Genomic DNA, 55,969 nt, shown 5'->3' on the forward strand with positions numbered 1-55,969 from the left:
CCGACTAATTTTATTTCTGTATCTTTACCCATGTTGAAGTTTTTTGGTGCAAAACAAAACTACAACATTGAGGGGAAACCATTTGGGAGTACCCTCTTTTATATTAATTTAGTCGGTCAGTAGTGATTTATTCGTATTATTACAATGTTTTTAATCTATTTTTCATTGTGGAAAAATATGCCGCTATGAAGAAAACAAATTGGCGAAAATACATATCGGTAATTATTGTTATAACTTTTACTATTTTTTTAAGTAAATTATTTTTTCAATATTATAAAGGTGTTGAATATGAAATACCATTTCAGTCAATGTCAGATAATGTAAATTTCATGGGGCATATATTATTAAAATCAAGTTCCGCATTTCTTCCTAATGAAAATATTAAAGTAAAAATTAAATTCATTTCCTATAATGATAGTTTAGAAAACGCTTTAAAGAATTGTGAATATTTTTTTATCATATTCAACAATTCCTTTGATCCAAATGAAAAAACAAAGAAAAATAATAGTTATAATAGTAAATATATTGCACAAAGATTTACAAGTTTTGTTTATTTGCAATGGGTGGAGCCGAGAATATTTGAAGGAGTTGGAAACATTGAGTATTTGTCTCCTGGGAACTATGGTTTTACCATCATGGGTTATCATAAGGATATAATATTATACGATAGAAAAGACGGGATCGTGATAGGTAGTACTTCTGATCTTTTAGCAAAAAGGACAAATGATTTGTTGTTATACATCTCTCTTTTTGGTTTAATCTTATTTGTTTATACCGAATTTATTAAAAAAGGGGATACTCTAAACGATAATATAAAGATTGAACCCAAACTGAAGCAAACCAATCCCAAAGTATAAACCACCCGTAACTTGCTAAAAACCCAAATATTACCAGAATTGTTGCCTTAAACTTATTTTGGATAATATACAAGCCAGTATATACTGGATAAGCGCAAAGGGCAATGCCTGCCAATCCAATAATAATATAAATCAGGAAAATAAAATAAGTAAAAATTGGAATGATGGAGATTAACACACACTTTAAACAACTGATTTTCTTAAAGTTATGGAAATAACAAGCCCGATTGGGTTTGTTTAGTATGTAGTTACCAAAATTAAATAATAATGTTTTAATTTTATTAAAATTTGACCAGATTTTAATATATATAGCAATTATTTATGGCTTATATTTTCTATTCCAAAAAAAACAGAAAAATGAAGAAATTGATTTTTATAACTTATAAACATTTTTCTAACCGCAACTATCCCAACAAATCAGATTTCAGAATGAAAATAAAAACGAATTATAAGAGATTAGTATGTCCAGGAACGATTTTATTTTTAACTTTAATTATCACTTCTTGTAAGACGGTAATGATTAAAGATAGAGTCGAGTCACTGGTTATTCAGAAACAAGGAAGCTTTGCTGTGGGCGGGACAGTGATTAGTAATCCCGGCACATTTAACCCTTATACTCGAACACCTGCGGGACAGACCTTTCATGGCGACCATGCGTACATCGTCTATCAGATCCCGGAGAAACCCCGCAAGTTTCCTTTAGTATTCTGGCACGGTTTTGGGCAGTTCTCTAAGACATGGGAAACCACCCCCGACGGACGGGAAGGCTTTCAAAATATTTTCCTGAGGCGTGGTTTCGGGGTATATCTCATCGATCAGCCGCGAAGAGGTAATGCTGGTCGCAGTACCGTGGCAGCAACTATCACGCCTACAGCCGATGAGCAGGAGTGGTTTGGTACATTTCGCATTGGTATATGGCCCGATTATTTCCCGGGTGTTCAGTTCGCAAAAGATCCGGAAACGCTGAACCAATATTTTCGTCAAATGACACCCAACACCGGGCCTTTTGACATGGAAGTGATTTCGGATGCCGTTTCTGAACTTTTTAACAAAATCGGGCAAGGAATCCTCGTTACTCACTCGCAATCAGGTGGTCCCGGTTGGCTGACAGCTGTTAAAAATCAGCAGGTAAAAGCTGTCGTAGCTTATGAACCCGGCAGCAATTTCATCTTCCCGGAAGGAGAAGTGCCTCCTCCCATACATAGTTCTGCAGGCCCGTTGGCGGCGATTGGCGTACCGATGTCTGATTTTATGAAGCTCACGAAGATCCCAATCATCATTTACTATGGGGATAATATCCCCGACCAACCGATGGGAAATCCAGGCCAGGACGGTTGGCGTGCACGTCTTGAAATGGCCAGATTGTGGAGAGATGCCGTGAACCGGTACGGCGGTGATGTAACCGTGGTACATTTGCCCGAAATAGGCATCCATGGGAATACACACTTTCCATTTTCGGATCTGAACAATGTAGAAATCGCGGACTTATTATCTAAATTTCTGCATGATAAAGGTTTGGATTGATATGCCGACTTTCCTCCCTCTATATAATCCCTTCTCCCCAATTGTGCGAGGGGGCGAAAATTCGCGTAAATCCGTCGCATTCGCTTTTATCTGCGTGCAATTAAATAGTATAATCCCGTAACTTTGAATAAAAATCAGAATATGTGTAAGCGTTTCAATAAGATTAAAAATTCATTACTGATATGCATTCTGCTGGTGACCATCATTTCCTGTCAGCCGTATGCCGATCATCCGAAAGCTGTCCAAACCGCGCAGCTAAACCTGGAAGAAATAACAATTACCCAACTGCAGCAAGGTTACAGGGAAGGTAAATTTACCATTACTGACGTTGTCGAAGCTTACCTGGAACGCATCGATGCGATAGATAAAAATGGTCCACAACTTAATTCAATTATCGTCATAAACCCGGATGCCCTGCAAATTGCAGCGGAATTAGACAAAGAGATGGCAGCCGGAAAAACCAGGGGGCCTTTGCACGGAATTCCCATTATCCTGAAAGATAATATTGATACACGCGATAAAATGGCAACTACGGCCGGAGCCACTGCCTTAAGGAATTCCTATCCCCTTAAAGACAGTTGGGTTGCCAAAAAATTAAAGGAAGCGGGGGCAATTATTATCGCAAAATCTAATCTGAGTGAGTGGGCAAACTTCCGTGCCAGCTTATCTTCGAGCGGCTGGAGCGGAGTCGGGGGACAGACCAAAAATCCTTATGTGCTCGACCGGAACCCTTGCGGCTCAAGCTCCGGCTCAGGGGTGGCCGTGTCAGCTAATCTCTGCGCACTGGCTATCGGAACGGAAACTGACGGATCGATTGTCTGTCCGTCCAATAACAATGGCATTGTCGGGCTTAAACCAACTGTCGGACTGATCAGCCGTTCGGGGATCATTCCCATCTCTTTCACACAGGATACACCAGGGCCAATGGGCCGCACGGTGGAAGATGTGGCAATAAGCCTGGGCAGTTTAACCGGAATTGATTCGACAGACAGTAAAACACTGAATTCGGCAGGAAATTATCAAACCGATTATACTCAATATTTAAAAAAAGACGGACTCAAAGGCAAGCGCATCGGGCTTCTTAAGGAATCCATGGGGTTTCATTATAAAGTGGATATCCTGATGGATCAAACTGTTGCTTACTTAAAAAGCCAGGGAGCAGAAGTAATTGAATTGGAATTTGCTTTGCCTGCCGCGGTGGAAAAGGCTTCTTTACGGGTCTTGTTTTTCGAATTTAAAGACGGGCTAAATAAGTATTTTACAAGCCTGGGAAATGATTCAATCGTAAAGAGCCTTAGTAAATTGATCGCTTTCAATAAATCAGATTCAACAGAACTCAGGTATTTTGATCAGAAATTACTGGAAATGGCTGAAGAGAAAGGAGACCTGGAATCACCGGAATATATGGAAGCATTGGCCACGATGCTGAAAGGTACGAGGGAAGAAGGCATTGACAAACTCATGAATGAGTACAGTCTTGATGCAATCATGGTACCGACAGGATCCCCGGCCTGGAAAACAGACCTTGTCGATGGTGACCATTACATGGGTGGAAACTCTTCATTTGCTGCAATAGCCGGTTATCCGAACATCACGGTCCCTATGGGATTTATTGATGAATTGCCGGTTGGCGTTTCCTTTTTCGGAAGGGCATGGAGCGAACCAATCCTGCTGGAAATCGCTTACGGGTTTGAACAGGGCACGAAAATCAGGAAAGCTCCGAAATTTATAAAGACTGATTAATTATTAACTCCTAATTTTGAAATATAAATATTGTCGGATGACATGGAATTAACATCAGGAGATATAAAACTCAGGGGATTTTATAAAACTGATTGTGATAGATTGGCAGAACTTGCCAATAACGAGAATATCAGCCGTAATCTCAGGGATGGCTTTCCCCACCCCTACACCCTTGAGCATGCTGAAGAGTTCATTGTTTTTCAAAAATCTATATTCAAGCAGGATAAGTTATGGAACGAGATAAGATTTGCTAAAATTAACGGTTCTTAAATAAATAGTATGTCTGCAAAAAAGAAAAATCACAAAGTAGATTCAAAAGAAGTAGGATTAGAATTAGGGTTATTGGTATTTAAGTTTTTCCTGAAAACTGAGTATTTGCATTATGGGTATTTTATTGACGGGCTTGAGGCAGATGCTGCTAATCTTAAGAAAGCCCATGAAAATTATGCTGAATTGTTATTTTCTCATATTCCCAAAGGCACAAAAACAATATTAGATGTCGGATGCGGCTCCGGAAAAACAGCTCAGCAACTGTTAGCAAAAGGCTTTAAAGTTGATTGTGTATCACCCAGTCAGATTTTGACAGCCTATGCAAAGAAGTTATTGGGCGATAAGGTTGATTTCTTTCAGTGTAAATTTGAAGACATTATCACGGATAAAAAATATGACCTGGTATTGTTTAGTGAAAGCTTTCAATACATCCCTATGGATAAATCTATCCCAAGAGCACTTGAACTTTTAAATCCAGGCGGTTATATTATGGTTAGTGACTTTTTTAACGCTGATCCTGATGGAAAATCCAAATTGGGTGGAGGGCATGATTATTATCAATGGCTTAAATTCAAAGAATCCTATGCCATAAAAACATTAGTCGAAAAAGACATTACTGCGGAAACCTCATTAACTATCGATATTGTCAATCAATTAAATACAGAAGTTTTGAAGCCTGTCTGGACTTCTGCCTGGGCACTGGGCGAAGATCGTTTTCCTGCCATTATAAAATTTGTCAGAAAGTTTTATAAGAAAAAAATCAGTAAGATGGAGAATAAACATTTTACAGGCCAAAGGAATGGTGAACTTTTCAGGAAATATAAGAAATACATGTTCTACCTGTTTCAAGCTGGGAAATGAAAAATTGCACTGAACCAATGGAAAGAAAAAAAGTCATCATTGTAGGTGGGGGATTTGCAGGTATACAACTGATTGAACACCTGGACCAGGATTTGTTTGATGTTTTGCTCATCGACAAACTAAACCATCACCAATTTCAGCCTTTATTCTATCAGGTTGCCACTTCACAGTTGGAACCAAGCAGCATTTCTTTCCCGTTCCGGAAAATATTCCAGGAAAGGAAAAATACGCAGATCAGGATGGCTGAAGTGTTGAGTGTTGATCCGCCTTCAAATACCATCAGCACTAGTATCGGAAGCTTTAAATATGACTTCCTGGTATTAGCCACCGGGTGTAAAACCAACTTTTTTGGAATTGAAAGCCTGGAGAAAAACACGTTCAGCCTGAAGACAACCTATGATGCTATAAAAATAAGAAACACTATTCTTCAAAGTTTTGAAGACCTGTTGTCTATTGATGAAAGTGAAAAAGAGTACCTGCTGAACATTGTCATAGTAGGTGCCGGGCCAACAGGTGTTGAATTGGCCGGTGCTTTTGCCGAGATCAAAAAAAACATCCTGCCTAAAGACTATCCATTAATCGATTTTAAAAATCTTAAAATTATTTTGCTGGAAGGAAGTGGCCATACGCTCAACAGCATGAGCAACATGGCAAGAAATACTTCTGAGAAATATTTGAAAACCATGGGTGTTATCGTAAAAACCAATGTATTTGTGAGTGATTACGATGGAAAAATAATAACGCTGAATAATGGTGAGTCCATAAAAACCAGGCGTGTAATATGGGCTGCCGGTGTTACCGGGAATATCATCAAAGGAATTGATAAAAAAGTTATAGTTCTGAATGGCCGCATGATTGTTGACAGGCATAACCTGGTAAAAGGCTGTTCGAATATTTATGCTATAGGTGATATAGCTTATATGGAAACACCTGCTTACCCCAAAGGTCATCCCCAGGTTGCCAATGTAGCCATCAACCAGGCCAGGAACCTGGCAAAAAATCTTAAATCATTGCTGAAAAATAAGCCGCTACGGGAATATGAATACAGAAATATGGGTTCAATGGCTACGATAGGTAAAAATAAGGCTGTCGTCGATCTGCCATTCATCCGGTTTCAGGGATATTTCGCCTGGTTTGTATGGATGTTCCTGCACCTGATGCTGATATTAAGCATCCGGAATAAACTGATTGTCTTTTTTAACTGGGCCATAAACTATTTCACAAAGGACACTTCACTTAGATTGATATTGCAGGAGAAGAACCAGGATAAATAAGTTCAAAGTTCAAAGTTCAAAGTTCAAGTTCAAAGGTTTTAAGTTCATCTTTGCACTTTGAACCTTGCATTTTGAACTGAAATCCATCCCTCCATGCCTCCATGCTTCCTTTGAAAAGTAAAAATAAAATTTCAAGTGATGAGAAAACTTATTTTATTTTGAAATCCACATAAAAAATATTTTATCTTTGTTCATTATTATATAAGAATTATTCTTATTTAAGAAGTGTTCCATGAAAACTGATCGGATAAAAAGCCTTCTTCAGAACAATGGCTTGAAAGTCACGCCCCAGCGCCTGGCTGTTCTCGAAGCAGTGAGCGAATTGAAAAACCACCCTACGGCAGACCAGATTAATGAATACATCAGGACTAATCACCCTAACATCGCAACGGGAACGGTTTACAAGACTCTTGAGACCTTTGTCGGCAAAGGAATGATAAAAAAGGTCAAGACCGAAAAAGACATCATGAGATACGATGCCATCCTTGAAAAGCATCACCATTTATATAGTTCTGAATCGGAACGGATTGAAGATTTTTACGACCAGGAACTTAATCAATTGATCGACAACTATTTCAAAAACAAGGATATCCCCAATTTTAAGATTGAGGACATCAAACTTCAGATCATCGGGAAGTTTACCGATTCGAAAAACTTTAAAAATCACACTTAATTAATCATTTAAAAATATATAAACATGGCAAAGAAAAAACTGACCACAGCTTCAGGCAGGCCATTCTTCGAGAATGAAGACAGTATGACCGCCGGCCCAAGGGGCCCAATCCTCTTACAAGATTTTCACCTGCATGAAAAACTTGCCCATTTCAACCGCGAAAGGATTCCCGAACGGGTTGTCCACGCAAAAGGAACAGGCGCATTCGGTAAATTCACCATTACCTATGATATCACAAAGTTCACCCGCGCTAAATTGTTCAGTAAAGTTGGCAATGAATGCCGCATACTTATCCGTTTCTCTACAGTTGGCGGTGAAAAAGGCAGTGCCGATACCGAACGGGACCCCAGGGGGTTTGCCGTGAAGTTTTATACGGAAGAAGGTAACTGGGATCTGGTCGGAAATAATACCCCGGTATTTTTTCTCAAAGACCCCAAGAAATTTCCCGACTTCATTCATACACAAAAGCGTGACCCGAAAACCAATCTGAAAAGCCCCACCATGATGTGGGATTTCTGGAGTCTGAACCCGGAAAGCCTCCACCAGGTAATGATCCTCTTCAGTGATCGCGGGACACCTTATAGTTACCGTAACATGCATGGTTTCGGCAGTCATACTTTCTCAATGATCGATGCAAAAAACGAAAGGGTATGGGTAAAATTCCATCTAAAAACACAGCAGGGAATCAAAAACTTTTCTGGTCCACAGGCCGATGAAATGCGTGGCAAAGATCCGGACTGGGCGCAGCGCGACCTGGTTGAAGCCATCGGCAAAGGCGATTTCCCGAAATGGAACATGAAAATCCAGGTAATGACTGAAGCCCAGGCAAAGACTTTCCGCTGGAACCCGTTTGATCTTTCGAAAATATGGCCGCACTCAGAGTATCCATTGATAGATGCCGGTGTCCTGGAACTCAATGAAATTCCGGCAAACTATTTTGCCGATGTGGAACAAGCCGCTTTCGCACCTTCCAACACCATCGACGGTATAGGCTTGTCGCCGGATAAAATGTTGCAGGGCCGTATCCTGGCTTATCCCGATGCACATCGTCACCGCCTGGGACCGAATTTCGAGCAAATCCCCGTTAACCGACCCATTTCCCCGGCACATAACCACCAGCGGGATGGTATGATGAGCGTGGATGGCAATGGTGGCAGCAGTCCCAATTATTTTCCGAACAGCTTTGACGATATCGTGGCTGATCCAAACTATAAAGAACCACCTTTAAAGCTCGGATGGGATGTTGCTGATACTTACAACCGCAACGAAAATGACGACGACCATTTCACTCAGCCCGGATTGCTTTTCAGGAAAGTTATGACTGAGCAGGAACGCCATAACACGATCAATAATTTTATCGGTGCGATGAGTGGCGTTGCCGGTCCTAAGCGGGATGAAATCATTTTACGGCAATTGAACCATTTTCATAAGGCAGATGCTGAACTTGCCGCAAAAGTGGCGCAAGGACTTAATTTTACCTTTAAGCCCTGACCGTTTTATTTGAAGCTGTCTCAAAAGTATTTTTTACTGCTTAGGCGCTGAGTCGCAGAGAAGGTTAAATTCTTCCCCGCTACCATGCCCCCATGCCTCTGAATTATCCACTATATTCTGAACATTTTTTTAATTGAAATGTTCTATGATCATTATTTAATACTTTGAAAAACTAATACAATGAAAAAAACACCGTTGTTTCTTACAATGATCATTTCCCTGGCATTCAGCATGCCATTTACAAAGGCACAACATGTCACAGGCCCCTTTCAGCTTACCCCGCTGCCCTATGCCTATGATGCCCTGGAACCGTATATTGACGCCCAAACGATGGAGATCCATCACACAAAGCACCTGCAGGCATATGTAAACAACCTGAACGCAGCCGTCAAAGGCACTGAAGCCGAAAAGATGACGCTGGAACAGATTATGGCCAGTACCAAAAAGTTCGATATAAAGGTCCGCAATAATGTTGGGGGCGTTTATAACCATAATCTTTATTTTGCCAATCTTTCTCCAAAGGGGGGCGGGCAGCCGACCGGTGAGCTCGCAACAGCCATTAAAATCGCTTTCGGGAATTTTGACAACATGAAGACCCAGCTCAACAACGCCGGGCTCACCCGCTTTGGTTCAGGCTGGGCTTGGCTTTATGTTACGAAAGATCACAAGCTGGCTATTTGTTCGACACCAAACCAGGATAATCCCTTGATGGACATTGCCGAATTCCCCGGCACACCGATCCTCGCCATCGATGTCTGGGAGCATGCCTATTACCTGGAATACCAGAATAAACGCGGTGATTACCTGAATGCCATCTGGAACGTGATCAACTGGGAAGAGGTCAGTAAGAGGTTTGCCGCGGCGAAGTAGAGCATGGGGGCATGGAAGCATGGAGGCATGGGAACTGCGAACCGCGAACCGCGAACTGGGAACCCCACCGGTCGACAGTATTAATTAGTTTATCGCAATCCTGATTGCTTTCCTGACCTCTCTTACCTTTCCGGCTTCCATGGATAAAAAGTAAATCCCACAGGGAAGGCATGATGTATCCCAGGTAAATTCATGGCTGCCCTTGGAAAGGCAACTGTCAACGATTGTTGCTATGGCAATCCCGAAAACATTAACTATCTGCAGGTGTACTTCCGAACTTTCGGGAAGTGTAAACTGAATGCGTGCATATTTCTTGAAAGGATTCGGCGTAATTTGCAGATGGATGCCATTCCTCCGGGCAATGGGATCAAATAAGCCCGAAGCGTTGATGAGCGGCTTTCCGGCTTCTGTCCAGGCCGAATAGATCAACTCCGCCATCGCATGGGAAGCCCGGCTGAACAAAGGCACGGTGAAACTCATTGATTTCTCCCACAGGGCTTGTTTGTATTCAGAAGATGATGTATTCCCTGCCACACCCCGGGCATAATCATCCGCTTCCATCACTGAGTCGACATAAGTATAATTTGAATAGAGGTAGTTAAAAACATACCCGTTCACATCTGTGACAAATGAGATGTCATCTCCCGGATAATTGATCTGGCCTATGTAAGCATTGATCATGGTCGATTCATAGCGTGAATGGATGCCGTTGTTGCCGCTATATTGTCCGCTGTAGTTCCGGGTAATATGCAGGGGCATATGCGCGTCAGCCACATAGTGCCCCAGGTCGGATGCAAAAAGGACCGCTTTCGCCCAGTCGCGGCGGAGAAAACAATCCACCAGCGAATCATAGGTCGTCAGCGTTGCCCAGGGCAATACCCCCTGGTCGATCACAAAGGACTCTCCATATAAAGCTACCACTGAATCATATGTCTGGGGAATCCTTCCTTCTGTGAGAAACCCGGGATAGTTATCGATATCGATATAATGCCGCGGCCCTTCGTTTGGGTCGGTTTCCTTACGGTCGTCGGCGTCTGAAGCATGTTCGGCAAGGGTAGTGGCCCAGGCTATGAACTGTTCCATTTCAAGGTTGAACGAAAGGGAAGCACAGTTGTTAATCTTATAATGCCCGGTATAGCCCCAGCTCATAAGGGCGAGAGACAGGGCAAGGAGGGAGAAGAGTATGATTTGTTGTTTTAGATATCGCATCAGATCTTTTAATTAATCAGCCAAATCTAAAGATTATTTCGAAGATGGAAGGTTTATTTTATTCACCACATAGGCACATAGAACATATTGATTAACACAATAGATTCTATGTGTTTTTCTCTTGTGCTCTATTGTGCCTATTGTGGTTAATTAAAGTATCTATTTAATAGCTATTTTTGATTAAAAAAAATGCGAACGCTTATTCTTACCATACTCATCTGCACTTTTACAACCCAGTCGTTTATAAGTTATTCCCAGCAAGCCCGCGGAACAATTGAAGACCTGGCTTCAACCCCTGATCTGGCCTGGAAATTTTCCTTACCGGCACCCGTTTTTTCTTCCCCTGCCCTTTCATCAGGATACCTGGTGTTTAGCAGTGCGGAAGGGATGGTTTATTGCCTTAAGGCTGGTGATTAATTCCTTATTTTTGATGGTTAATTGAAAAAGGCCTGGTGATAAACTGCGTAACAACAATTCACCGGTCAGGCAGGGTATCGTGTATAAACTGTGTAAAACACTGGTGATCTATCGAAACCCATTAAAAAAGTAAATCAGTGGACGCCGGACAATCCAAAGTAAAAAGCAAAAACATAAAAGATCTGTGGCTCCAATTGCACGCTAAGCTTAAAGCATTTATCTTGAATAAAGTACGGGATGAAGCCGCCGCTGAAGATCTGCTGCAGGAAATATTCATCAGGATTCATACCAGAATAGACACTCTTCAGAATGATTCAAAGATCCAGGCCTGGATCTATCAGATAACGCGCAATTTAATTTCCGACTATTTTATAAAAATTAAAAAGGAAAAGCAGCAATTGCCCGATCCCGACACGGAAGAACAGGATTCCTCCACCGAATATATGGCTGAAGCCTTGCGGGATATGGCCAACATGATGGATGATCTGCCGCCGGAATATTGTGAAGCATTGTGCCTTACCGAACTGGGAGGCATGAGCCAGAAATTGTATGCCGAAAAAATCGGTATCTCTTACTCCGGGGCAAAATCAAGGGTGCAAAGAGCCAAAATCATGATGAGAAATATGCTGATGAAATGCTGCCATTATCAATTCGATAAATACGGCACGGTCTTCGACATCCATCCCAAAAATTGCTGCTGCTGCCAGATGAGTGAAGAGTGAATAACGAAAAGTGAAAAGTTTTTGTTTTTCACTAGTTAAATGTTCTGCGTCTTTTTTGAAGACACCCCGTCTACATGAAAAAGGAAGTGTCTAATCTTAAAAGTTATCAAAATGGAACAGATCATTAAAATAGCAGGCTACATACTTGAATCATTCATCCACATCTGGCCTTACCTCTTGATAACAATACCACTGGCAGTGGTAGTCCAACAAACCGGGGCGGCAAAGCTGATTCATAAAGCGCTGAGCAAAAAACCCCTGGTTTCAATATTACTTGCAACGCTTGTCGGTGCCTTGAGCCCGTTTTGTTCCTGCGGGGTGATCCCGGTGATTTCCTCTTTGCTGATCGGGGGTGTGCCGCTTGCTCCTGTCATGTCATTCTGGATCGCCTCGCCTTCCATGGATCCCGAAATATTTTTCCTGAGCACAGCGGCAATTGGCTGGGAATTGTCGGTCTGGCGGCTGGCGGCCACCTTTGCAATCAGCCTGTCAGCCGGTTATATCACGTATCTCCTGGTACAGCAAGGCCTTCTCGGTAAAAATATTTTACGCACAAAAAATGTCGTAGTCCAGTTATCAGCTCTTCATCATTCCAATAAAAGTAAAGTGGCAGTAAATTGTTGTATTGCGGGAGAACAAGTGAATTCATGTCATTGTACTGAAATAACTGAAATGCCACCAAATCACCAAAACACTAAACATCACCAAAAAGTCAATATTAAACAAACAACTTTTGTGGGTTTTGGTGCTTTAGTGCTTTGGTGCCAGAAAATAAACTGCAAAAAACTGTTGAAAGAAACCTGGCAGGCCACCTCAATGGTGCTAAAATTCATGGGGATTGCATTTTTTATCAATGCCCTGATTACTTTTTATATTCCGCAGGACTTTCTTATTGATATTTTGAACGGCGACGGCGCTTTTTCAGTCGTTGTTGCCACTCTGGCTGGAATTCCCGCCTATACGACAAATATTACTGCATTGCCCCTAATAAGCGGGTTACTTAAACTTGGCATGAATCCCGGTGCTGCCCTTGCATTTTTAATCGCCGGGCCGGTAACGACTTTGCCTGCAATGGTTGCGGTTTGGGGTATTGCAAGTCGCAAAGTTTTCCTGTTATATTTATCGTTTTCGATTTTGGGATCTCTTCTGACAGGGTTGTTATTCAATATGGTAAATTGAAATAACATGCGTCTATCTGTCGTCCCGGGACTTACAATGATTCACCCTCTTTCTTACCCCGGATTTCATCCGGGGCTATTTTCACATCGCCCTTGCAGGACGTCAATGCGGACTCGTCTATGACCCATAAATAGAAATCGCTCTTTGCGAAGCTTTGCTTATTCTAAGCACAACTTGGCTTGATAACTCAAATATGTGAAGAATATGAATGCCAAAAAATGTATTTAAACCACTTTTTCTTAATTTTATGATGAATATTAAGAACCCTTATTTACATCATAACTTTTATCTCAATTCCACCATGAAACCATACAAAAATTGCCAGAGCTGCGGCATGCCAATGAAAAGGGATGCTGCCGGCGGCGGCACCAATGCCGACGGTACGAAAAACCTGATGTTTTGCAGCCATTGTTATAAGCTTGGGGCTTTTACTTCGCCCGATATGACAGTGGGTGAAATGAGAATCCGTGTTAAAGGGAAATTGAAAGAGATGGGATTCCCCGGGTTTCTGACCGGTTTCTTTACTTCGAATATTCCACGCCTGGAGCGGTGGAAAAATTAACAATTTCACTATGCCCGGCAAACATCAACCCAAACAGGCAAAAGACTGGAAAGACCGACTGGGGATCGTTTATTCGACCAACCCCGATTTTATTTTTGATAAAGGAAAAGGTGAAGAGCCGGATACCCTGCCCCCACAGCAGCAAAACCTGCTGGTCAGACTTGACCGTAAGCAGCGGAAAGGCAAATCGGTCACACTGATAAAAGGCTTTATTGGAAATGAGGAAGACCTGAAAGAGCTGTCGAAAAAGCTGAAATCCAGATTTGGAGTGGGCGGTTCGGCAAAGGACGGGGAGATCATCATCCAGGGGGATTTTGTACAGCGGGTCATCGAATATCTGCTAACAGAGAAGTATAAAGTGAAGAAATCGGGAGGGTAAAAACAGGGTTTCCAACCCTTGTTACTAAAAAAGATGACCAACCAGATCTTCGGCATATTCACAGTTCTCTTTTGCCTTATTGGTTTCTATTTTTCATGGAAATTACAAACCAGGCAGCATTTCAAAGCTGCTGTTGTACTACTGGTTATTTGCGGGTTTGCACTCAGGCTCTATACCTCCTCGGATCTTTACTTGCATGCATGGGACGAAAGATATCATGCCCTTGTAGCTAAAAACATGATTAATCACCCGATGGTCCCTACGTTGTATGATAAGCCTGTCATGCCTTTCGATCACAGGCAATGGTATGCTAACCATGTCTGGCTGCACAAGCAGCCGGTGCCTCTATGGTTGATGGCGGGGAGCATGAGGCTTTTCGGGGTGAATGAAATTGCCCTCAGGCTCCCTTCTGTGCTGATGACCACCCTGGGCATCTGGCTGACTTTCATCCTGGGAAGCTATTTTTTTAACCGCAAAACCGGCTACCTGGCAGCACTCTTTTACGCCATTAACGGGCTGATCCTTGAACTTACAGGGGGAAGACTCCCTACCGATCACATCGACATAGCTTTCCTCTTCTTCGTGGAGCTTTCCGTTGTCTTTATAATTCTCTATATACAGAGACAAGGGACTATCTTCACAATCCTGGCAGGAGTTAGCCTCGGATGTGCCATCCTTTCGAAATGGCTGCCGGCATTGATTATTCTACCTGTCTGGTTACTCATGGTGGCGGACTCCGGGAAGTTTCCCGTTAAAACCATCATCATCCAGTTTTTATTGTTGATCTTTATTACATGTCTCACTTTTATGCCCTGGCAAGTCTACATTTACCGGGCATATCCCGTTGAAGCGGCCTGGGAATCATCGTTCAATCTCCGGCATATCACTGAGGCGTTGGAAGGTCACAATGAACCGTTTTCCTATTTCCTCCGTAAGATCATGATCAATTATGGAGAACTTATTTTCCTGCCCCTTGCCTGGTTTTTGTGGACCTGGAAAAAGAGGCCATATGATTTGAAAAAATGGGCCCTTGGGCTTTGGTTCTTCATCCCACTTATTTTCTTTTCAGCCATTAAAACCAAAATGCAGGGTTATCTATTGTTTACTTCGCCTGTCCTTTTCATCATCACCGCTGAGTTCTGGTACCAGTTGGCCGCCTGGAGAAAGAGGATCAGGTTCCCGGTGCTCATCAATCTTCTGTTAATACTGTTTATTGCTCTTCCTGTCAGGTACTCCATAGAAAGAGCCAAACCATTCGACAAAAGAGAAAAGAACCCTGAATGGGTGAAAGAGCTCAGGGCGTTAAACCTCACGGAAACTGATCCCAAAACCATCTTATTCAATTACCATAGACCGGTGGAGGCAATGTTTTATACAGGGTTCACTGTTTACCAAGGCATCCCGGACCTGGCAACCATCCTGGATTTGCAGGCAAAAGGATACAGGATCATGATCAACGACGATGGCAGCCTGCCCGGAGAATCAAATCATCTTGATGGCATTACCTATCGGAAATTCCGGTAAAGCATGGGCACCAACGAAAGTAAACGGGAAACCAACAATACAACCTAAACTGATAAGTATTGAAATTAGATAGCAATCTGCCGCTAATAAGTAAGGCTTCGTGTGGCGCCAGCCCGGTGTGATATTTGTATAAATATCACCTACTTTTACGCTTCAAATACCATCCGGCATTTTTGCCTGCTATTTAACATAAATTCAAAAACAAAGGAGATTTTACCATGGAACCATATATAACTTCAAATTCTCTAATAGAAAAAACACAATTGTGGCTTAAAAAAATCAGGCCCGTGAATCAACACCGGATGCAATTAAACAAGGAGAAATCAGCACTTCTCATCGTAGATATGCAAAAGTTCTTCCTGGATCCTGCTTCTCCAACTTTTACCTGTGGGGGATTGGCTATTCTTCCGACTGTGAAAAAGCTGATCATGGCCTTTCGGGAAGCCGGCCGACCGGTAATCTATACCTGCCATGTCCATCATCCCGGCCATATTGATGCCGGCATTATGGACTGGTGGTGGGATGGGATGTGCATTGAAGGAAGTGTGGAAAGCAAAGTACATGAGGATATCGCACCACTTCCTGATGAGAAGATAATTTTCAAACATCGCTACTCATCATTCTATAACACCGATCTGGAAATAGTGCTCCGGTGCCTGAAGGTTGAAGATCTTGTAATTTCCGGCATTATGACCAATTTATGCTGCGAATCCACCGCCCGGGACGCTTATTACAGAGACTACAGGGTTTTCTTCCCCGCGGATGGCACGGGATCTGTCAACGAGGAAATGCATTTGGCCAGTTTGCTTAATCTTGCCTTCGGATTCGCTTTTGTGACTGATACAAATACAATTATAAAAGAGTTAGGCATTTCAAAATAATCCCGTATCCTCGACATGTTCCGCACCACGATCAATGTCTGGGGCGATACCTGAGCTAGGGGGTAAACCTAATGAAGCTCACGCCATCACTCGTATACACTGCTTATTTTCATTTTTATCTTTTCTAAAATGAATATCACCAAAGAACAGGCCTTTGAAAAAGTAAAACAACTCGTTGAGCGGTTCAGTGAGCATATTGACGAATACAAAAGGGTCAGCTACAACGAGCATCAGACAAGGGTGGATTACATCAACCCGTTTTTCAAGGCGCTCGGGTGGGATATGGATAATGAACAAGGCTTGGCTGAAGCATACCGGGAGGTTATTCATGAGGACAAGGTCAAAGTCGGAGGCGCTACAAAAGCTCCGGATTATGCTTTTACCCTTTATGGACAACGGAAATTTTTTGTCGATGCCAAAAAACCGAATATTAACATCAAAGACGACATTGGCCCCGCTTACCAGGTCAGGCGCTATGGCTGGAGCGCAAAAGTTCCGGTTTCTGTGATTACCGATTTTGAGGAATTTGCCATATACGACTGCACCAAAAAGCCCAACCCGACCGACAAAGTTTCTGTTTCACGCATAAAATACATTACTTACGACCAGTACCTTGATGAGTTTGATTTTCTCTGGGACATCTTCGCCAAAGAGAACCTTCCGAAGGGCCGGTTTGACAAGTATGTGCTAAGCGACACCAGCAAAAAAGGCACGACGACGGTTGACGACGCATTCCTAAAATCCATAGAAGAATGGCGCACTTACCTGGCCACCAGCATTGCCCTGAGAAATAAATCCGTTTCCGTTGATGAACTGAACTATGCCGTCCAGAAGACCATCGACCGGATCATTTTTCTGCGGATGTGCGAAGACAGAGGCGTCGAGCAATACGGCCTGCTGAAAAAAGCTGCCGAAAAAGGAGATGTTTATCTGAATTTGTTCGCCCTCTTTCGCATAGCGAATGAAAAGTACAATTCAGGGCTGTTTGATTTTAAGGAAGATCATATCACGCAAGGCCTGAGCATAGATAACAAGGTGCTGAAAACCATTATCGGCGAGTTGTATTACCCCAAATGCGAATACGAGTTCTCCGTGATGCCTGCCGATATTCTGGGCAGTGTTTATGAACGGTTCCTGGGTAAGACGATTCGTTTAACTGAAGCTCATCACGCAAAGATTGAAGAGAAGCCGGAAGTAAGAAAAGCCGGCGGTGTTTATTACACACCTAAATACGTGGTGGACTATATCGTAGAAAACACGGTGGGAAAGCTCATTGAAGGTAAAACACCCAAAGAGGTTGAAAGCATCAAGATATGCGATCCTGCCTGTGGTTCCGGGTCTTTCCTGATAGGCGCCTACCAATATCTGCTCATCTGGCACCTGAAATATTACCTCACCCCCGGCCCCTCTCCTGGGAGGAGAGGGGAGGTTTTATCTCCGGATGGAAATCTCACCACTGCTGAAAAGAAACGCATTTTACTCAACAATATTTACGGCGTGGACATTGATCCGCAGGCTGTGAAAGTAACCAAGCTGAATTTGTTGCTCAAAGCCCTCGAAGGAGAAACCCAGGCTTCCATCAGCCAGCAATTGCAGTTGTTTCACGAGAGAGTCCTGCCCAACCTGAGCCAGAACATCAAATGCGGCAACTCGCTGATCGGGCCTGATTTTTACGACAACCAACTGGATTTGTTTTCGGAACAGATGAAGAAGATCAATGCCTTTGACTGGCAGCTCGGTTTTCCGGAAATCTTTAAGCGGGGTTGCGCGTCCGCCGAAGTTTCAGCGAAGGCGGGGTTTGATGTGGTGATTGGGAACCCGCCTTATGTGAGAAGCGAGTTTCTTCCATCGGAACAGAAAGGTTACTTTGGAAATAGATTTCAATCTGCTTATAAACAATACGATATCTATGTTTTATTCCTTGAAAGAGGAATTGAAATACTTAAAAATAATGGACTTTTAGGTTATATTGTTTCAAATAAATTTTTAATAGCTGATTATGGTAAAAAAGTACGTCAATACTTGTTGGATCATACTGCAATTGAACAAGCAATTGATGTTTCTTATGACCAAGTGTTTGGAACTGTAGCTGCATATCCATATGTTTTAATTTTTAAAAAGGAGGAAAGTGAAATAGCACGTAAGAACAATGCAATTTTCTATAGTAATATTCTTACAAGTGAGACTAATTTTGAAGTTGTACAGCAAAAAGATTTTTATAAGGACGATTATATTTTTGATTTTACAACTGCCGGAAATTATTGGATTAAAAAAATGGAAAAGAACACTTTACCTTTAGGAGAAATAACTGAGATTACAAGAGGATTTCGACCACCTTCTAGTGATCTGAGACAAAGTAAAAGTGCTAATGAAAAATATTTAATTGGTAAAGATATTAGTGGAGCTTACAATTTTAAATGGGGCGGGTATTTGGTAGAGTATGATAAAGATAAGATACCCGAATCGAAGCCTATTCAAGTATTCAAACAGCCTAAAATTCTTTTTCGTGATATTGGATTAAAATTTAATGGAATTTATGATGATGAAGGTTATTTGTGCTTGAAAACAATCTATTTCCTTTATTTGGAAAACGAACATAAAAAGTACTCACTTAAATTCATTTTAGGTTTACTTAATTCTACTCTTCTAAACAAGTATTTTCATTTGAAATTTTCAATAGCTCACATTAGGGGTGGATATTTGCGATATCGAAAGCAGTTTGTGGAAAAATTTCCCATATACCAGATTGACATCAATATTTCCAAAGAGAAAGAAATTCATGACCAAATTGTAAATCTTGTAAACAGCTTGATAAAACTAAATGAGCAATTGCAAACAACTACTCTCGAAACCCAGCGCCAGCAGATCCAGCGGTCCATTGACCATTCCGAAAAGAAGATAGATGGGTTGGTGTATGAGCTTTATGGGTCGAGTGAGGAGGAGATTGGGGTGATTGAGGGGAAGGGGTAAGAAAGATCCCTGGGATTTCTTATCTTTGTAAAATACATTCAAGATCATGACAGCGATTGAATTAAAGACCATATTGATCCACAGGATATCCGAAATTAACGATGTTTCTTTTCTCAAAGCATTAAAGACAATTCTTGACTCTAAAACTGAGACCGGTATTATCCAATTGACTCAGTCCCAACTTGATGAAATTATCGCGTCAAAAAAAGAAATAGAACAAGGATTGTTCATTGAAAATGATGTTCTTGATAAAGAAGTAAAGCAGTGGCTAAACGCAATATAATCTGGTCAACGCGAGCCAAGGACAGGCTTTATGCTATCCTTAAATTTTATATCGAAAGAAATAAGAGTAAATCTTATTCTATCAAGCTTTATAGATTAATTTCAAAAGAGGTTAAACTCCTTCAGAAATACCCTGATTTGGGATTAAAAACAACAGATGATTCCATCCGTGGATTAATAATAGAAAATTATATAGTCTATTACGAAATAACTGAAGATACAATTGTAATCCATACCATTTGGGACTGCAGGCAGGATTTTGCCGGTAAAATAATTAAATAGAAGAATCCTACTTCTGTTAATCCTTCATGCGACCGTGCATGCGGAGCGCCGGAATAATGAATTGGTGTATGCGACTTCATATCCGGCGTCGCTCTTTAATTTATTTAATAATCTGACTAAATTTGAAGCATGAAAGCAATCAAAAATAATTTCCCGTTCCAAACCATTGACTGGACTGACATTCCCAAAACCGCGCACAAAGGCGAAAGCGGGACCGCATATTGGCAGACCTTACAATTGCCAGGATTAAGGATCAGACTCGTGGAATACTCAAAAGGATACCTTGCAGACCATTGGTGTCAAAAAGGCCACATTGTCCATTGTCTGGTTGGGGAATTTATAAGCGAAATGCATGATGGCGCAAAATTTAACCTGACTACAGGAATGACCTATGTGGTTTCAGATGAATTGAGCTCCCATCGTTCAGTCACTGTAAATGGCGTGAAACTATTGATCATTGATGGGGATTTCCTTAAACCGGAAATTGAAAATGATACGAAATAACTTTAAAACACTTCTGTTATGTCAGCTTACGTTATTGTAGAGATTGCGGTTCATAATCCAAAGGAATATGAAGAATACAAAAAGCTTTCTCTTCCCTCACTTAAGCCTTTTAACGGAAGGTTTATCGTCAGGGGAGGAAAGACAGAAACACTGGAAGGCGACTGGCAACCGGAAAGAATAGTGGTTTTAGAGTTTCCTGACGCGGACCTCGCCAGGGAATGGTGGAATTCGGATATTTATGCCAAAGCTAAAGCCATTCGCCAGAGAACTGCTACAACAAAAATGGTTTTGATTGAGGGAGTATAACTTTTCAGACAACAGGGTTTCCAACCTGAAGGTTTCGGCTCTTCACCCTAAGCCCTTTGCAATTAGTTCTTATCTTTGAAAGATGTTTTTCGCAGATCTTCGCAGATTAACACGCAGATTTGCGCAGAATTATCAGCGTATATCTAAAACAACCATCTTAATTTTTAAAAACATCCTATCACCGATATCAATCATGAAAACGAAGAAAAAATCCATGACCATCGGCATCCTGAGTTCCGGAGGCGATTGTCCCGGCATCAACGCCGCCATTCGTGGCGTTGGCAAAACTGCCATAGTCGAATACGGGATGCAGGTGATCGGCATTTCCGACGGCTTCCTCGGCCTGATCAATGAGGAATACCAGGAGCTTACCGAGCAGCAGCTTTCGGGCATACTGACCCTTGGTGGCACCATCCTGGGCACTTCGCGTGAAAAGCCATTTAAAAAGGATAAAGACAGCAGCCAGGATCAGATCAACAAGCCAAAACTGATCAAAAAGCATTACAAGGAGTTGGGTCTCGACGCGCTGGTTTGCATCGGCGGTAATGGCACACAACGAACAGCGGCTATGCTTGTCGATGAAGGCCTGAATATCATTGGCCTGCCCAAAACCATTGATAATGACGTCTGGGGCACCGAGATCACATTCGGTTTTGACTCTGCACTTGGCATTGCGACAGACGCCATCGACCGGCTGCATACGACCGCAAACTCGCACAAAAGGATCATGGTTATCGAACTGATGGGGCATAATGCCGGCTGGCTTACCTTGTATGCTGGCATTGCCGGTGGGGGTGATGTGATCCTTTTACCCGAGATCAGGTACGATATGGACATTGTTGCGGATTACCTGGTCAGGCGCGCCAGGGCCAAAAAGCCTTACTCCATTGTTGTGGTTGCCGAAGGGATTGATAAGCCAAAAAAAGATAAAGCCGCCACCTACATCGCCCAAAATATTGAAAAGATCACCGGGCTGGAAACACGGGAAACGATCCTCGGGTATATCCAGCGCGGGGGCAGCCCGTCGCCGAACGACCGAATCCTGGCCACCCGTTTCGGCGCTCATGCCGTGGAGTTGATAGCGAAAGGCAAATTCGGGCATATGGTAGCTCAAAAAGGCGGAGAAATGACTTCGGTGCCTTTGAAAGACGTAGGCGATAAAACACGCCTGGTGCCGGCTGATTTCCCGTTGATCAGTAAAGGTAGAAAGATGGGGATTTGCTTCGGGGATAAGTTTTGCGGACAGGAGATTGTGTAATTTTATATTTTAAATGTGGTATGGTGTATTTTATAAGGATTTTATTTACAAACAACTTATAAAATACCACATACAACATAGAACATTAAACTCAATTTGCAATATGATATTCCGAAAATTACTTCTTTTAATAATTCTATTCGAGGCAGTGTATTCCACTGCCCAGGACACCACCCTGATAACTTATTATGAGCAGTCCGGTTACAAGGCAACTCCTTCGTACGACGAAACGGTAGCCTATTGCAAGCAACTCGACCAGGCTTCGCCGTTTATCCAATACACGACCTTCGGCACCAGTCCGCAGGGAAGAAAACTTCCTTTGCTAATTATTGATGGTGAAGGCCGGTTTGATCCTGCATCAGCCAGGCGGTCCGGTAAACTTGTCCTTCTCGTCCAGGCTGGAATCCATCCAGGCGAAATTGACGGCAAAGACGCAGGGCTCATGTTCTTCCGCGATCTGGCTATCCGCCAGCTTTTTGGAAACATGCCGGAAAACCTGACTATCCTGTTCATCCCGATATTTAATGTCGACGGGCATGAGCGCTTTGGCCCTTATAACCGGATCAACCAGGACGGCCCGGAGGAGATGGGCTGGCGCACCACGGCACAAAACCTTAACCTGAACCGCGATTTCCTGAAGGCTGATTCACCTGAAATGCAGGCATGGCTGAAGCTTTACCAGCAGTGGCTCCCTGACTTTTTCACCGATATCCACGTCACCGACGGCGCCGATTTCCAGTATGTTTCCACGTACGGGCTGGAGACTATTGGTAATATGGACGAAGGTCTGACCAAATGGACGAATGAGCAACTGATCCCGGCCATGGAACAATCCATGGATGCTGCAGGCTATCCCATGTTTCCCTACATCATGTTCCGCCGCTGGCACGATCCCCGCAGCGGGCTGCGGAGCAGTGTGGCTGGACCCAGGTTCTCACAGGGCTACACCGCCGCACAGAACCGCATCGGGCTGCTGGTCGAAAACCATTCCCTGAAAGATTATAAAACCCGCGTCAGCAGCACCTATGAACTGCTGCATTTTCTCAGCGGATTTCTGAATGAACAGGCCGCCGGGATCATAGAACTCAGCCAGCTGGCAGACTTAAATGCCGCTTCAGCCGTATTCCGCCAACAACCTCTCTCTGTAAACTTCACCACCGGCAAAGACAGCATTATGGTTGATTTCCACGGTGTGGAATACGAAATAGAAAACAGCGACCTCACGGGCGGAAATTGGTTCAGATACCATCCCGACAGGCCTTTGACATTCAAAGTGCCTTATTTCAATCAGCAGGTCCCTTCCGCATTTGTCAGGATCCCGGAAGCCTATATCATCCCGCCCGAATGGAGCGAAGTCATTGAAAAATTAGCCCTGCACGGCATCCGTTATTCCGTTCTGGATAATCCGGTAAAGATCGGTGTGGAATCATATTATTTCACCAAGATAGAATACGGGAAGTCTTCTTTTGAAGGACGGCTCCAGGTCACTCCGACATTCGATACTATTACGGAAGAAAGAGATTATCCTGCCGGATCTGTCGTCATTCCAACAAACCAACGCACCGCAAGGGTAATTGCCCATATGCTGGAACCGGCTTCCCCCGATTCTTACCTGCAGTGGGGATTTTTCAATGCCATCTTCGAGATGAAGGAATACTTCGAGACTTATGTCATGGAGGAATATGCCCGGAAAATGATCACAGATAATCCGGGGTTGAAAGCAGAGTTTGAGAAATGGAAGGCATCAAATCCGGAAGCCACTCAGAACCAATGGGCACAGCTGGAATGGTTCTTCTTCAGATCGCCTTATATGGACAAAAAAAGGAATGTGTATCCGGTTGGGAGGATTTTAGACAGAATTATCCTCGAAAAAGTATTGCAAAATATAAAATAATTATAACAGCAAAAGTTCTTTGCTTTCATGCTCCAGGAGCCATCTTTTCCGCCATAATCCACCTGCATAACCCGTCAGGGAACCGTCTGAACCTATAACCCTGTGGCATGGCACAATGACACTCACCGGGTTGGCTCCATTGGCTGCAGCAACCGCCCGGATAGCTTTTAAATTGCCAAGCTTTAACGCCAATTCTTTGTAGGTAATAGTTTTCCCAAAAGGGATTTTCAGCAGTTCTTCCCAGACTTTTTTCTGGAATCCGGTGCCTTTCAAGTCGAGTTCCAGGTCAAATATTTCCCGTTTATAATTGAAGTATTCATCAAGTTGAATAAAACATTGAGATGCCATTTCACCCCGCCCATCCTCTTCATCCTCAATATTATCTACAAATACCAATGAAGTTATCCTGTTTTCATTGCTAATAATTCTTACCCATCCTATGGGTGACTTATAATAAGATTTCATTCTTTTAATAAATCCAATATTTTCGCATAAAAATAAACTTAATATTACCACAATACATCAGGACACAATAGGATTACACATTAGAAATAAAGGAATCTTCTTACACGAAGAAGACACGAAGAACCACGAAGAAAAAATTCCTTTACGTACCTTTGCGTCTTCTTTGCGTGACTTTGCGTGACAACTTTTAATCATCATCAGATTAAAACCCGTTCAGCTTCATCGTCACGGTCGGGATCAATAGGATAATCCCCAGAATAAACAAGATCAGGATCAGCGGCCACACCCATTTCAGCCATTTATCATATGGGATGCGGGCTACACCCAGCGCTCCTATTAGCACGCCTGAGGTCGGGGTGATCATATTAGTGAACCCGTCGCCGAACTGGAAAGCCATGACAGTGGCCTGGCGCGAAAGATGGATCAGATCAGAAAATGGTGCCATAATGGGCATGGTCAGGGCTGCTTTGGCAGATCCGGAAGGAATAACAAAGTTAATGATGGTCTGGATCACGTACATGGTGCTCACAGCCTGTATCTGGCCCACCTGGTGCAGCGTTGAAGCTAACCTGAAGAGAATGGTATCAATCACCCTGCCATCTTCCAGGATCACGATAATCCCTCCTGCAAGGCCTACGACCAAGGCGGCAGAAACAATGTCCCTGGCCCCGTCAAGAAACAGGCTCACCTGGCGGTTGCCGCCATAACCCATCGAAAGTCCGGAAGCGATACCCATGGCGAAGAAAAGTGCCGCGATTTCCATGATATACCAACCATATCCCATTACACCGATAATCAGGAAGATAATCGTAAATAACAGGATATTCAGGATGTAATAATGGACCGTCTTGCGCAGGGCCAGGATACTCGTGATGGCAAACAATGCGGTTGCGATGGGAATGGCAGGGAACCTCGCCGGTTCAGCGTTGCCGACCTTGACCTCTGATATGGGATAAGCGACTGAAAATAAGATAAGTGCGAAAAGCGTTAATCCAAACGAAATCCAGGCGGCTGAAGGGGTATGGAATTCGATGTGATCATCCTGGTCAGCGTTCCTTTCCCTCCAATGCGCGTCTACCGCAAATACCGGGGAGCGTTGCGGTGTCTTTTTAATTTTCCTTGCGTAAAGCAGTACAAACCCTATTCCCACGATATTGATAATGATCCAGCAGAAAAAGCGATACTCAAGCCCGGAAAACAGGGGCAATCCAGCGATCCCCTGCGCTATCCCGATCGTAAACGGGTTTAGCATGGCCCCGGCAAAACCAAGATGAGCCCCTAAATAGCACATGGATACGCCTACGATGGAATCGTATCCCATAGAAATAGCCAGTGGTACTAAAATGATCACAAAAGCGATCGTTTCTTCACTCATCCCGAAAATAGCCCCGAATAAACTGAACATCAGCATAATCAGCACGATCACAACATTATCCACTCCAATTGACTTGAAAAACCGCAGGTGCTCCAATTTTCTTGTAAACCTGATAAATGACATGATCCCGGCATCAAGCGCTTTGGTGCTGTTCATTATCCAGAATGCCCCGCCAATCATCAGGATAAAGACGATAATCCCGGCCTGGCGTGTGAATCCCTTATAAAGGGCACCAAATATCTGCCAAGTCTGCGGCTGGCTTTCCAAAGGATGGAAAACGAGCTGGCTGACTTCTTTTCCATCTACTATTTTCATCCCTTCGGCATAATCACCACCCGGCAGCAACCACGTGAGCACAGCTGCTAAAATGATCAATGAAAAAATTATCACATAAGTATGGGGAAACTTCATTTTCATAGTGCAAAATTCAATGTGCAAAATTAAAAGTTGAAGTTATTAAGTTCATAAATGACCACCTAATAACTACTTAATGACCATCCTAGAACTTCTCATCATACTTCGTCCAAAGATAATCCCCCAGTTTCCAGGCCTTATCGATCACATAGCTTCCCCATTGCCCTGTATAACCGGTCAGGAAAGCTTTTCCCTTATCCGTATCCTGCTTGTACATCTGAACTGCTTGTTGTTCGAAGGTTTTTTGTGAATCAAACAGTTCCTGCTGGATGGGGTTCCAGATGGCATCCACATCGCGGCGCATATCGCCCCAGCGCTGGGCCGTCAGTGTGCCAAGGCGGTTGAAGGCCCACCAGGCCGATTTATTGCTGAAGCCTTCGATGCGTCCATCAATCTTATATGGTTCCGGCAGGTCGGTCACACCGCAGTAAACCGGGATGTAAACCGAAGTGGAAACATTATCCATCGCCAGCCAGACCACCCCGCCGATGGGGTCGGGCAGGAAGTCACGGCACTGGATGATGGTGGCATACATGGTGTACCAGCGGGCGATCGTCCTTTCTCCCAGCCAGCCCCAGCCGCCGTTGATCTTGAACAGCTTGTTCGCATCGTAAGGCATGTGCGGATTGGCCAGTGGCGAGATCACTGATTTTCCGTTATCATCAGTGACGATCATATCTTTGGTCATATCGAACGGAGTTCCTTCGTAATAATCTTTGAAGATCGAAACCAGTTTTTCCAGGGCAACAGGTTTATCAGGTTTTACGGAGAAAGGAAAGTTTTCCGCATTGGGGTCCAGTTTCAGTGATGGGGCAATCAGGTCGAGCACACGCCATTCCCTGCGGCGCGATGCAAAAGAAGTGCGGCTTTCAGGGGCGTAGGCATAGCAGAATTCAAAATCCTCTTTCGAGTTGCACCAGCCTGAGTCGAGAGCAACCTGGAAGACATTCTCCGAAGCCAGGAAGTTAGCCTTATCTTTCAGGTTGATCTTCCGGATACGGCTGGCGTTTGCGTTAATTGCAACATGGTCGTCAGGCACCCGCTGGGCTACCCAGACCGAACCGATCTGTCCTTTTCCCGAACCCAGTATCTCGAAGTTCCAGACTTCTTTCTTATCGGCGATTGTCAGGCATTCGCCTGCATCATTATAGCCATATTTTGCCGTCAGTTCACCGGCCAGTTTGATCGCTTCCTGGGCTGTGGTGCAGCGTTCGATCATGAGCTGGCAAAGCATGGTGCAATCGATCAGTCCCTTGTCTGATTGCAATTGTTCCCTGCCGCCAAAGGTAGATTCGCCGATGGCAAGCTGGTGCTCGTTGATGCAAGGGTAGGCTGAGTTCACGTAAGCATGGGTATGGCTCACCTGCGGTATCTCCCCTGTTTTATTGTAAACGTACAATGGCATGGCAAAGGTATCGCATGGCACACGTTTGGTGATGTCACACATGGTGCCGGGAGCGTAATCTTTTGCCGGTTGGATGAATATCGAGGAACGCGTCCGGTGGCTGTCGTCGGTATGGGAAGTGATGACGGAGCCGTCAATGGTTGCCAGCCTTCCGCAGGTAATTGATGTGCAGCCGTCGGGTTCAGTGCCGACCCAGTCGGTTTGATCGACCTGTGAGATCACCTGTGAGGTCCATATACAGAAGAGGGCGAAGAAGAATACATTTATTTTTTTCATATTTAGAGGATAATTTATAGTTCAATCAGAAGCCAAATATAGTTCAATAAATCTCTTACCTTTGCATCTGGCATCAAGAATGGAATGAGCGAACCCATCAAGCACGAATGCGGCATTGCATTGATCCGGCTTCTTAAGCCGTCTGAACATTACCTGGCCAAATACGGCACTTCGTTCTTTGGCCTGAAAAAGCTGCACCTGATGATGCAAAAGCAGCATAACCGCGGACAGGATGGCGCCGGTATCGCCTGCGTGAAGTTCGACCTCGCCCCGGGGCATAAATTCATCGACCGGGCCCGTTCCAATTCAAGTACAGCTCTCACGGATATTTTCCAGACCGTTTACAGCCGTATCAACGACATCGGCGAAAAAAATGCCCGCCTTCTTAATGATTCCCACTGGCTGAAGTATCATGCCGAGTTCACCGGTGAACTCTTCATGGGACACCTGCGGTACAGCACCTTTGGTAAACAAGGGATCGAATTATTGCACCCGGTGCTCCGCAGCAACAACTGGGAAACCAAAAACCTGGTCATGGCCGGAAATTTCAACCTCACCAATGTCGATGAGCTGTTTGAACGCCTTATCGATCTTGGTCAGCACCCGATCGAGACTTCCGACACTATTACGATGCTCGAAAAGATCGGTCATTTTCTCGATGAAGAAAACGAACGGTTATACCAGGAATTCAAACAGGCCGGCCACCCGAAAAGGGACATTTCAGGACTGATCGCTAAACATCTCGATATTCAGGCCATCCTTACGCAGTCGAGCAAAGATTGGGACGGTGGCTATTCCATCATCGGCGCTATCGGGCACGGGGATGCCTTTGCCATGCGCGACCCTTCCGGTATCAGGCCTGCCTATTATTACAAAGACGATGAAGTGGTGGTAGTGGCATCTGAAAGACCGGTTATCCAGACGACTTTCAATGTGCCTTATGAATCCGTCAAAGAGATCAAACCGGGATATGCCTTGATAATCAAGAAAGACGGGCACGTTTCAGAACAACTATGCAAGGAACCTCTCGAAAGGAAATCCTGTTCCTTCGAACGGATTTATTTCTCCAGGGGTAGCGATTTTGAGATTTACCGTGAGCGGCAAAAACTGGGCAAAGCCCTGACCCCTGCTATCCTGGATGCTATCGACAACGACCTGGAAAACACAGTGTTTTCCTTCATCCCCAATACAGCTTCGGTTGCATTCCAGGGGCTGATGAATGAATTAGAGAAGGTCTGCGCCCGGATAAAAAAGGAAAAGATACTGCAACTGGGAAAGTCACTCACGCCTGCAAAACTTGAAGAGATCCTTTCCATCAGACCCCGGGTTGAGCAAGTCGCGGTCAAGGACGCCAAACTGCGTACTTTTATCACCCAGGATAAAGACCGGGATGACCTTGTCGGTCATATCTACGACATTACTTACGGATCGATAAAGAAAGGGGTTGATAATCTGGTCGTGCTTGATGATTCCATCGTTCGCGGCACTACGTTAAAGCACAGCATCATCCGGATCCTTGACCGGCTTCAGCCCAAAAAGATCATCGTAGCCTCCTCAGCGCCCCAGATCCGCTATCCCGACTGCTACGGCATCGATATGTCGAAACTTCATGATTTTATTGCTTTCCATGCAGCGATCAATTTGCTGAAAGAAACCAGGCAGGGACATATTATTAATGAGGTCTATAAAAAGTGCAGGGCACAGGCGAATTTACCCAAAGAAGAGGTAACCAACCACGTAAAAGAGATTTATAAGCCATTTACTGCAGAACAGATTTCGGCCAAGATAGCCGCGATGCTGACTACAAGCGAAACCAAATCGGCTATCCATGTTGTTTACCAGAAAATTGAGGATTTGCATGAGGCCTGTCCTGACCATAGAGGCGACTGGTATTTCACAGGTAATTACCCCACACCGGGTGGAAATAAGGTCGTGAACAAGGCATTTATCAATTACATAGAAGGCAGGGATGTCCGGCCTTACTGATTGATCCGGTTAAATTCTCCGCTGATCTTTCCGGCAAGTTCCAAAAATTCTTCTTTCGACAGTTCAAGTTTTGGCTTCCTGAAGTCAATATCGTAAACGGTATTGATAGGGACAAGGTGGATGTGGGCATGCGGGATCTCAAGTCCAAGAACAGCGATGCCAATCCTTTGGCAGGGTACAACTTTTTCAATTGCTAAGGCTACTTTTTTGGCAAAGAGGAACAGATCACGGTACATTTCGTCGTCTATTGCAAAAAGATAATCCACTTCCTGTTTTGGGATGACAAGGGTATGGCCTTTTGCAAGGGGACTAATATCGAGAAACGCAAGGAATCGATCGTCTTCTGCTACCTTGTAACAAGGGATTTCCCCATTGACGATCCGGGTAAAAATACTTGGCATGGTAATAAGTTATTTATCGTGTGACTTCAATAATCTCGAAATGCAGTTTTCCGGCAGGGACATCAATTTCCACCTGGTCGCCCACTACTTTTCCCAGCAATCCTTTGGCAATAGGTGAAGTGACAGATATCTTGCCCAGTTTGAGATTAGCTTCTGATTCAGGGACAATAGAATAGGACGTACTTGATCCATTCTTCAGATTTTTCAATCTTACCGTACTAAGGATAAGCACCTTCCGGGTATCCATTTTAGTTTCATCAATAATCCTGGCGTTGCTGATCTCATCCTGAATTTTTGCAATTTTCATCTCAAGCATGCCTTGTGCATTCTTGGCAGCATCATATTCTGCATTTTCCGAAAGGTCGCCTTTATCCCGTGCTTCAGCGATTTGTTTCGAGATGGACGGCCTTTCCACAGTAGTCAGGTAATTAAGTTCTTCCCTGAGTTTGTCAAGCCCTTCCCTGGTATAATATTTTGATTCTGCCATAATTTTTATTGATGTCATTTCGGTTAAAATAGCAAAAAGACCCTTCAGCGAGGGTCTCTTTGCAAGTACAAAGATACTGATATTATTCTTTCAGGTATTAATATTTCAATCGTACACCGAATGCCTGAGTGCCCCTGAAATTATCGGTAGTTTGGTAAGCATAGTCAATACCCAATATTAAACCGCTTTTCTTGCTGACCGGAACTTCGATGGTAGCGCCGAAGCTGACACCTTTATAAGCATTGGTCCTGTTGGGATCATTGACACCGGCAGTAATACCATTCTCATAAGTATAAGCACCGTGTAAAATTAAATACTCTTTCAAGCTATATTCAAGGCCAAGGGTAAACTGGTCTTTGGAAAAAGAGTTGGAAGTAAAATTACCTGCAAGGGTCAGACGGTTCCATTCTCCAATCAGGAAATCATATGAGGCTCCGATACGCAACTGGGTTGGTAATTCGAAACTTTCCGAGCGTTGGTAAACAGATATGGAATTATCATTTCCCTGGAAAAATGATTTGATAGAAAATCCATCACCGGTAAATTTCATAGCAGGACCCAGGTTACGCAATGTAATACCGAACTTGGCCTGGTCACGTTCACCTGCAACATACATAACGCCTGCATCGATTGAAATTCCCTGGGCGCTGGCATCGGGAATGGATTCAGAGATGATCCTGACGGTCAGGCCGGCGAAAATGCTGTTTGAAAAAGCTTTTGAATAAGAAAGAGCAAAATTCAAAAGATTGGGTTTATAAGTTGCACCAGTTCCATCCGGCTGATCGGTCGTTGTGACATCCAGATCTCCAAATTGCATGGAAAAAACTGATAACCCGATGACCCCGGTTTCTCCTGCCCTGACACCGAGTCCGAAATTAGAGATCCCTATACCGGAACCCTTCAGCCATGTAGTCTGGGTAAAACCTATATCAAGTTTATTAACAAAAGCCAAACCGGCAATATTGGAAAACATTGATTCAACTCCTCTGACATTGGAAGTGTTCACACCTCCCCAACCAGCGCTTCCAGCCCACGGATTAATAAGCAATTCAGGAGCTCCGGCCTGGCCGGACCTGTCTTTGTTACCAGCCTGCACCCCGGAAAAAGTGAAAGATAATGCAGTGATGATTGTCAGGGCTGCCAGGTATCTGTAAAAGTTCTTCATGGTAGATGAAATTTTATTATTAATCATTTATCCTAGCCTACTATTAAAACACATTAAGATCAGGAGTTCTCAATCCGCCGAACCACTTGATGATTTTCTCACCGTCATTGGATTTCACGTGGATGATATAAACACCCCCGGCGATCGGAACACCTGCAAAATTTTTGAGGTCCCAGTCAACAGATGTTTTCTCTTCATCTTTAGTGATTTGCCTGATCAGTGTGCCATTAACATTATAGATCGAAATAACGCATTGAACAGGCAGATTGGTTATCTTAACCCTGTTGTCAAGAGCATTCCGCTCATAACCTGAGCCTCCGGCGTAAGCATAGTAGGGGTTTGGAACAACCTGTATCAAATCCAGATCGCTTTTAGCTTTATCAGCATTATTCATCTCGGTGGCAACTGATTCGGTTTCGAAACGGTACATAGGCAGTTGCTTGTTCTGAGAGTTTGCAATGGAAAGAGAATCCATCGGCACAGAGTAGTACTTTTCATATGGCTTAGCGACCCTGATACGAATCTTCACATCATTATTAAGCCATTCCTTGCCATCGACTGAAAGTGGCATTCCCACCCACATAACAGAAGAGTACCAGGCCATTTCATAAACAATTGATGGCACTTCATGGACATTGTAACCATTCCTGATAAAGCTGCAGGCATCGTAAGCAGGGAAATTATATATATAGTTCTGCAGATTGCGCGTGATATGATCCATGATATAAACATAATGTTTTCCTCCGAACCTGGGATTTCTTGATAATGAATCTAAAATTTTGGATGTCGGATTATAGCGCATATCTCTTCCATTGTCTTCAGCCAACCAACTATCTTCCCCGAACATAATGTTCATCCTTTCGCTGGTTTCCACGTTAATGGCGTATCCGGGGAACCAGCTCATGCTGCTGTCGGAAATATAATTGGGGGCATTTGGATCATTGCTTGGACCACTGCCGACAGCGGCATAATTTCCATCTCTGTCAACCGAACGGGCAGCCCTGAATTTAAATCTTTTCACTCCACCCTCTGAAAGGTTATTATCCGGACACATTTCAATAACTGTCGCCCGTGACCATTTGGATTTATCAGAAGTAAATACGATATCTACACTATAAACATCTTCAATCAGGGAATACTGTTTTGAACTGCTATTATAGCATGGCCCGGTACTATCCTGGTCATTGGCTGCACAAAGGATATATGGAGCCCACGTGCCATTTATGATTCTCTCATAGTTCTGATTGGGGTCGAACGGTTTAACGGGCATGTTCCAGTCGCTGCTTCCACCATCTCGGTAAGTACCGGCACGGATCCAGTTTCTGGAATCTCCCGGAACATCGTTGTCTTCCACACCGCTAAGCCACCGGTAGGAGCTGTCCTGATAAGTGAGGGATGATTCAAGGATTCCGTTATTTACGGCAAGGATGTCATATATTGATATATAGCTGTTAGCGGTATTGTCGAAAATTTCCCCCAGCTTTTTTGGGCCCGGATTGTATATCGACTTCATATTCACTGAGATACCAAGATCAAGGAAGATTTGTTCATTTTGCTGATCCAGTGTTGCATCGGAAGGATAAACTTTACCTGTCGATTCATCCTCCAGGTGCCATGATCCCGTAATGAAACTGGCTGTATCGCCTCCTGCAACAAGAGCTTGATTTCCTGAGACATTGTAATTCTTCTTTAAATAAAGGGTATCAAATTTCAGGATATAACGTCCAGTGGAAACATTCAGCGGATCAATAATTTTGACGTTAACCGGACCAAAACCATTGACATACTTAGCTTCATAAGCAATAGGATACTTTGGATGGCCAAGCCGGACCGTATCACCATCAACTACAGAACCCACCGGTTCTTTCGACATGATTTCGTCTATTGTTTCCTGCGTAAATTCCAGGATCATACCATCGTTGCCCTGACCTTCGATGCGGGTAACTGCAGGGCCATCGCCATAGCTTGAATTCATGACCATTCCATTGATGGTTTTATGCGGGATGGCAGTATAGGTTTGGATATTCTTACGACCGGGCAGATAGGATTGCTTTTGGCCAAATTTACCTATCTGGTCTTCAGGATTATAAGGAAGATATTCATTGTAAGCATAAGCAATGATGGTGTAATAGTATTGCTTGTGATTGACAAGCCGATTATCTCCGGTGGCAAATAAATCTGTAGTCACCCGGAAAGAGTGCTGAATACCTTCATCTCCGCCATCAACAACTTCATCTACAGGGATATTAAATCCGAGCTCTTTGTTGAAGTAATGGTTGATGATACGCCCCACGCCGTTTTTCGTGTCGAACTGTGCGACGCGTCTGACCTGGTCCGGATTGAAATTATTACCATATTCATCTTTGGCAACGCCCAATGTCACCGAAGCGTCTTTCAACTGAAAGACCTGATAGCCTTCAAAGCGGTAAAGAGAATCGCTTCTTTGCTCAGGATGAGCCGGATTAGGTTGAAGAATATTCGGGTCAAACTCTGCATATTTTTCCTGATAGTTATTCGACCCTTTGGGATTATCAATATAGACCAGCAATTCGCGGTCCAGCTCACGGATTACCAGGTCAGGAGCATTGGGGCCATCAATGACCTTAAAGCAGTTATCAAACAAAGCCTGGCATTTATCATCGACTGTCCTCAGCAACTCGACTGAGGCCCAGGGTCCGCCTGCTGATGCCCTTGCCCATGGAATACCTACAGTGATGTAATTGACAGCTCCCGGTTTCAGGGTAAAGGGTCCGGCAGATTGCATAAAGCGGCGGTCATTAGGGACATTACCTGCTTCTTCCTCAGTCCAGTACTTTCCGTTTTGGTTATATCCGCCATTAGGTGGCTGGAATCTTGTTCCCCAGTTACATGGGTCGGAATCACCCGGGAACATGAATTCACATACCGGCCCGACAGCTCCTGAACTGCTGTGAGCATTACCGCCATAAAGCATCAGGGTATTGTCCTTCCAGATACCCCTGAGGAAGTTATAATATTCCGATGCCACACTTGGGTCTGACATGTAATCAGCTCCCCCGTTGTTATGGTAAACGAACCTTCTCATCCCGTAACGTTCATCGTCAACAATCCCGTTGCCGAAATTTACGCCGTTGATAGCCATCTGGTCTACTTCAAAGTTCTGGCCTTGTCCGATCAGGTTGCAATCACCGGTAAATCCGGGATTATCATATCCGTCCGGGTCAATGTACGGGCCCTGGAAAAAGTCAACTCCGATAGCAGGAGGTTGAGACCCGTATGCTGACGGTTCTCCGCTGCCATCGATAGCCTTCCCGTTATAACAATAACCGAGTCCTCTTAAAACATCACAGCCTACAAAGTCGTCCCATGCATAACCCAGGTCGGTGTCAACCCAGGGGCAGAAGTATGTTTGAGTTAATTCAAATGTCGACCGGTTAATGATCTCATAAGAATAGAAAGTCATATTATTGATTTCATCATTGGTGGCAAAAGCAAAGGCCTGGGCCCTGACTTCCATACCGATCGGAGATCCCTGGGTTTCAGTATGCGTATTGCCTTTGTCATTGAAGATCCACCATAATGTCTGGTCGCCTTTGATGACCTGATCAACCAGGATACTGCCAACAAGAGGAACTTTATAATTCGTCAATTCTTCTTCCATAGTCCTTGCCGGAATATAATTCGGGTCGCCGGCAAAATTGATCGGGCAAAGTTCGTTTTTAATATCATAATATGGATAGTCTCCATTATTCGGGTCATATTCTCCATCCCCGTCGACATCCCGGAAGGGGGCCAGGTAATAGCTCTGCAATTTAGCTACATCGCCATGGGCCGGCCAGTCGATTATTGATTTGGGAATGCTGTAGCCCGGGAAATCCACGGTTTTGTTATCACTGATCCACCATGACAGGAACTCATCAACTTCCAGGCGAGTAATAGGATAATGTTTGTCATATTTCGAACAGGTTTCCTGGTCAACGGCAGCTGTACCATCCGTGGTCAGCGGGCCTGACCAGTAATCATTACCAACCTGCCGGTAACGGAGAGCGGCCAATTTGAGCTGGTTGTTGATATCAAGGCCTCCGATCCAGAGTGATCCTGAGAACATGGACGTGGCTGTTCCTGATTTAGGAATAAAATACTGGGCTCCGATTCCACCCGGAAGATCCCACCACATATCACCCCCGGTGTTGATCCTGCATCTGACATTGTTAATGTCCAGGAAACGGAAACCGGAAGCTGCAGAACATCCCGCAGCCGTGGATTTAATGGCGCTTGTATTTTTGTTTGGTCCCACAAATTCCCTGGAAAAGGCAACACCTGTCAGTAGTAATCCTATTAGCAATAAAGATAGGAACCGATAGATATTTCTCATTTTCATATTATAATTTCTTATGATTTTCATTTTCAAGTATGGTTCAGTATTTACTTAGAAGTTAAAGATTACACCTAAGTGGATAGACCTGGGATTGCTGTAATTTCCCGGATTGTTTACGGCAATGGAATACAAATCCCGGTAAGCCTGTTCACTGATAGCTTCGCTGATCTGCTTTTGGGATTCCGCCGCAGTCAGATAACCATCGTCATTGGCATTCCCGGTAAATGAATAAACCCCCAGGATATTTCTGGCATTCAGGACATTGTTTATACGCAGATAAACATTGACAATACCTTCGCGTTTATTTTCACCATTACCCATAGTGAAGTGAAAGTCCTTGTCGATCGTTGCATCCGTTCTGAATTGCCAGGGGCCGCGGGAGCCAAAATAGGTACCTTTAACCAGGTTTGTCCCGGCCTGGTTGATTCCAACGACATTTATCGACTGGGTATAGGGTGTCCCCGATCCTCCGTTAACCGTAAGCGTAATACCAAAGTAACTCAGCCATTGGACCGGAGGTTTCCCCGACTTGGTCCTTTGACTTACAGGGCCATTATATTCCGCTCCGCCACCATAATGGTAATCAAAGAAGATGTTGAAGGAATGGCGGCGGTCTGACTGAATCGGGTAAGTAGTCCTGAGGTTTGGAACACCGGAAGCGATCAGGGCTTCAGTAGTGGTCTGGCTGGATCCTGTGGCATCGGCAAACTGAAGGGTATAATATGCACTAAGCCTCACGTTGCCGGTTTTTCTGAGATCATACTGAACAGTCAGACCTTTAACCGTTCCAAAATCGATATTATTATAAGAGGTGTAATCTTTCGGATATGCGCCTGTATATCGATAGACCTGGAGCATATCACGCATTTCCCGATAGAATGTGACCAGCTTTACCGAGGAAGAATTCGACAGTTTCTGCTGGAAACCCACTTCATAGTCGATCGTTTTCGTTGGTTTCAGACCAGGGTTATTGATTCTTCCTGAAACATTATTAAAGAAATAATAAATGGAAGGGTCTGCAAAGGCGCTATTGGTCGGTCGTTGCGTAAGCACATCATAATGTGCAAAGAATAAAGCTTCATCAGAAATAGGGAAAGAAAAAGCTACACGGGGCATGATGGCCCATTGGGGTTCATAATCCTTAAAAGCTGCGATAGTTGGTCTTTCTAAAGTCGGGTCAACCAGGTAAGGTGAGATACCGGAACCTACATCAAGAGTAGTCGGGTCCAGAATTTCAGCACCACTGGCATTAAACCAGTCATATTCGTTGCGGTAACCAACGATTTGGGTTGGATTATTGACATTATCCACGTAAACAACATAATCCGGGCCCATATTGGAAGGGTGATCGACAGGTTCACCACCAACGCTCTGGACCTCTTTGACCGAATAAGCCTGGTAAATCAGGAAGGGGTCTTTCAGCATCTGCTGGTTAGCATCAAAGCGGTCAGCACGAAGGCCAACATTGAAGATCAGGTCACGGAAAGCAAATTTATCCTGCAGGTAAAAAGCCATGTAATTAGGCTCATAAGCGCCGATTTCACGGGTATAGTTCCCGTTTTCATCCATCTTATTAAAGAAATCCTCAAAGCTTGGACGGCTGGTCAGTTTATTTCCTTTGTAATCAAAACCATTGTATCCGACATAGGGGGAAATCCCGTCATTTAGCAATTCATCTGCGCTGAACATATCAACTGAGAATATTTCATTCCCGTAATTAATAGTGTGTCTTACACCATCTTTATCAAAATAATTGATCGAATTAGTATTAAAATCATAAGAGTCAATATCGATAAAGTCGAGGCCATCAGTAGGCAGGCCAAGTTTTTGCCGGAGGTTATAATCAAAAGTTCTTTGAGATATCTCATCATACTTTCGGTAATATTTAATTGTATCAAGGTTGGAACCTTCTACTACAAAAGGATTTTCAATATCAAGTTCACGGATATGGAAATTGGTGATTAGCCTCATGAGGCCCCAGAAGCCTGCGGGGGCATAACCGTAACCCCGGTCACTTCTCTGGTCATATTGAAAGCCAAATTTAAACTCATGGTTTCCAATGTCCATGGCACCGGAGACATTTACGGCAAACTGGGCATTATCAAATTCATTATAACCTGATTGCAGGGCACCGGGAGCTGCCCAGAGTCCATAAACATTATCAGGGCCCTGTCCATTCAACAGACCGCCGCCTAATTGGATCTGGCCGAGATTTTGGTAATTCCCAAAAGGCTGTCCGGTAAAGAGGTCATAATAGGATGTAGTATAATTGGCAATGAGCGGGTTGAAGTTGAATGGATCAAAAGTAACCAGCGTGTCAAAATCCCAGCTGTTCAATTGCCAGGCCTGATCATAGTAATTACCGTTAACTGTATCAGAACCAATCTGATAAGTCGGCATTTTGTAAGTAGTGTATTTTCCCAGGTAACCATATTTAAATAGGTCTTGCTGATGATCCGCGTCTTCATTATAACCGCCATCACGGGTGTAGTCAGCCTGAATGGAGTAATAGACATTTTTAATCAGTGATGTACTCTCCTTGTCTGACGGGAAGCGCTGAGTAAAGCGGCCGAAGACCCTCCAGGTGTTCCTGACCTGGTGCTGGTTCTTGTCGTAATTGAACAGGGAGTTAGCATAGTCGAAATTATTTGAACTCAGCGCGTAATAAGAACCCCCGAAAGTCAGGTTGATAGTTTCGGTGGTCCTGATATCGATCTTGCCAGTCAGGTTGATATCGTAATTGCTGGTATTCTGGGTGGTTTTAATTTTTTCCAGGTCGCCTTTTTCAGTGTAGAGGACATTCGCGTAAGTCCCGGCTCCTTCAGCAGCAGGTCTTAGCGGGTTTACTTCCAGATATTTCAGGTAATCATCCTTTGCCTTGTAAAAATCGGTGCCGATGGGTCTGCCATCCCTATTGTAATTAAAATCCCCGGCGATAAAAAATCCCAGGAGGGAGGTTGTCCTTTTACCGTTTTCATCTTTCTTGGAAAACAACGGGCCATTAATATTAAGTCCAACGCGGTTATAACCGAAAGGATCCAGAAACTCCGAAGTTTCAAGTTCCATACCCGCCCCGAAATTACGGGAAGGCCCTTTGGTCGTAACATTGATGATACCCCCGGTTGCATCGCCGTATTGGGCCGGCACGCCGCCAAGGACCACGTCGACCTGTTCGATAGAGGAAGCAGGAAGGTTAGAATAGCCCCTGACCCTAATCCCGTCGATGTACATAACTGTGGCATCTTCACGCGCTCCTCTGACACGTCCGCGCTCACCGTCGGCTGAGAAAACGCCCCCTACCGTCGATGCGATGGAGTTAGCCGACCGGTTTGGCATCTTGGCAATTTCTTCCGAAGTCACGGAGGCTCCGGAAGTTGTCTGGTCCTTGGAAATCAAAGGAACAGCATACTCTTTGACTTCGAATTCTGTAAGCATTTGTGCCGTCGACTCCATTTCTATATCGAGAAACTGGATATTGTCTGCCGCGATGGCCACACCTTTATACATAGTGGGTTTATAGCCAACATAAGTGGCTTTTACATCGTACTTTCCCGGTGGGATAGGTTTGATCATGAAATTCCCATCGAAATCGGAGGCCGACCCACCAACGTTGGTTCCTCCTACCTCTACCACAATATTCACAAACGGGAGCGGCTCCCGGGTGTCTTTATCAAGCACTTTGCCTTTAAGCACACCTGATTGTGAAAAAACTAACAAGTTGGCAGAGAGAATGATGCCAAAAGTGAAGAGTAACTTTCTTAACATACCATACAAATTTATGTTAGGTTAAATATTGCGCGAATTTGAAGCGGGTAAAGTTATAAATAAATACTTGTATTCTCCAAAAATTATTAAAAGTGCATTTAAAAATATTTAAGTTAGGATTGACCTGATCAAACATAAGGCCTGTTAAGGATTTCCGAATATATCACTGCCTGCCTTAGATCCACTCTAGCCCTCCAATCTTCAATCTTATCGTTTTCTGCCAATAATTCATCTTCTTGTAAATCAGTATGTTCAGTTTTTTTTATATAAAATGGAGTATCCATCTCCTCAATAGAACTGATGCCACTAAGTTTATACTCCTTTTCGAAGGCCGTTTCCTCTAATTCCGGTGCCATTCCATCAGTTGTCGAAGCTTGAGTTACGGGAACAGGCACAACTTCAATTGATGGTCCTTCACCGAATATATCCTTCATTGTCGGAAAAGGAGAAGATATATCCCGGGGTTGAGGTCTGGGTTGTTCCCGCCGTGCCGCTTCACTCTTCTTCTGTGATTTCCGGTAAAACGCAAATGCCACCCAGGCAAACAAAGCGATCAGGTAAATAAAGTCGTCCATGGTTGAATCATTCTGGTTGAGATAAAAGTAATAAAATCGGCGAAAGGTACAAATAATTAATCAGTTAACGGCTCGGGGTAATCAGTTTACGGTGAAAAGATTAAGGATAAATAATTGATTATAAATTAAATATGATTTCCATAATTTTATCCTTTTTTCTTCGGGAGACCGGGACACGGGTTCCGTCAGTCATTAAAATATAACCGCCATCATGCCTGATAAAGCTTTTTATATACTTTATATTGATTAGATGAGACTTGTGGGGACGTATAAAACTATGCTGGCTGAGTAATTCTTCATTTTCTTTCAACGTTTTTGAAACCAGTAATTTTCTTCCATCAACAAAATAGAAATAGGTATAGTAATTATCAGACTCGCACCGGATGATATCTTCGACACTGATCACATGGATCATTTCAGAAGTGGAAAGTACGATCTTCTGACTGCCTTCGCCCTGGGTCCTTAAATTTTCCGGTATAGTCTCCAGATTTCTTTTCTTCACATTTTCAGCCTTTTTCTTTTCAACCCTTTTAATGGCTTCGGTAAGCTCCTGCGGAATGATTGGTTTTAACAGATAATCCAGAGCGCTGTATTTAATTGCCTTGATGGCGAACTGGTCGAAGGCTGTTGTAAAGATGATCTCAAAATCGACTTCATCTAATTCTTCTAAAAGCCTGAATCCACTCCCATCTGGCATTTGAATATCAAGAAAAATAACATCCGGAGGGTGTTTCCTGATTTCCTCCAATCCTTTCCGGTAACCATCGGCTTCTGCAACAACCTCCACCTCAGGGCAATATTTCTCAAGTAAGTGGCGAAGTGTTTCCCTCGACATTTTTTCGTCTTCAATGATAATAGCTTTAATCATGGTAAGGATTTTAAATTTCTTTATATTGTATTGTGAACTCCACCCTTGTGCCTGAAGGTTCCCCATGTTCATCTTTCAGGTCAATGATCTTGACTGAAAAGTTTTTCCTGCTTTGCTTATTGAATATTTCAATCCTTTCCTGCGTGATGGTCATGCCCCTCGGTTGCCTTTTTATGCCTGACCTGTCCCTTATCTCGATAGCTTTCTCTCTTCCAATCCCGTTATCCTGAATAATACACAGCAATGTTCCCGTATTCAGCCGTTTGAGTGAAATTTCCAGCAAACCTGGTTTCGGGCTATTTACAAATCCATGAATGATGGCGTTTTCAACGTAAGGCTGAAAAAGCATCGGGGGAATTTCAACAAACTCTTCATCAATAGCAGAGTCTCTGTTAATCTGATAATCGAATTTGTCATCAAAACGAAGTTTTTCCAAATCCATATAATAAGTAAGCGCCTTCAGCTCATCTTTAAGGGTTATGAAAGATACTGTTGAATTGGCCAGGATCATTCGCATAAGATGGGAGAACTTGGCCAGGTAATTGACTGTTTTATCCGTGTCATTTAGAAGCACAAAGTTCTGAATAGCATTTAAGGAATTAAAAATAAAATGAGGGTTCATCTGCAGCCGTAATGCTTTTTGCTCTAATTCAAACACCTGCTTCTCGATAAAAAGCATTTTTTTCTCAACTTCATGTTTTCTTTTAATGTTTTTAATCCTTAGAATGATGATGCTCCACAAAAGCATGACCAGGACCAGTATAAAAAACATCCGGAAAATCCAGGTTCTCCACCAGGGGGGACTGATTATGATTGTAAGGCTGATACCATCCTGGTTCCAGATACCGTCGTTATTAGACCCGGTAACCAGAAAATAGTAGGTCCCGGGGTCGACCTTGCGGTATTCTGCCCGCCGTTGACCGGCATTGGCAAATACCCACTCTTCATCATAATTGTCAAGCTTATAGCGGTAAAGGTTCTTGGATGGATTTGTATAGTCAAGACCTGAAAACTCAATTGAAAAGAAATTTTCTGTATAGGGAAGCCTGATGATCTCTCCATTTTCAATATCTGTATCAATCAGATCGTTTAAAATCCTCAACCCGGTAAAGACCATCCGTGGCGGGACCCTGTTCAGCGTAATTTCCCTTGGGTGAAAAATATTAATCCCATTCATCCCCCCAAAATACATCTCTCCATTAAGGTTCTGAAAATAAGCACCGGCATTGAATTCATTACCCTGCACTCCATCTTTGGTATCATAATTCACAAAGATCCCGTTCAGCGTATTAAATTTTGATAAGCCCCAGTTTGTGCTTATCCACAGGTTGCCTTCCGCGTCTTCCAGGGTTGCATAAACAACATTATTAGGAAGGCCATTCCGTTCAGTGTAAACTTTAAATTGCTCATTAACCGGGTCAAAGCGGTTAAGGCCCTCACCCATGGTCCCGATCCAGAAAATCCCGTTGTTATCCTCGTAAATTGAGAAAATCCTGTTACTACTGATGGAATATGGGTTTGAAGGATCGTTCCTGAAGACGTTGACCGACTGAAGATCGGATGATATCTTATTCAGACCGTCATTGGTCCCGATCCAGAAATTTCCTTCCCGGTCTTCATAAATGGACCATATTCTGTTATTACTTAAGCTGATTTTGTTCCCAGGGTCGTAACTAAGAAGCCGGCACTTCCCGTCTGAAGGATTCAGGATATTTATCCCCCCATTGACTGTTCCAATCCATATTCTTCCTTTACGGTCAACGATCGTCGTAAGTATATTATTCTCGATGAGAGAATATGGATCACCAGGATCATGGAAATATCTTGTAATCTTTCCGGTTTTCCTGTCAATCCTGTTCATTCCGCTACTTTCGGTCCCAACCCATAAATAGCCGGAACTATCGAGAACTATGGTCCTGATTTTATCACTTGAAAGGCTTTCAGGATCTGCCGGGTTGTGCCTGATAAAGGAAAACCTGTCGTTTTTCCGGTCAAAGATATTTAAGCCACCGTAAGTTCCGATCCAGGTCAGATTATTTTCATCTTCCATAATAGCATAAACGATATTATCCGACAAATTGTTCGGATCAACGGGGTCATTCTGGAAATGGGTAAACCGGCTTGGACTCTGGTCAACTTTATTCAGACCTTTATAAGTACCGATCCAGATCGCACCGGCCTGATCCTGGTATATGCTCCTGATGTCGTCATTACTGAGGCTTGTCGTACTTCCACCTGATTTAAAATGACTGATCAGATTCAGAGAAGGATCATATAAATCAAGCCCGTTGTTTGTGCCTATCCAGACAGAACCTTTAGTGTCGATAAGCAAAGTGTTGACCTGGTTTCCGGAAAGGGTGCGATCCTCATTCTCTTCAACTCCCATGTGATGGATAATACCTTTTTCGGGATTAATAATATAAATACCATTAAGGGTAGCTGCATAAATATTGCCCTTTTCGTCATATGCAAGGTCCTTAACGTAATTACTTTTTATAAATTCAGCTTTCGTGGGGTCAGATTCCATCTTATAATCCTTAAAGCTTTGTTTTTCAATATTAAAGCAATGAATACCTGCATGGGTCCCAATCCAGAGGCTTCCTGACCGATCTTCGATAACACGTGAAATAAAGTTGGATAAGGAGCTATCGGAATTACGTTCAAAAAAATTATAGGAGGTAAAAATCCTCCGGCCCTTATCGAAACGGTTCAGCCCGAAAGAGGTGCTGATCCAAAGTAATCCCTGTTTATCCTGGAATACATGATTTATAAAATCATCGCTGAGGCAGTTGGTATTACCCGGTTTATAATGGAACTGCCCGATATTGCCGGATTTCCGGTCAAGCAGGTTCAAACCGTTATCCGTCCCTATCCATATATTTTTCTCATCATCTTCGCATAAAGTATTGATAGTAGGGTTACTCAACCCGTTCTCGGTATTATAAATAACGAAATCATAGCCGTCATATTTATTCAACCCATCCCAGGTCCCGATCCAGATAAAACCCTGGGCATCCTGGAGTAGGCAATAAGTAGAATTTTGAGATAAACCCTTCACCGTCAACGTCTTTTCAGTAGTCAGCCGGTCAAATTTAATATTGGTTTGTTGGGCATTAACAGGTTGCCAGCGTAAAAAACACACCATGAATGAAGCCAAAATCCAAAGCAATAACCTTGCTGTTATCGCATAAAATTTAGCGCGGTCCGATGCATATAGCGTGGGCTGGTTCAACGTTTCCGGGATTTATTTAATTGCTTTGATTGCCTTTCGGTTTCCCGCATCATCTTAAGTGTTCCTTTGGATTGGATCTTTTTATGACCATTCACACTTTTCTCGTATGCTTTTTGTTCCTCAGCCACCTGTTTTTTCTCCTGCCTCTCATAATATTTTTCTTCGCGGGCCGCAGTTATGCATGATGTCGCCAATCCCTGGATAAGCAATAATAGAACTAAAATCTTAAATATTCTGTTCGCCACCTGTCTCATAAAATTACTGCTAAATTATGCATTTTAGCCTGTTGATTTACATATGGATATACCTTGTGAATAAGATGCGGGTTAATCTATCTTTTCGGGATAGAAAAATAACCCTTTTTCGTATCTTTGCTTATAATTCATTGAAGGAAAAAAGATGAAAGGATTTAGAAATTTTTTTCTGGCAGCCGGATTATTTACAATTATTATTGGCGCCCTCATTACTGCTTGCAATAAAGATAATGGGGACAGGTTGCCATTGCCTCCGATTGATATTACAATCGATCCCAATTCAACTATTTACCAGGAGCTGAATATTGCAGGCGGTTGGATGTACCTTGATGAGACAGACGGAGCTGAATCCCCGAGCCGCGGGATCATAGTCTACAGGCTTACTGAAGACCAGTTCTTAGCCTTTGAAAGAACCCCGCCCTTTAAGCCCGATAGCTGCTGTAACGCTGCAAAAACAATCTGTACCGCGCTTATTGTGGATTTTCCTTATGTAATGGACACTTGTACCATATCGAAATACCTGATATTAGATGGCTCACCGGTTTCAGGCCCTTCCAGCATGTCTTTAGGGATGTACGCAACTGAGTATTACGGGGATTTGCTGTATATTCACAACTAAATTCCAAATTTCAAGCACCAAATTCCAAACAAATTCAAAAACTCAAATTTCAAATCTCAAACAGTTTAGGTATTTTAGATTTTGAAGTTTGTGATTTGTTTGGTGCTTGGAATTTGGAATTTGGATTTTTTAGTATCTATAGTGGTCCGGTTTATATGGCCCTTCTTGTGGCACGCCGATATAGGCGGATTGTTCGTCGGAGAGTTTGGTGAGGTGAACCCCTATATGTTCAAGATGGAGCCGTGCTACTTCTTCATCAAGTTTTTTCGGCAACCGGTACACATCAATCTTATAGTCGTTCTGCCACAAGTCGATTTGAGCCAGGATCTGGTTGGTGAATGAATTACTCATGACAAAGGAGGGGTGGCCTGTGGCACATCCGAGGTTTACAAGCCGTCCCTCTGCCAGGACATAGATGGTGTGGCCCTCCGGGAATATATATTTGTCAACCTGGGGCTTGATATTGATCTTTTGGATCCCTTTAAGTTCATTAAGCTGGTTGACCTGAATTTCGTTATCAAAATGCCCTATGTTACAGACGATAGATTCTTCTTTCATCCGCCGCATGTGTTCCAGTTTAATCACATCCTTATTGCCTGTGGCCGTGACGAAGATATTACCCCTTGAGAGCGCATTTTCAAGTGTATTGACTTCAAAGCCTTCCATGGCAGCCTGTAGGGCACAGATCGGGTCGATTTCCGTAACGATCACCCGGGCACCGTAAGATTTCATCGATTTAGCGCATCCCTTGCCCACATCTCCGTAACCCATGACCACTACCACCTTGCCGGCAATCATGATGTCAGTTGCCCTTTTGATCCCATCTGCCAGCGATTCACGGCATCCATAGAGATTATCAAACTTCGATTTGGTAACCGAATCATTGACATTTATGGCCGGGACAAGCAGCTCACCACGTTCCTGCATCTGGTAGAGACGGTGAACCCCGGTGGTGGTTTCTTCAGAAACGCCTTTCCAATCCTGGACTGCTTTATGCCATTTCCGGTTATCCTCTATGTAGATCTTGCGAAGGAGGTCGAAAATGGCGACCTCGTCCTGGCTATCGGTAGCCCGGTTCAGGAATGCAGGGTCTTTTTCAGCCTGTAAACCCCAATGCAGGAGCAAAGTGGCATCGCCTCCATCATCGACAACCAGGTGCGGTCCTTTTCCTCCCGGGAAAGAAAGTGCCTGGTTCGTACACCACCAGTATTCCTCAAGGTTTTCGCCTTTCCATGCAAAGACCGGGATGCCCTTTGCAGCAATGGCAGCGGCAGCATGGTCCTGCGTAGAAAATATGTTACAGCTGGCCCATCTTACTTCGGCACCCAGTTCGATAAGAGTTTCGATCAGAACGGCCGTTTGGATGGTCATATGAAGGGAACCCGAAATACGGGCGCCCTGCAGCGGTTTTGAGGATCCGTACTTTGTCCTTAACGACATCAGCCCCGGCATTTCTTTTTCTGCTATTTCAATTTCTTTACGACCCCAGTCAGCCAGGATTAAATCCTTCACTTTATATTTCAAAGCGCTATCTATTAAAAAGTTATCCATGTTTCTATTTTTAAGCCTGCAAAGTTACGATAAATGTTTTTCGGGGCAGCATTTCCGGGAATTAATCCTTTAAGGAAAATCACAGGATTCTTTAAGATTCCAGATGAATCTTGTATTTTTGGAAGATATTTGGGCATCCTTTTATGGCTGAACTCTTCAGAAAAATAATTGACGGGCATACATTGTATGCAATATGGAAGATCTCGGAGAGCGTTGAAGAACTTCGATCAGCTATCAGATTACGAGAAGAGGAAGAGACTCTTTATCAATCATTTGTTGCCGAAAGCCGGAAAAAGCAATGGCTTGCCTACCGGCTCCTGATAAGGGAGTTGCTTAAACCGGACGAATTTCCTGTTGAATATGATGTTTCAGGAAAGCCATTCCTTGCCGGGAGCGATTTTCATATATCCGTTACCCATACGGATGACCTTGCCGCCGTGATCATCAGCTGTCATGCGAGGGTCGGAATCGATATGGAAAAGATCAGGCCCCGTATTGAAAAAGTAAGGGAAAAATTTCTCAACCCGGAAGAATCTGCCTTAATCGGAAAGGAGTGGGAACTTGAGCAGTTGACCCTGGCCTGGTGTGCCAAAGAAGCGCTTTACAAATTGTACGGTCAGAGGAATCTTGATTTTCGGGATAATATTTTTGTGGATATCCCGGCTAAAGCCGGGATGAAATTCATTGCGGAGATCCGCTTTAGCGGAAAACGGGATAAATACCAGTTATTCAGTGAGCTGAACGGTGATTATATCCTGGTGTATTTGCTGGACGCAGCGATTTAATAGGAATCACAAAGGCTTTTACATTATTTTGTATTTTTGCAGCAGACTAACGGGTATGAGCATTTACGAAAAGATCCTGAATAATAACTATCGCAAATCATTTGCGGTATTAATCGACCCGGATAAATACGACGTAAAGGGACTAAACCTCCTCATTTCATCCGCCAGTGAATGTTCAGTTGATTTCATTCTTGTCGGCGGTAGCCTGCTGACCTATGATCACCTGGATGACACCCTGAAAACCATCAAAGGCCAGACAGATATTCCGGTCATCCTTTTCCCCGGAAGTATTTTGCAGATCAACGAGAAAGCCGATGCTTTACTATTGTTGTCCCTCATTTCGGGGAGAAATCCCGACCTGCTGATCGGAAAACATGTCATTGCGGCGCCATATCTGAAAAACAGCAGCCTGGAGATATTACCTACCGGTTACATGCTCATAGAAAGCGGACCGATAACCACTGCGCAATACATCAGCAATACGATCCCCATACCCAGGCTGAAGGATGATATTGCGATATGCACAGCCATGGCGGGAGAGATGCTCGGGCTCAGATTGATTTATATGGATGCCGGATCCGGCGCTGAATGGCCTGTTTCGCCTTCTATGATTAAAAAAGTGAAGGAAAATATTTCCATTCCCCTGATTGTTGGGGGGGGTATCCGAACACCGGAACAGGCAATGGTAAGCTGTAAAGCCGGGGCGGACATGATCGTGGTCGGAAATGCTATTGAAAAGGACTATTCCTGCTTAAAAGAGATTGCCCATGCGATTCATTCGTCCTGAAACAGATTTCCTCTTTCTGACCAATGCATACGACCAGATGACCCAGTCATTCATTTCAAAATAAATAATTACCAAAATGAAGATAATCAGGTATTTATCAATATTGATCCTTTTTTACCCGCTTATTTCTTTCCCGCAAAAAAAACTCACCATCGAGGATGCAAGCGGAATGAACAGGGCCCTTTATCCCACCACCCTGCGAAACCTCCAATGGCTGGGCTCAAGTGACCGGTTCACATATCTTGAGAATAACGCTATTCTGATCAGAAAGGCAACAAGCACTATTTCTGATACGCTTATGCGGTTCAGCGAATTCAACAAGATCCTGAAAAAATCAGGCATCGACACACTTGCAAGAATACCTTCCATCAGCTGGCTCGACGAGTCTTCATTTACTTTTACCGGGAAAAGCAGCGTTTACCTTTTAAACTATAAAAATCAAACGGTCTCGTCAGTCAATAAGTATCCTGAAGAGGCAAAGAATATCGATTCAAATCCGGATGGGAAGTTGATTGCTTATACGCTGAAAAATAATCTTTTCATTGCTTCGTCAGGTAAGCTGATCCAAATCACGAATGATGAAAATCCCGGTTTCGTGAACGGCCAGATTGTCAGCCGGAATGAGTTCGGCATTAATAAAGGCACCTTCTGGTCACCATCCGGGAAATACCTTGCTTATTACAGGAAAGATGAAACCATGGTGACTGATTACCCGCTGGTCAATATCGATAGCCGGGTGGCAACTGAAGAAAAGATTAAATACCCGATGGCCGGGATGGCCAGCGAACAGGTCAACTTAGTGATCTATAATATCGCAGATGGAAGTTATATGACAGTCAAAACCGGCGAGCCGGCCGAACAGTACCTGACTTCGGTAACCTGGGGCCCTGATGAAAAAGATATCTACATCGGTATCCTGAACAGGGGGCAAAACCATTTGAAATTAAACCGTTATGATGTGATGTCAGGTAATCTGGAGCAAACTCTTTTTGAAGAAAAGAATGATAAATATGTAGAGCCTGAACATCCTTTATTCTTCCTTAAATCTGATCCCGGACAGTTCATCTGGTTCAGTGAGCGCGACGGGTACCAGCATTTATACTTGTATGATACCAAAGGCAGCCTGATCAGGCAATTAACCCAAGGGCCCTGGGTGGTCACCAGCCTCCTTGGAACAGATCCAAAAGGGAACAAAGCCTTCTTTCTTTCCACAAAAAACAGCCCGCTCAATGAAGATATCTTTTCGGTCGATCTGAAATCAGGCAAAATACAGTATCTTTCACTGAATACCGGGGTTCACAGCCCGGTTTTGAGCCTAAATGGCAAGTATCTCCTTGATATATTCAGCGATACGCTCGAATGCCGCGAGTATGCAGTCATCGACAATAAAAGAAGGGTTTTGCAGGTCATCAGTCGCAGCGAAAATCCTCTTCATGACTATATGCAATGTAAAATGCAAATTTTTAAGTTACGCTCCGGCGACAACACCGATCTTTATTCCCAGATGATCTTTCCGCCGGATTTCCGGCCGGAAAACAAATACCCCGTCATCGTTTATGTCTACGGTGGTCCTCATGCCCAATTGGTCAATAACACATGGCTGGGTGGGTCCGGCCTGTTCAATTATTACCTGGCCCAGCAGGGTTATATCATCTTTACCCTCGATAACCGTGGTTCAGCGAACCGCGGACTTGAATTTGAGCAAGCCGTTTTCAGGAACCTTGGAACCCTTGAAGTCAGCGACCAGATGGTTGGCATCAACTATTTGAAGAACCTGCCTTATGTCGATCCGGATCGAATTGGCGTCCAGGGATGGAGCTATGGTGGTTTTATGACGATTTCCCTAATGCTCAGGGAGCCTGAGGTTTTCAAAGTGGGTGTTTGCGGCGGGCCCGTCACCGACTGGAAATATTATGAGGTCATGTATGGTGAAAGATACATGGATACCCCGGAAGAAAACCCCGACGGGTATAAGGAGGCCAGCCTGCTGGAGCGCGCCGGCAGCTTGAAAGGAGACCTGCTGGTCATTCAAGGAACATCCGACCCGGTAGTCGTCTGGCAACAGTCACTTACCCTGATGAAAAGATTCATCGAAGAAGGCAAAATGGTCGATTATTTCGTGTACCCCGGGCATGAGCATGGAGTTGGCGGGAAAGCCCGGGTCCATCTGAACCGTAAGATTGAGAAGTATTTTGTAGACCATCTCTAAAAAAGACTTTTAAAGATGAAAGACATAAAGCTTTCGATCCTTTTTCTGTTTTTCCTTTTTGCAGTTATGGGATGCCAGGGCCAGCTTACCATCGTCGATCAGAAGCAGTCGGATTATACTATTATTTTACCGGCCTATCCGCAGCCAGATGAAGTAAAAGCTGCCACTGAACTTCAAAAGTACCTGGCAAAGATTTCAGGTGTCACATTACAAATTATAGCGGATGACCAGGAACCTGCCAACCATGAAATTATTATTGGCAAAAGCCACCGCTTTGATCAGTTCAAGGTAAAAGCCGGTTTCAAAGAGTTTGAAGGTGACGGCTTTTTAATCCTCACTAAAAAAGAACAACTTTTTATCATCGGCGGTTCTCCGCAAGGAACCCTCAATGGGGTTTATACATTCCTCGAAGAATACCTGGGATGCAGGTTCTACAGTCCCGATGTCATTTTCATCCCAAAACTTTACCGTATTGCCCTGCCAGCGGTTAAGGACCGGCAGGTTCCCATGTTTACTTACAGGGAGATGTATTTCCCGGGAAGAAATGATCCGGAATACCTGGCATGGCATAAGCTCCATTCGCACAACAGTGGGGCATGGGGAATGTGGGTGCATACTTTCGACGACCTTATTCCGCCGGAAACCTATTTCTCAGCCCATCCGGAATATTTTTCCGAAATCAACGGTATTAGAACGTTAAGTGGCCAGATTTGTCTTACTAATCCTGAAGTTTTTAATGTTTTGGTTGAAAACCTCAGGACGAAAATGGAAGCACAACCCGGCGCCCTTTACTGGTCGGTGTCACAAAATGATAATTACCTGGCTTGCCAATGTAATGAATGCCGGCAGGCTGCAGAAGATCTTGGCGGGGAATCTGCACTCTTGCTGCAATTTGTTAACCGCGTCGCGGCCCTTTTCCCGGATAAAGTGATCTCCACCCTCGCCTACCAGTATACACGGTCTGCTCCGGGACAGGTCAAGCCGTTGCCAAATGTCAACATCATGTTGTGCTCCATCGAGTGTAACAGGAGTTTGCCCATTGCCGATGACCCAACGAGTGCTTCCTTCGTAAAAGATATTAAAGACTGGACAAAGTTGACCGGTAACATCCTGATCTGGGACTATGTTGTCCAGTTCAGGAATTATATCAGCCCTTTCCCCAATTTACGGGTTTTGCAGCCAAATCTCGCATTCTTTGCCGATAAAGGCTGCAGGCTGATGTTCCAGCAGGGCAGCGGCTCGGCTTTGTCGGAATTTGTCGACCTGAGATCTTATATGATCGCAAAACTGTTGTGGAACCCTGAACTGGACGCGCAGGAGATCATGAAAGACTTCCTGGCTGGCTATTACGGTGCAGCTGCCCCTTACCTGGAAGATTATATCGGGATACTGCATGACGAGCTGGAAAGTCCGGGGGATAACCTGTGGATTTATGGCTATCCGTACAGCGGTATTGATAGTTATTTACGACCTCATCTTATCCCATTTTACCAGGATCTGTTTGACAAAGCAGAAAAAGCAGTTGAATATTATCCGGAAATCCTTGATCGCGTCAGGTTTGCCCGTTTGCCGCTCGATTTTGCCATCCTGGATATTTCACTCCACCAGGCAGACCTGGAATTGTCATGGTTTTTGGAAGAAGATGGCGGGTACGGACCGAAAGAGGAAATGGTTAACCTGCTGGACACTTTTGTCAACAGGTGTAACCGGCTGCATGTCGCAATGCTGAATGAAAAGGGCACAACACCTGATGATTACCGGCTGATGGTCAGGCAATATCTCATAAAAAATGCTGATCGCCACCTGGCTATTGATAAGGAAGTCACTTTGCTGACCCCATTCAGCCCGAAATACGAAGCGGGTGGCGCTAAAGCTCTGACGGACGGGCTAAAAGGGATTGATGATTATCATTTTAACTGGCTTGGGTTTGAAGGAGAAGACCTGGAAGCAATCATAGACCTGGGAAAAGAAACCGTCATCCGGGAAATCAGTGTTGATTTCCTGCAGGATGTCCAATCATGGGTTTTCCTGCCAAAACAATTCACGGCTTCATATTCTACAGACGGTGAACAGTTTACTGAAATAGGAACCGTTGAGAATATTACTCCTGACAATAAAACCGGGGCATTTATAAAGACCTTCACAATCCCTGCAGAAAATATTAAAGCCAGGTACATTAAAGTCAAAGCTGAGTCCCTGAAAATCTGCCCTGGCTGGCATATCGGCTCCGGAAAAAAATCATGGATCTTTACGGATGAAATTGTTGTGAAATGAAAAAATATCTGTCTCCGCCTGAACCCCGGGGCCTATGATTTTCAAGGATTAATAAGCTTCTCCAGGTTCTCAATATAATCCAGCGAATCATCTTCAAAGAATTCAAGCTGGGGAATGATCCTGACCTGTTTGCGGATTCGGTTTCCGAGCCTGTAGCGGAATTCAGACGTATGGGCCTTTATGTTATCCATGGTGGCCTTTTTATCTTTCACACCGAAAACACTAAGGTAAAATCGGGCTATCGATAAATCCTTGGAAACATTGACTTTGGTCACGGTAATTAAAGCGCCATGAAAGGTCCCGCGCATCTCCTGCTCCAATATTTCGCCCAGCTCTTTCAGTAACATTCGGGCCATCTTTTGTTGACGTGTAGATTCCATCACATTAATAATTTGGTTCCCAGTCCATTTTATAATTCCAAATTCCAAATTCCAAGCACCAAATTCCAAACAAAAAATAAATTCCAAATATAAAATTCAAAACAGTTTGAGTTTAGGATTTGAGTTTTTGAATTTGTTTGGAATTTGGTGCTTGGAATTTCTATAAGGGTATGTTCCCGTGCTTCCTCGGCGGGTTTGACTTGCTCTTGGTCTGTGTCATTTCGAGCGACTGGATCAATTTGAACCGTGTCTGCTTCGGGTAAATGATCTCATCGATGTAGCCCAGTTCGGCAGCTTTATAAGGACTGGCAAAAGTGGCCTTGTATTCACCCACTTTGGTTTTGCGTTCATCTTCTGTTATGGTATCTTTTTTAAACAGGATATTGACCGCCCCTTCGGGACCCATGACAGCAATTTCGGCCGTCGGGTAAGCAAAGTTCACATCGGCGCCGATATGCTTGCTCGACATAACGTCGTAAGCTCCGCCGTAAGCTTTCCGTGTAATAACGGTAATCTTGGGGACGGTAGCCTCACAATAGGCATAAAGCAATTTCGCCCCATGTTTGATGATCCCGCCAAACTCCTGGTTGGTACCGGGTAAAAAACCCGGAACATCCACGAAAGTGATGATTGGAATATTGAATGCATCGCAGAAACGGACAAAACGGGCGCCTTTGATCGATGAATTGATATCCAGAACTCCGGCTAAAAACGCCGGGTTATTCGCAACAATACCCACAGAACGTCCATCCAGGCGTCCAAATCCGACCACGATATTCTGTGCGTAATGGGGCTGGATTTCGAAGAAATTCTGATTATCTAAAACCGTAGTAATGATCTCTTTAATGTCGTAAGGCTTATTAGGATCTTCCGGGACGATGGTCTGAAGTTTCTCATCTTCCCGGTGAATGTCATCAGTACAAACCGCGACCGGCGGATCTTCCATATTGTTGGATGGCATATAGCCCAGCAATTCGCGTATCATCATCAGTGCCTGTTCATCATTTTCAGCCATCAGGTGGGCTACCCCGCTCTTGGCATTATGAGTCATGGCTCCTCCAAGGTCTTCTTTGGTTACTTCCTCATGGGTAACCGTCTTGATCACATCAGGACCGGTGACGAACATATATGAGGTATCTTTAGCCATTATAATGTAATCGGTCATAGCCGGGGAATAAACGGCTCCTCCGGCGCAAGGACCCAAAACTGCCGAAATCTGAGGTATTACTCCGGAAGCCATCACGTTACGATAAAAAATATCGGCATATCCGGCCAGGCTTTCAACCCCTTCCTGTATACGGGCTCCACCGGAGTCATTCAGCCCGATGACAGGCGCCCCCATCCGCATGGCCAGGTCCATGATCTTGGCGATCTTATCGGCATTGGCCCGGCTCAATGTCCCCCCGAAAACAGTAAAATCCTGGGCAAAAACATAAATCAGCCGTCCGTCGATCTTGCCGTAACCCGTTACCACCCCGTCACCCGGTATCTTGATCTTGTCCATATCAAAATCCTTGGCCCGGTGGGTCATGAATTTGTCTTGTTCCACGAAAGTGCCCGAATCAAGCAGAATTTCCAAACGCTCACGTGCGGTCAGCCTCCCGGCATTGTGCTGCTTTTCAATCCGGTCAATGCCTCCTCCTAACTCGGCAGCTTTGTTCTTTTCTTCAAATAGTCTGAATTTTTCTTCTAGCTTTGACATAAATCCGGAATTGGTTATAATTATTCCTGTAGTTTATTACTCGATGATAATCAATGGCTGGTTGGCACTGACTGTGTCACCTTCTTTAACTTTGATTTCTTTAATAAGACGGTTATTCTTGACTTTATATTCACTTTCCATCTTCATGGCTGAAACGATCACTACGGTATCGCCGGCTTTGACCTGATCCCCCGGCCTGACAAGGATTTTAACCACCTTTCCCGGCATGGGTGAAGAGATGACGGAATCTTCCAGATCATCCATCCTTTTACGGCTCTTCTGATACTTTCGTTCAGCATCTACCACTTCCGCATCAAAAGAATAGAACAGCGTGTTAACCTGATAATTCTTTGGACCGCCAGATGCCATAAGCTCAACATTGTATGATCTTCCATCAAGCAGGATGGAGTAAACCCCACGCTCAACCATGATCATATCGACCTCATACAATTTACCATCGACCTTGATTTTAAGTTCACTGCCCTCCCTGCCGATCATCTCGACCTTCGCTATCCTTTCCCCGATTTGTATTTCCAGTGACCTCATTCCTTAAGAGTTTTAAGTTTTGAATTTTAAGTTTGAGTCCCCTCCGAAAAGTCGGGGAGACGAATTTACAATATTTTAAAACATGTTTGTTTTTCATAGTTATAAACAATTGATTGTCAATAACTTAATGTAATTTGTATGATTTTTCTTTTTATCTTT

Annotated in this window: 46 protein-coding genes; 29 read left to right on the top strand and 17 right to left on the bottom strand. The window is 43.8% G+C overall.

The window, feature by feature from the left end; all coding sequences use genetic code 11:
• The first annotated feature begins 167 nt into the window (after positions 1–167).
• From M0Q51_10520 to M0Q51_10560, 9 genes are all read left to right on the top strand, one after another.
• Positions 168–857, top strand: a complete 690-nt coding sequence (locus tag M0Q51_10520; protein MCK9400409.1) for a hypothetical protein — start codon at positions 168–170, stop codon at positions 855–857.
• Between the two features lie 516 nt (positions 858–1,373).
• Positions 1,374–2,381, top strand: a complete 1,008-nt coding sequence (locus M0Q51_10525) for an alpha/beta fold hydrolase (protein MCK9400410.1) — start codon at positions 1,374–1,376, stop codon at positions 2,379–2,381.
• 141 nt (positions 2,382–2,522) lie between these two features.
• Positions 2,523–4,124 (top strand): amidase, encoded by a 1,602-nt coding sequence (locus M0Q51_10530; GenBank protein ID MCK9400411.1) that lies wholly within the window; start codon positions 2,523–2,525, stop codon positions 4,122–4,124.
• 42 nt (positions 4,125–4,166) lie between these two features.
• Positions 4,167–4,394: a hypothetical protein gene (locus M0Q51_10535; protein ID MCK9400412.1), complete on the top strand. Its 228-nt coding sequence runs from the start codon at positions 4,167–4,169 to the stop codon at positions 4,392–4,394.
• A gap of 9 nt (positions 4,395–4,403) precedes the next feature.
• Positions 4,404–5,255, top strand: a complete 852-nt coding sequence (locus M0Q51_10540) for a class I SAM-dependent methyltransferase (protein ID MCK9400413.1) — start codon at positions 4,404–4,406, stop codon at positions 5,253–5,255.
• 17 nt (positions 5,256–5,272) lie between these two features.
• Positions 5,273–6,529 (top strand): NAD(P)/FAD-dependent oxidoreductase, encoded by a 1,257-nt coding sequence (locus M0Q51_10545; GenBank protein MCK9400414.1) that lies wholly within the window; start codon positions 5,273–5,275, stop codon positions 6,527–6,529.
• A gap of 232 nt (positions 6,530–6,761) precedes the next feature.
• Complete coding sequence (locus M0Q51_10550) at positions 6,762–7,202, top strand: transcriptional repressor (protein MCK9400415.1); 441 nt, start codon at positions 6,762–6,764, stop codon at positions 7,200–7,202.
• A 24-nt stretch (positions 7,203–7,226) separates the two neighbouring features.
• Positions 7,227–8,693: a catalase gene (locus tag M0Q51_10555; protein MCK9400416.1), complete on the top strand. Its 1,467-nt coding sequence runs from the start codon at positions 7,227–7,229 to the stop codon at positions 8,691–8,693.
• Between the two features lie 231 nt (positions 8,694–8,924).
• Positions 8,925–9,563 (top strand): superoxide dismutase, encoded by a 639-nt coding sequence (locus tag M0Q51_10560; protein ID MCK9400417.1) that lies wholly within the window; start codon positions 8,925–8,927, stop codon positions 9,561–9,563.
• An 84-nt stretch (positions 9,564–9,647) separates the two neighbouring features.
• On the opposite strand, the gene M0Q51_10565 is transcribed toward M0Q51_10560, so the two are convergent.
• Positions 9,648–10,772 carry a hypothetical protein gene (locus tag M0Q51_10565; protein ID MCK9400418.1) on the bottom strand — a complete coding sequence of 375 codons (1,125 nt, stop codon included), beginning with the start codon at positions 10,770–10,772 and terminating at the stop codon, positions 9,648–9,650.
• Positions 10,773–10,961: 189 nt separating this feature from the next.
• Here M0Q51_10565 and M0Q51_10570 point away from each other — a divergent pair, with 189 nt between their 5' ends.
• The 14 genes from M0Q51_10570 (at position 10,962) to M0Q51_10635 (ending at position 23,932) form a co-directional block, all read left to right on the top strand.
• The gene (locus tag M0Q51_10570; protein MCK9400419.1) at positions 10,962–11,189 is read left to right on the top strand and encodes a PQQ-binding-like beta-propeller repeat protein; all 228 of its coding nucleotides are present in this window, start codon (positions 10,962–10,964) and stop codon (positions 11,187–11,189) included.
• 221 nt (positions 11,190–11,410) lie between these two features.
• Entirely contained in the window at positions 11,411–11,911 is a 501-nt protein-coding gene (locus M0Q51_10575) for a sigma-70 family RNA polymerase sigma factor (protein MCK9400420.1), read from the top strand.
• Between the two features lie 111 nt (positions 11,912–12,022).
• Positions 12,023–13,090 carry a permease gene (locus M0Q51_10580; GenBank protein ID MCK9400421.1) on the top strand — a complete coding sequence of 356 codons (1,068 nt, stop codon included), beginning with the start codon at positions 12,023–12,025 and terminating at the stop codon, positions 13,088–13,090.
• Positions 13,091–13,391: 301 nt separating this feature from the next.
• Positions 13,392–13,652: a zinc ribbon domain-containing protein gene (locus tag M0Q51_10585; protein ID MCK9400422.1), complete on the top strand. Its 261-nt coding sequence runs from the start codon at positions 13,392–13,394 to the stop codon at positions 13,650–13,652.
• A 10-nt stretch (positions 13,653–13,662) separates the two neighbouring features.
• Entirely contained in the window at positions 13,663–14,031 is a 369-nt protein-coding gene (locus tag M0Q51_10590) for a translation initiation factor (GenBank protein MCK9400423.1), read from the top strand.
• Between the two features lie 33 nt (positions 14,032–14,064).
• Entirely contained in the window at positions 14,065–15,555 is a 1,491-nt protein-coding gene (locus M0Q51_10595; GenBank protein MCK9400424.1) for a glycosyltransferase family 39 protein, read from the top strand.
• Positions 15,556–15,857: 302 nt separating this feature from the next.
• Complete coding sequence (locus M0Q51_10600; protein MCK9400425.1) at positions 15,858–16,436, top strand: cysteine hydrolase; 579 nt, start codon at positions 15,858–15,860, stop codon at positions 16,434–16,436.
• Positions 16,437–16,565: 129 nt separating this feature from the next.
• Positions 16,566–19,406, top strand: coding sequence for an N-6 DNA methylase (locus M0Q51_10605; protein MCK9400426.1), 2,841 nt, complete (start codon positions 16,566–16,568; stop codon positions 19,404–19,406).
• A gap of 46 nt (positions 19,407–19,452) precedes the next feature.
• Positions 19,453–19,689 carry a hypothetical protein gene (locus M0Q51_10610; protein MCK9400427.1) on the top strand — a complete coding sequence of 79 codons (237 nt, stop codon included), beginning with the start codon at positions 19,453–19,455 and terminating at the stop codon, positions 19,687–19,689.
• Complete coding sequence (locus M0Q51_10615) at positions 19,671–19,970, top strand: type II toxin-antitoxin system RelE/ParE family toxin (protein MCK9400428.1); 300 nt, start codon at positions 19,671–19,673, stop codon at positions 19,968–19,970. Before M0Q51_10610 ends, M0Q51_10615 begins: the two co-directional genes overlap by 19 nt.
• A gap of 129 nt (positions 19,971–20,099) precedes the next feature.
• Complete coding sequence (locus M0Q51_10620) at positions 20,100–20,474, top strand: DHCW motif cupin fold protein (GenBank protein ID MCK9400429.1); 375 nt, start codon at positions 20,100–20,102, stop codon at positions 20,472–20,474.
• An 18-nt stretch (positions 20,475–20,492) separates the two neighbouring features.
• Complete coding sequence (locus M0Q51_10625) at positions 20,493–20,780, top strand: DUF1330 domain-containing protein (protein ID MCK9400430.1); 288 nt, start codon at positions 20,493–20,495, stop codon at positions 20,778–20,780.
• 214 nt (positions 20,781–20,994) lie between these two features.
• The gene (locus M0Q51_10630) at positions 20,995–22,038 is read left to right on the top strand and encodes a 6-phosphofructokinase (GenBank protein MCK9400431.1); all 1,044 of its coding nucleotides are present in this window, start codon (positions 20,995–20,997) and stop codon (positions 22,036–22,038) included.
• A 103-nt stretch (positions 22,039–22,141) separates the two neighbouring features.
• Positions 22,142–23,932: a M14 family metallopeptidase gene (locus M0Q51_10635; GenBank protein MCK9400432.1), complete on the top strand. Its 1,791-nt coding sequence runs from the start codon at positions 22,142–22,144 to the stop codon at positions 23,930–23,932.
• On the opposite strand, the gene M0Q51_10640 is transcribed toward M0Q51_10635, so the two are convergent.
• The 3 genes from M0Q51_10640 to M0Q51_10650 all read right to left on the bottom strand — a co-directional run bounded on the left by M0Q51_10640 (position 23,933) and on the right by M0Q51_10650 (position 27,867).
• Positions 23,933–24,397: a methylated-DNA--[protein]-cysteine S-methyltransferase gene (locus M0Q51_10640; GenBank protein MCK9400433.1), complete on the bottom strand. Its 465-nt coding sequence runs from the start codon at positions 24,395–24,397 to the stop codon at positions 23,933–23,935. It lies immediately after the preceding gene.
• A gap of 202 nt (positions 24,398–24,599) precedes the next feature.
• Positions 24,600–26,189, bottom strand: coding sequence for an AbgT family transporter (locus tag M0Q51_10645; GenBank protein ID MCK9400434.1), 1,590 nt, complete (start codon positions 26,187–26,189; stop codon positions 24,600–24,602).
• A gap of 82 nt (positions 26,190–26,271) precedes the next feature.
• Positions 26,272–27,867, bottom strand: coding sequence for a C69 family dipeptidase (locus M0Q51_10650; protein ID MCK9400435.1), 1,596 nt, complete (start codon positions 27,865–27,867; stop codon positions 26,272–26,274).
• Positions 27,868–27,951: 84 nt separating this feature from the next.
• Between M0Q51_10650 and M0Q51_10655 the strand changes: the two genes are divergently transcribed.
• Positions 27,952–29,853: an amidophosphoribosyltransferase gene (locus M0Q51_10655; GenBank protein ID MCK9400436.1), complete on the top strand. Its 1,902-nt coding sequence runs from the start codon at positions 27,952–27,954 to the stop codon at positions 29,851–29,853.
• Here the strand turns inward: M0Q51_10655 and M0Q51_10660 are convergent.
• The 9 genes from M0Q51_10660 to M0Q51_10700 all read right to left on the bottom strand — a co-directional run bounded on the left by M0Q51_10660 (position 29,847) and on the right by M0Q51_10700 (position 44,948).
• Positions 29,847–30,254: an HIT domain-containing protein gene (locus M0Q51_10660; protein MCK9400437.1), complete on the bottom strand. Its 408-nt coding sequence runs from the start codon at positions 30,252–30,254 to the stop codon at positions 29,847–29,849. The genes M0Q51_10655 and M0Q51_10660 overlap by 7 nt on opposite strands.
• Before the next feature lie 13 nt (positions 30,255–30,267).
• A complete protein-coding gene (gene greA, locus M0Q51_10665) occupies positions 30,268–30,741 on the bottom strand; it encodes a transcription elongation factor GreA (protein MCK9400438.1) in 474 nt (157 codons plus the stop codon).
• Positions 30,742–30,838: 97 nt separating this feature from the next.
• Positions 30,839–31,906 carry a PorV/PorQ family protein gene (locus M0Q51_10670; protein MCK9400439.1) on the bottom strand — a complete coding sequence of 356 codons (1,068 nt, stop codon included), beginning with the start codon at positions 31,904–31,906 and terminating at the stop codon, positions 30,839–30,841.
• Between the two features lie 43 nt (positions 31,907–31,949).
• Positions 31,950–36,290, bottom strand: coding sequence for a T9SS type A sorting domain-containing protein (locus M0Q51_10675; protein ID MCK9400440.1), 4,341 nt, complete (start codon positions 36,288–36,290; stop codon positions 31,950–31,952).
• A 24-nt stretch (positions 36,291–36,314) separates the two neighbouring features.
• The gene (locus M0Q51_10680; GenBank protein ID MCK9400441.1) at positions 36,315–40,028 is read right to left on the bottom strand and encodes a carboxypeptidase-like regulatory domain-containing protein; all 3,714 of its coding nucleotides are present in this window, start codon (positions 40,026–40,028) and stop codon (positions 36,315–36,317) included.
• A gap of 128 nt (positions 40,029–40,156) precedes the next feature.
• Positions 40,157–40,603 carry a hypothetical protein gene (locus M0Q51_10685; protein MCK9400442.1) on the bottom strand — a complete coding sequence of 149 codons (447 nt, stop codon included), beginning with the start codon at positions 40,601–40,603 and terminating at the stop codon, positions 40,157–40,159.
• A 118-nt stretch (positions 40,604–40,721) separates the two neighbouring features.
• On the bottom strand, positions 40,722–41,471 hold the full coding sequence (locus M0Q51_10690; GenBank protein MCK9400443.1) for a LytTR family DNA-binding domain-containing protein: 750 nt from the start codon (positions 41,469–41,471) through the stop codon (positions 40,722–40,724).
• A gap of 10 nt (positions 41,472–41,481) precedes the next feature.
• Entirely contained in the window at positions 41,482–44,703 is a 3,222-nt protein-coding gene (locus tag M0Q51_10695; protein MCK9400444.1) for a histidine kinase, read from the bottom strand.
• On the bottom strand, positions 44,700–44,948 hold the full coding sequence (locus tag M0Q51_10700) for a hypothetical protein (protein ID MCK9400445.1): 249 nt from the start codon (positions 44,946–44,948) through the stop codon (positions 44,700–44,702). The genes M0Q51_10695 and M0Q51_10700 overlap by 4 nt, the downstream gene beginning before the upstream one ends.
• Positions 44,949–45,102: 154 nt before the next feature.
• On the opposite strand from M0Q51_10700, the gene M0Q51_10705 reads away from it, so the two are divergent.
• A complete protein-coding gene (locus M0Q51_10705) occupies positions 45,103–45,576 on the top strand; it encodes a hypothetical protein (protein ID MCK9400446.1) in 474 nt (157 codons plus the stop codon).
• 129 nt (positions 45,577–45,705) lie between these two features.
• Here the strand turns inward: M0Q51_10705 and ahcY are convergent, their stop codons facing one another.
• Positions 45,706–47,127: an adenosylhomocysteinase gene (gene ahcY, locus M0Q51_10710; GenBank protein MCK9400447.1), complete on the bottom strand. Its 1,422-nt coding sequence runs from the start codon at positions 47,125–47,127 to the stop codon at positions 45,706–45,708.
• 143 nt (positions 47,128–47,270) lie between these two features.
• Between ahcY and M0Q51_10715 the strand changes: the two genes are divergently transcribed.
• The 4 genes from M0Q51_10715 (at position 47,271) to M0Q51_10730 (ending at position 53,182) form a co-directional block, all read left to right on the top strand.
• A complete protein-coding gene (locus tag M0Q51_10715; GenBank protein ID MCK9400448.1) occupies positions 47,271–47,912 on the top strand; it encodes a 4'-phosphopantetheinyl transferase superfamily protein in 642 nt (213 codons plus the stop codon).
• A 55-nt stretch (positions 47,913–47,967) separates the two neighbouring features.
• Positions 47,968–48,699, top strand: a complete 732-nt coding sequence (locus tag M0Q51_10720) for a geranylgeranylglyceryl/heptaprenylglyceryl phosphate synthase (protein MCK9400449.1) — start codon at positions 47,968–47,970, stop codon at positions 48,697–48,699.
• A 76-nt stretch (positions 48,700–48,775) separates the two neighbouring features.
• Positions 48,776–50,908, top strand: a complete 2,133-nt coding sequence (locus tag M0Q51_10725; GenBank protein ID MCK9400450.1) for a S9 family peptidase — start codon at positions 48,776–48,778, stop codon at positions 50,906–50,908.
• A 15-nt stretch (positions 50,909–50,923) separates the two neighbouring features.
• Complete coding sequence (locus M0Q51_10730; GenBank protein MCK9400451.1) at positions 50,924–53,182, top strand: DUF4838 domain-containing protein; 2,259 nt, start codon at positions 50,924–50,926, stop codon at positions 53,180–53,182.
• 41 nt (positions 53,183–53,223) lie between these two features.
• Here the strand turns inward: M0Q51_10730 and rbfA are convergent, their stop codons facing one another.
• The 3 genes from rbfA to M0Q51_10745 all read right to left on the bottom strand — a co-directional run bounded on the left by rbfA (position 53,224) and on the right by M0Q51_10745 (position 55,810).
• Positions 53,224–53,562, bottom strand: coding sequence for a 30S ribosome-binding factor RbfA (gene rbfA / locus M0Q51_10735; GenBank protein MCK9400452.1), 339 nt, complete (start codon positions 53,560–53,562; stop codon positions 53,224–53,226).
• Positions 53,563–53,722: 160 nt separating this feature from the next.
• Entirely contained in the window at positions 53,723–55,264 is a 1,542-nt protein-coding gene (locus M0Q51_10740) for a methylmalonyl-CoA carboxyltransferase (protein MCK9400453.1), read from the bottom strand.
• 36 nt (positions 55,265–55,300) lie between these two features.
• On the bottom strand, positions 55,301–55,810 hold the full coding sequence (locus tag M0Q51_10745) for a biotin/lipoyl-binding protein (GenBank protein MCK9400454.1): 510 nt from the start codon (positions 55,808–55,810) through the stop codon (positions 55,301–55,303).
• Positions 55,811–55,969: the final 159 nt, after the last annotated feature.

The sequence above is a fragment of the Bacteroidales bacterium genome (assembly GCA_023229505.1).
In the GTDB taxonomy this organism is placed as follows: domain Bacteria; phylum Bacteroidota; class Bacteroidia; order Bacteroidales; family JAGOPY01; genus JAGOPY01.

What these genes read in the sequence shown, in the direction of transcription:
- M0Q51_10685 (MCK9400442.1), bottom strand. Translation starts at nt 40,603, where the DNA reads ATGGACGACTTTATTTACCTGATCGCTTTGTTTGCCTGGGTGGCATTT.
- M0Q51_10670 (MCK9400439.1), bottom strand. Translation starts at nt 31,906, where the DNA reads ATGAAGAACTTTTACAGATACCTGGCAGCCCTGACAATCATCACTGCA.
- M0Q51_10610 (MCK9400427.1), top strand. Translation starts at nt 19,453, where the DNA reads ATGACAGCGATTGAATTAAAGACCATATTGATCCACAGGATATCCGAA.
- M0Q51_10720 (MCK9400449.1), top strand. Translation starts at nt 47,968, where the DNA reads ATGAGCATTTACGAAAAGATCCTGAATAATAACTATCGCAAATCATTT.
- M0Q51_10725 (MCK9400450.1), top strand. Translation starts at nt 48,776, where the DNA reads ATGAAGATAATCAGGTATTTATCAATATTGATCCTTTTTTACCCGCTT.
- M0Q51_10545 (MCK9400414.1), top strand. Translation starts at nt 5,273, where the DNA reads ATGGAAAGAAAAAAAGTCATCATTGTAGGTGGGGGATTTGCAGGTATA.
- M0Q51_10705 (MCK9400446.1), top strand. Translation starts at nt 45,103, where the DNA reads ATGAAAGGATTTAGAAATTTTTTTCTGGCAGCCGGATTATTTACAATT.
- M0Q51_10645 (MCK9400434.1), bottom strand. Translation starts at nt 26,189, where the DNA reads ATGAAAATGAAGTTTCCCCATACTTATGTGATAATTTTTTCATTGATC.
- M0Q51_10605 (MCK9400426.1), top strand. Translation starts at nt 16,566, where the DNA reads ATGAATATCACCAAAGAACAGGCCTTTGAAAAAGTAAAACAACTCGTT.
- ahcY (MCK9400447.1), bottom strand. Translation starts at nt 47,127, where the DNA reads ATGGATAACTTTTTAATAGATAGCGCTTTGAAATATAAAGTGAAGGAT.
- M0Q51_10715 (MCK9400448.1), top strand. Translation starts at nt 47,271, where the DNA reads ATGGCTGAACTCTTCAGAAAAATAATTGACGGGCATACATTGTATGCA.
- M0Q51_10630 (MCK9400431.1), top strand. Translation starts at nt 20,995, where the DNA reads ATGACCATCGGCATCCTGAGTTCCGGAGGCGATTGTCCCGGCATCAAC.
- M0Q51_10675 (MCK9400440.1), bottom strand. Translation starts at nt 36,290, where the DNA reads ATGAAAATCATAAGAAATTATAATATGAAAATGAGAAATATCTATCGG.
- M0Q51_10625 (MCK9400430.1), top strand. Translation starts at nt 20,493, where the DNA reads ATGTCAGCTTACGTTATTGTAGAGATTGCGGTTCATAATCCAAAGGAA.
- greA (MCK9400438.1), bottom strand. Translation starts at nt 30,741, where the DNA reads ATGGCAGAATCAAAATATTATACCAGGGAAGGGCTTGACAAACTCAGG.
- M0Q51_10730 (MCK9400451.1), top strand. Translation starts at nt 50,924, where the DNA reads ATGAAAGACATAAAGCTTTCGATCCTTTTTCTGTTTTTCCTTTTTGCA.
- M0Q51_10650 (MCK9400435.1), bottom strand. Translation starts at nt 27,867, where the DNA reads ATGAAAAAAATAAATGTATTCTTCTTCGCCCTCTTCTGTATATGGACC.
- M0Q51_10590 (MCK9400423.1), top strand. Translation starts at nt 13,663, where the DNA reads ATGCCCGGCAAACATCAACCCAAACAGGCAAAAGACTGGAAAGACCGA.
- M0Q51_10585 (MCK9400422.1), top strand. Translation starts at nt 13,392, where the DNA reads ATGAAACCATACAAAAATTGCCAGAGCTGCGGCATGCCAATGAAAAGG.
- M0Q51_10655 (MCK9400436.1), top strand. Translation starts at nt 27,952, where the DNA reads ATGAGCGAACCCATCAAGCACGAATGCGGCATTGCATTGATCCGGCTT.
- M0Q51_10530 (MCK9400411.1), top strand. Translation starts at nt 2,523, where the DNA reads ATGTGTAAGCGTTTCAATAAGATTAAAAATTCATTACTGATATGCATT.
- M0Q51_10660 (MCK9400437.1), bottom strand. Translation starts at nt 30,254, where the DNA reads ATGCCAAGTATTTTTACCCGGATCGTCAATGGGGAAATCCCTTGTTAC.
- M0Q51_10565 (MCK9400418.1), bottom strand. Translation starts at nt 10,772, where the DNA reads ATGCGATATCTAAAACAACAAATCATACTCTTCTCCCTCCTTGCCCTG.
- M0Q51_10525 (MCK9400410.1), top strand. Translation starts at nt 1,374, where the DNA reads ATGATTAAAGATAGAGTCGAGTCACTGGTTATTCAGAAACAAGGAAGC.
- M0Q51_10600 (MCK9400425.1), top strand. Translation starts at nt 15,858, where the DNA reads ATGCAATTAAACAAGGAGAAATCAGCACTTCTCATCGTAGATATGCAA.
- M0Q51_10555 (MCK9400416.1), top strand. Translation starts at nt 7,227, where the DNA reads ATGGCAAAGAAAAAACTGACCACAGCTTCAGGCAGGCCATTCTTCGAG.
- M0Q51_10595 (MCK9400424.1), top strand. Translation starts at nt 14,065, where the DNA reads ATGACCAACCAGATCTTCGGCATATTCACAGTTCTCTTTTGCCTTATT.
- M0Q51_10635 (MCK9400432.1), top strand. Translation starts at nt 22,142, where the DNA reads ATGATATTCCGAAAATTACTTCTTTTAATAATTCTATTCGAGGCAGTG.
- M0Q51_10690 (MCK9400443.1), bottom strand. Translation starts at nt 41,471, where the DNA reads ATGATTAAAGCTATTATCATTGAAGACGAAAAAATGTCGAGGGAAACA.
- M0Q51_10535 (MCK9400412.1), top strand. Translation starts at nt 4,167, where the DNA reads ATGGAATTAACATCAGGAGATATAAAACTCAGGGGATTTTATAAAACT.
- M0Q51_10570 (MCK9400419.1), top strand. Translation starts at nt 10,962, where the DNA reads ATGCGAACGCTTATTCTTACCATACTCATCTGCACTTTTACAACCCAG.
- M0Q51_10740 (MCK9400453.1), bottom strand. Translation starts at nt 55,264, where the DNA reads ATGTCAAAGCTAGAAGAAAAATTCAGACTATTTGAAGAAAAGAACAAA.
- M0Q51_10580 (MCK9400421.1), top strand. Translation starts at nt 12,023, where the DNA reads ATGGAACAGATCATTAAAATAGCAGGCTACATACTTGAATCATTCATC.
- M0Q51_10540 (MCK9400413.1), top strand. Translation starts at nt 4,404, where the DNA reads ATGTCTGCAAAAAAGAAAAATCACAAAGTAGATTCAAAAGAAGTAGGA.
- M0Q51_10620 (MCK9400429.1), top strand. Translation starts at nt 20,100, where the DNA reads ATGAAAGCAATCAAAAATAATTTCCCGTTCCAAACCATTGACTGGACT.
- M0Q51_10560 (MCK9400417.1), top strand. Translation starts at nt 8,925, where the DNA reads ATGCCATTTACAAAGGCACAACATGTCACAGGCCCCTTTCAGCTTACC.
- rbfA (MCK9400452.1), bottom strand. Translation starts at nt 53,562, where the DNA reads ATGGAATCTACACGTCAACAAAAGATGGCCCGAATGTTACTGAAAGAG.
- M0Q51_10640 (MCK9400433.1), bottom strand. Translation starts at nt 24,397, where the DNA reads ATGAAATCTTATTATAAGTCACCCATAGGATGGGTAAGAATTATTAGC.
- M0Q51_10745 (MCK9400454.1), bottom strand. Translation starts at nt 55,810, where the DNA reads ATGAGGTCACTGGAAATACAAATCGGGGAAAGGATAGCGAAGGTCGAG.
- M0Q51_10550 (MCK9400415.1), top strand. Translation starts at nt 6,762, where the DNA reads ATGAAAACTGATCGGATAAAAAGCCTTCTTCAGAACAATGGCTTGAAA.
- M0Q51_10680 (MCK9400441.1), bottom strand. Translation starts at nt 40,028, where the DNA reads ATGTTAAGAAAGTTACTCTTCACTTTTGGCATCATTCTCTCTGCCAAC.